The sequence below is a fragment of the Cohnella fermenti genome, from assembly GCF_004801405.1.
GTDB classification, from domain to species: domain Bacteria; phylum Bacillota; class Bacilli; order Paenibacillales; family Paenibacillaceae; genus Cohnella; species Cohnella fermenti.
Genome location: NZ_SSOB01000023.1, coordinates 1 through 57,671, shown reverse-complemented (window position 1 = coordinate 57,671; position 57,671 = coordinate 1). Strand labels below are relative to the sequence as shown.

The following is a 57,671-nucleotide window of genomic DNA, read 5'->3' as shown; positions in this document are numbered from 1 at the left end:
ATTAACGTGTGGAATGACTACATCTGGCCATTGGTGACGATCCAATCCTTCGACAAGCGGCCGATCACGACCGGTCTTGCGTATCTCGCCACCACGCATGTCGGGGAATACGGTCCGTTAATGGCCGGGTATGTGATTGCCAGCGTCCCGTTAGTCATTCTGTTCTCGCTCGGAATGAGGCAGTTCGTTCAGGGGCTCACCGGCGGGGCTGTAAAACTGTAGCCGACAGATTCGCGAAGGGAGCATGAGCATGCGCGGAGCGCCGCAGGAAGAACGTTTCTCCGATTATACCTTACGCAACGGGCTGAGATCTTGCTATGGCAAAATGAACCGAGGAGAGGCGACCACAGTCGCTTTCCTCGGCGGCTCGGTCACGGCCGGCGAGGGGGCTTCGGATGCGGAAGGAACAAGCTACAGGGCGCTGGTCTGCGCTTATTTGCGAGAGAGGTTTCCCGGAACTCCATTTACATTCGTCAATGCCGCCATCGGCGGGACGGATTCCGTATACGGCGCGTTTCGTCTGAATGCGCATGTATTCGGCGGCGGTGGGGCCGACCTGCTGGTCGTGGAATTCGCGGTAAACGATGACGGTAACCGAACGAAATCGGTCAGAGCGATGGAAGGCATCGTCAGGCAGGCTAAACGGATCAATCCGCTTGTCGACATTCTATTCGTTTATACGGCAAACAGAAAGGCTGCGGAATCGTTTGCCGAAACCGGAAAGCCGCAGATCAACATTGCCCATCATGAAGAAGCGGCGGTTCACTACGGGCTTCCATCCGTCGATATCGCCAGCCGGATTTACAGGATGATTGCGGCAGGGAACTTGCGTTGGGAAGAGATCAGCGGCGATTCCGTCCATCCCAACGATTATGGCTATTCGCTGTATGCGCAATATTTGAGGGAGGTGATGGACGATATGCTGCGGTCGGACGGGGGGGAAGGAACCGCCGTTCCGCTGCGGTCCGAACTCTTGGATCCGATGTGCTACGACCGCGCGCGTCTTAAAGAACCGCTCTTGGCTGAGCGCGTATCCGGCTGCCGCATGGTTTACGACTGGACGAATGAGCAAGCGTGCAACTGGACGCCTCCAGCGAATATCTTTCTCGCAGAACGGGCTGGTGCAAGCTTCCGTCTTCGCTTCGTCGGTACGGCGGCTGGCATCGTCATGCTGGCCGGCATGGAGACCGGCGATGTGGAGTATTCCATTGACGGCGGGCCTTACCTGTTGAGGAGAGTTTTCGATTCGCATTGCGAGAAATTTTACAGACCCAAAGCAGTGCTGCTGGCTGACGGATTGGCCGACGGACCGCATTGGCTGGACGTTCGCGCAGCTGAATCGAAGGATGCGCGCAGCAAAGGCAATCGGCTTCACCTCACGCACTTTCTTGTGAATGGAAACGAATGATCGAGCCATCAAACGATGAAAGGTTGTGAATCGTGTGCGCTTGAATAAAATCATAGGACTGATTCTCTGCATCTGCTTGGGGTTAGTGCCAGGCGTGTCATCTTATGCGGCGACCTATCAGACCCATTCCGGTTGGTTCGAAATGACCAAGCCAGTTCCGGCCGACTGGACGGGAAAACGAATTTATTTGAATTTTACCGGGCTTCAGGGAGACGCGATCGTATGGGTGAACGATAACGAGATAGGTGAGGTCAGCGGGCCGAATACCCGAATCGATATCACAAGCGCGGCTGTGCCCGGAACCGACGCCAAGATTCGGCTGTGGGTCACCAATTACTGGATCGGCACGGAAAGCAGTCGCCAAAGCGATCCTTTCCGCGACAATACGATCAAAGATGTCGCCAAAAGCCGTTATCAAAATGACGAGAGCGCCTACATGAAGACCGTTCCCGCTGGCGTGACGGGAAGCATCTCGCTGCAGGCCGTGCCTTATCCGGCGGAAATCAGCAATATTCTGGTGCAGCCAAGCTACAGGGAGAGCGCGCTGAAGCTGAATGTGGACTACATTCCGCATGAAGCCATTCCGGGCGCCAGGTTTAAGGTGAACGTGACGGAAACGGACGGCAGCTCGGAAGATTTGCCGGCCGTGGAAATTCCGGTTGCCGATACAGGGGCCGCGAGCGGCGAGATTCAGCAGCAGCTTGTGATTCCATGGTCCGATCCCCATCTGTGGGAAGTCGGAGCGGCTTATTTGTACAAGGTACAGGTGCAGCTCATCGATGCCGGAGGCCAAGCGATCGACATCGTCGACCCCGTTCGATTCGGATTCCGCGAGATCTGGACGGAGGGCAAGGAATTGATGCTGAACGGGCATCCGCTGAAGCTGCGGCCCGCTTATTTCACGCTGGGCGTATCGCAGATGAAGTTCTACGAGGGCATGGGCTTCAACGCGATCGTCATTCAGCCGAACGATACGTGGTGGTTTGGGGAGAAGGGGCTATTCCCCCAGGACATCATGCAGGCGGGAAGCAAGGAGCTGCTTGACGCGGCGGACGAGAACGGATGGGCCGTACTCAGTCCGGCGCCGAGCATCAACCATATTTATGACAAGGTGGATGTGGAAGACCCCGTCGCCCAGCAGAAATATCTCGATTATTTCAAGATGTGGTCGCGCGAGTTGGACCGGCAGAACCGTCCTTCCATTCTCATGTGGTCGCCTTCGATGAACAAGGATACCGGTCCGGTGCGCGGACCCGATGATTTGGGCCAGGAGCCGACGAAGTATACGCCGCCGCCATGGCTTAACAAGGTTGTGGATCTGATCAAGTCGGTCGATCCTACCCGGCTCGTCTACAATCACGACGGGGGCCAGACGGCGGATATGGGAGCGACCAATCTCTATCTGAATTTCATGCCGCTGCAGGAGCGGGAGAACTATTTGGCCGAATGGAGCGAGAACGGAACGAAGCCCTGGGGAGCCATCGAGATGGGCACGTTGTTTACCGCCAACTTCTTCAAGCCGGCCAACGTCCCGCTTTACACCGAGTATTCGGCCATCTACTTCGGCGATCAGGCTTATGAGGATGAGAAAGACTCCTATATCGACTATTCGCTGGATACGATTGAGCAGCCGATCGTCAACGCCTTCACCGGCAGTGACTACTTCGCGCAGAAGGGATATGCCGCCCGGGTTGGCAATTACACCTCCTACTATAAAATGATGGATTTATTCACCAGAAACACGAATGAATCCTGGCGGACTTGGGGGGTTAACGGAGGGCTGTTTCCATGGATCTTCGATGTGGGCTTCGGCATTCCGCCCGGACATGTGGATTCGCGAGGCATCAATTACACCTACAACGAGCTGGCGAATGCGGACCAGGCAACGCTCAAGAACAGGCCGGAATGGGCCAATCCGATCTATGACGCCTTCCGGGATACGATGCAGCCGCTTCTGGTGTACATCGGAGGGCCCGAGAACAACTTTACGGCCAAGGATCACAATTATACGGCGGGAGAAACCGTCCATAAGACGATCGACGTCGTTTGGGACGGCCCCGGATCGAAGCAACTGACCGTAGCTTGGCAGGCGAAATCGGGAGATCAGGTATTCGCTGACGGCGAGGAAACGTTCAATCTGTCGGCCGGTTCGGTCGAGAAAAGAGAAATCGCGTTCACGGTTCCGAGTGTCGGCGTCAAGACTTCCGGGGAAGTGAGCATTTCGGTTCACGACGACGATATGAATGCGGATACGACGACAGATAACTTTGCAATGACGTTGTTCCCGGTGCAAGGGAGCGCCGGTACGCTGCAATCCCGGTGGGGGATCTACGATCCGACAGGAATAACGACTGCCGAGCTGGCCAAAATCGGCGTGTCGGCAACGCCGGTTGCGCTCGGAGACGATCTTGCGAATATCGACGTGCTTGTGATCGGATACAAGGCGCTGAGCGCAAACAAGGAGCTGCCGTTTAAGCCCGAGGACATCAGCGCAGGGAAGAGAGTCCTCTTCTTCGAACAAGATCTGGACAGTTTGGAGAATATGGGATTTCGGGCTCAGGATGTCGTTTCGCGCTATGCGTTTGCACGGGTTAAGGATTCTCCTATTCTTGAAGGGATTGATGACGCCGATCTGACGAACTGGCGCGGCGCAGGGGAATTGCTGCCGACTACCTCCGAAGGGATGCGCGTGTGGCCTTGGAAGCACGCGGTGCATGTCGGCAATGATGGTTCCGTTGCTTCGGTCGTTATCGAAACGCCGCAGAAAGGCGCATTCACGCCTCTAATCGAAGCCGAATTCGATCTGGCGTACAGTCCGCTGCTGGAATGGAAGGACGGCGCGGGGAAGGTGCTTTACTCCCAATTGGATCTGTCCGGCAGAATCGGCGTGGAGCCGGTGGCCACGAAGCTTGCGGTTAATCTGATTCGCGATTTGGACCAGCCTGCTGCGCAGACGGAACAGACGAAACGGATCGTTTATTTGGGGGGGAATGCGCAAGATATTGCCTTGCTCTCGGATTCCGGCTTCCGTTACGCCGCCATTGCCGGCGATGAACTTGGCACGCTTGCCGGCGACGAGGATATTCTGGCGATCGGCAGCAACTCGATCGGCAGCCTGACCCCAAGCCAGATATCGGCTATTCGAGATTACGTTCAGGCCGGCGGCACGGCGTTTGTCCTCCCGCAAAGCCAGGCTGATCTGACAAATGCCGGCTTGGCGTGGGACATTACGTTGAAGACGGCGACGCTGACCAAAGTTGCTCCGTCCAGCATTCAAGCAACGCCGCTTCTTCAGGGAGTAGGCCCCCAATTGCTCCATTGGCGTTCCTTCTTGGACTTGAACCCGGTGGACGGTATTACCGGCCAGCCGTCCGCGCAGAAGTTGCTGGACGGATTGCTGCTTCAGGTTCCCGACGGCAACGGTTTATGGCTGTTCGATCAGTTGGACGCTTCCGCTCTAGATGACGGCAGCGCCAATCTGAAGCGGACTCGTTGGAATGCGAAGAGACTAATCGGACAACTGCTCACCAATCTAGGCGCACAGACCGGACCGGGTGTCGCGGAGCAGATGTACGCGGGAGAAGTTGCAGAACCGGTAAACATCTCCGATTGGATGGTGGCGTCGAAGGCTTACGATATATCCGCCTCGACAACGACTGTTAATGGCAAGACCGCGCTGCCTGCGCTTGGCGCCGAACTCGAGGCCGAAACCTGGCTGAACGATCCGCAGCAGCCGCTGCCCGACGGATTGGCCTGGGAGACCAAGACGATGGATGCCAACGGATTTCTGAGCTTCTCCTCCATCGCCGCTCCGCAGACCGGCAAAGCAGGGGTCGCGGTAGCCTATCTATATAGCAGCCGAGCAAGAGAGGCAACCTTCTCCTTGTCCAGCGACTGGTGGTTCGTCCTGAAGGTTAACGATACGGCATACGAGGATCAAAGCGTAACCGGCCGAACCCCCAACGCCGCCAATCCGGGGGAAGTGAATGTGAAGGTTCCGCTGCAGCAAGGGTGGAACAAGGTAGAGATGAAGGTCGGGTCAGGCAGCGGTGCCTTCGGCTTCTGGTTTACGGTGACCGATCCGGGAGACCTGAGGGTCTCGGCCTCGGTAACGGCTCCGACAACTGCGCCTGTCGACTTGCCGCCGGCCGAGTCGCTTCGGTCCGAGCCTGTCGACGCCACGCTGTTGTACGCCGATTCGTTGAAGAAAGAAGACGATGTGTACGGCTTTACGGCGTGGTAAATCCAAATGAAACGAGGAGATTGCCATGAGAAGTAGGATTATCTCATTAATATCCTTGCTGCTTGCCCTGACGGTTGGTCCGCTGTTCGCGGCGCCGACGTATGCGGATGCTGTCGTTCGCGAAGAAGTTCAACTTGATTCGTGGAATTTCCAATTCGGTCCGGATTCGGCGACGTCGCCGAATCCGGCCAACTGGATAAGCGTAAACACGCCGTATTCGTGGTATCCCCATCTGACCAGCGACGACCCTAATCTGGTGCTGAATCCGGGCTTCGAAGACGGTACAACCTCGTGGGCGCCGAATCCGACAACGGCGGTACTGACTGTTGATTCAACCGACAAGCATTCCGGAGAGGCTTCGGGCAGAATCACCGGCCGCACCGCTATCTGGAACGCTCCCCAGCAAGACGTTACGGGTCTGCTGAACGAGAGAGGACAGGGCACCTACAACGGTTCCTTCTGGATCAAGCTGGCATCGGGGGCGGATACAGCCACGCTCACTCTGGCCGTAACGGCAACGGGTCAAACAACGAAGTATATCAACCTGGCGGCAGGAGCCGCGGGCAGCGCTTCTTTCACTCAAATATCCGGAGGAAAGAATGTCACGTGGGAAGGAACCTTGACCAAGGCGCTGCTGTATGTCGACACCAAAGCGCTGCTTGTCGACTTCAACATTGACGATGTCAGCATGATCAAACAAGTGGAATCGATTCCGACTTCCATCTCGTTGGGCCAGGACACGGCAAATTTGTCGCTAGGGGAAACGAAGACGGTTACGGCAACTGTCTTGAACCAGAGCGGAGAGGCAATCGACGGGTTGGCGATCGCGTGGTCCAGCGCCGACCCGAGCGTTGCCGCCATTAGCAACACCGGCGTAATTACCGGAGTCCATGCGGGCGCCACGACGATTCAGGCAAGCTATGGCAATCTATCGGCAGCGGTATCCGTAACGGTCGATCCGAATTTGGCGCACAATCCGGGCTTTGAGAACGGAGTCGCCTCATGGCTGGCAAATCCGACGACGGCCGTGTTGATGCCGGATACCTCCGTCAAGCACTCCGGCGACGCTTCCGGCAGAATCAGCGGCCGAACCGCCATATGGAATGCTCCGCAGCAGGACATTACCCAAGCATTGAACGCAAGCGGGCAGGGCACCTACGACTCGTCCGCCTGGGTGCAACTGGCGTCGGGATCGGATACAGCCACGCTGACGTTGGCCATATACGCGACAGGCCAAAGTGTGAAATATATACCGCTGGCGAGCGGAACGGCGAATTCTGCGGCATTCACGCAACTATCCGGCTCGGCGAATGTGACGTGGACCGGCACCTTGACGAAGGCGCTGCTGTATGTGGATACCAAGAAGCTGCTCGTTGACTTTAACATCGACGATGTCAGCATGATCAGGCAGGAGCCTCCGCAGGCGACGATTCTGACCGTCAATCCGCCAAGCCTGTCTCTGCTTCCTGGAGAATCGCAGTCCGTCACGGCCACGGTGTATGACCAGAACAATCAGGTTATGAGCGATGCGCCTGTAACTTGGATCAGTGACGATCCGATCATCGCCGCCATAAATAACGGCGTGGTGACTGGCGGCAGCTATGGGACTTCGGTCGTGCAGGCGATATACGGCTCCTTGAGCGCGGTCGTGATGGTTACAGTTAAGGACATGATACCGCCGCTGACGTCAGATAACGCGCCATCCGGTTGGATGAACAATGACGTTCTCGTCACGCTCGCTGCGAGTGACACAGGTTCAGGCGTGGAAGACACGTACTACACGATCAACGGCGGGGCTTGGCATCAAGGAACATCCGTATTGATTGCGGCCGAGGGAGTGTATACACTGTCCTACTGGAGTATCGACAAGGCAGGAAACTCAGAAGCGCCGCATACGACCATAGTCAAGATTGACAAGACGGCTCCGCTGCTGAATGTTCAATTGGATCGAACGTCGCTTTGGCCGCCCAATCATAAAATGGTGACGATTCATGCCGTGCTGAATTCGAGCGATGCTGCATCCGGCGTTGCATCGGTGATTCTTACTTCTATAACAAGCAATGAACCGGGCGGCGGTCAAGGCGATATTGAGGCTGCCCTAGGCACAGGGGCGACTTCATTCGGATTGCGCGCCGCAAGATCGGGCTCCGGAACAGGACGTGTATATACGATCACGTATACGATAACCGACAATGCCGGCAATCAATCTACGGCAACCTGTATCGTTACCGTGCCGCATAACCAATAAGGGATTCGCAAGGGCCAGGAGGCTATACGATGACGACTTCTTCCGAGACCAGCAGGCTTGCCTTAATCGACAAAGTAATCGATCAGATGAAGGAATTGAAGAGCGACTCGATCCTCGAGGATTGTCCGATCGGAATCATCTCGATGGAGAACTGGGAATGGCCCCAGGGCGTGGGTTTGTTTTCTCTGTATCTGTACTATAAGGAAACGGGGCGCAGGGACATTCTGGATTACCTTCGGCAATGGTTTGACAATCAAATCGCGCAAGGACTGCCGGATAAGAACATCAATACCATGTGCCCGATGCTGACGCTGACTTATTTGTACGAAGAGCTGCAGGACGAACGATACCTGAAGCTGTGCCGGGAATGGGGCCATTATGCAATGAACGAGCAGCCGCGAACAAAGGAAGGAGGGTTCCAGCATACCGTTTCCGGCCATCTCAATGAAGGTCAGCTTTGGGACGATACCTTGTACATGACCGTGTTGTTCGTTGCGCGCATGGGCCGGCTGCTCCAGGACGACTCTTACGTTCAGGAAAGCGTGCGCCAGTTTCTCGTCCATCTGAAATATTTGACGGATCCGGCTACCGGTTTATTTTATCACGGGTGGACTTTCGTCGAGAAGCATCACTACGCGAAAGCGCTGTGGGGCAGAGGCAATGCCTGGTACACGGCTGGCCTGGTCGATTATTTGGACATGGCTGACATCCCGGAAGCGGTGCGCGTGTTTCTGCTGTCCTCGCTGGAGCGGCAGGCGCACAAGCTCGCCGAGCTTCAGGCGGAATCGGGCATGTGGCATACGCTCATCGACGATCCGTCTTCTTACGTCGAGACTTCGGCTACAGCTGGGTTCGCTTACGGCATCCTGAAGGCGGTGCGCAAAGGCTATCTCGATCCGGCCTTCAAACCGGTAGCGGTCAAGGCGCTGAATGCCGTACTCGCTCAGATTGACGAGAATGGCGTCGTAAACGGAGTTTCCTACGGAACGGCAGTGGGCAGCACGCTGCAAAGTTACAAGGACGTGCCGTTATGTCCCATGGCTTACGGTCAATCGATGGCGCTTCTTGCATTGGTGGAAAGTTTGAAGCATGAATTGGCCGAGTGATGGCGCTATATGCGGAGATATGATTCATCAAGTCGGAGTCGGAGATAGTGGATTATAGCTGAAGAAGGGGCTTGGAACGGAGTGATCCGTTCCAAGCCCCTTGAACGTTAATGGTCATGATGATGGTCGTGGTCATGGTCATGGTGCTCGTGATGCTCATGGTGCTCGTGGGGATGACGATGATGATCATGCCCCAGATTCCCGACGACGGCGCGCAGCACGTTCGGCCGTTCCTCCAGATCCCGCGTTCCGGCGCCGTAGCCGACGGATTGCACGATCAAGGGCGGCAGCGCCGCACTGAATTCGTCGGCGAGCGCACGGACGATGCCGGCTCCCGTCGGCGTTGTCAATTCCTTGGCGATCGGCAAGGATGCCAGCGGGATGCCCTTCATGAGCTCCAGCGTCGCGGGCGCCGGCACGGGATAGACGCCGTGGGCGCAGACGACGGTTCCGCAGCCGAGCGGAACGGGCGAGCAGACGATGGTGTCGATGCCCAGCGATTCGAGCGCGAGCGCGACGCCGACCGTATCGACGATGGAATCGACCGCGCCGACCTCATGGAAGTGAACCTTCTCGAGCGGAATGCCGTGAATCTTGCCTTCCGCCTTGCCGATCGCTTCGAAGACGGCCAGGCTTCTGGCCGTCGCGCGCTCGGGCAGGCCGGCCTCGCGAATCCGCTTAACGATGTCGCCGTAATGCGCATGAGCGGCAGGCCGAACGTCCGGGTCCGGCAAGACGTCCGCCTTCATGGCGGAGATGCCCCGTTTGTTCACGCGGCTCCACCGCAGGGAATAGGGGGGCAGAGCCAGCTTGGCCAGCTCGGTCTCGATGTAGCGGGGATCGGCGCCGGCGTCGACGAGCGCCCCGAGCGTCATATCTCCGCTGATTCCGGCAATGCAGTCCAGATAAAGAATACTCATGCGGTCAGGTCTCCCTTCGGGTTTGTTTGTGGATCGAGGCGGCGGCATAGGCGGCGCCGAAGCCGTTGTCGATATTCACGACGGTGACTCCGGGGGCGCAGCCGTTGAGCATCGCGCCCAATGCGATCAGGCCGTTCAGGCCGGTTCCATAGCCGATGCTCGTAGGCACGGCAATGAGCGGCTTCGCCACCAGCCCTCCGAGCACGCTCGGCAGAGCTCCTTCCATGCCGGCAATCGCAATGACGACGTCCGCTTCGCGGATCAGCTCCAGCCGGGCGAACAGGCGGTGAATGCCGGCCACGCCGACATCGGTGATGCGCTCTACCCGGCTGCCCATCATCTCCAGCGTAACCGCCGCCTCCTGGGCGACGCGCAGATCGGAGGTGCCGGCGCAGACGACGGCAATATAGCCGCCGCGTTCCGGCTTCGGAGCGGGGCCGAACCCGGTCAGCATGCAGGCTTCCGCATGATAGTGCAGCCCGGGAACGCAGGCGGTTATCTGCTCCGCCTTTGCGGCGTCCACGCGAGTCATAAGCAGTCTGGAGGTGTGCGCGCTCATGCGCTCGGCAATCCCGATCAACTGTGCGGAGGTTTTGTTCTCGCCGAAGACGACTTCCGGGAATCCTAGTCGCTTCTCTCGGTCAATGTCCAGAAGGGCATAATCGTTTACGGGTTCCACACCCAGTTGGTCGGCCATCACGCCCCTCCCTTCGGCAGCGACTCGTTCATGCTGCCGGTTCGATAGCCTTGCAGGTCAAGCGTAACGTACTTGAACCCGAAGCCTTGCAGCGCCGCGGAGATCGCACGCTGCTGCTCGATTGCTCTGGCCATGTCTTGGGGCATCAGCTCCAGACGGGCAATATCGCCGTGGTGGCGAACCCGCACCTGATAGAACCCGAGATCGAGCAAGTATTGCTCCGACTTGTCCAGCATCTCGATCTTCTCGCGGTCAATGGGCGTGCCGTACGGAATGCGGGAGGAGAGGCAGGCGAAGGAGGGCTTGTTCCAGGTCGGCAGCTTCCGCTCCTTGGACAAGGCGCGAATGTCGTCCTTCGTCATTCCCGCTTCCAGAAGCAAGCTGCGTACACCCGCTTCGCTCTTGGCCTTGAGGCCCGGACGGTAGTCGCCCAGGTCGTCAAGGTTGGTGCCGTCCAGAATATAAGGCAGGCCCTGCTCCGCTGCCAACCGTCTCAAGTGCGCATACAGGCCCTTCTTGCAGTGATAGCACCGGTCGGGCGCGTTGGCGACGAACTCGCGATTGTCCAGCTCGGAGATTTCCGTCAGCAGATGAGGGACGTTCATATCGGATGCCAGCTTCACCGCGGCTTCGAATTCCCGGCTCGGGAACGTCTCGGAGGCCGCGGTGACGGCTGTCACGCGCTCTCCCAGCTCCTCTTGCGCCCGCCTCAGCAGAAACGTGCTGTCCACTCCTCCCGAGAAGGCGACAAGCGCGCTTCCGAGCGAGCGGAGCAGCGATCCGAGCCGAGCGTCTTTTTCGCGTAAGATCGGGGCTGCGACATCTTCAATCATGGCGATCCTCCTGTTCATGAAGCGATAGATGATGGATCATAATCATTAAGAAAATACCCTGCGAGCTTGGCCGACAGGCTTCCGCGCTCGATATTGATTATAAGAGAGACGGGGGGCTAAGTAAATAATTTATTTAATAAGAAAATGCTTTTCATTTGCTCGCGGACTTGTTAAACTAGTTGTGTCAAGGTCTTGCTTTAACATAAAAACTTAATGATTAAGCTAAAGGTGGCGATCGCATGGCGTCCGTGAGAGCGGTATTGTTTGATTTCGACGGAACCGTCTCCACCCTCCGCGCGGGGTGGGAAGAAATCATGAGACCTTTTATGAAACAATCCATTGCAGGCGACAAACCGTTGACCGCAGCGCAGGAAGAGGAGCTGGAGCGCGAAATCGACGATTACATCGACCAGTCGACCGGCATTCAGACGATCTATCAGATGCAATGGCTGGCGGATAAGGCAAAGGAGAAGGGCTGGAACGAGTCCGTTCTGGACCCGTGGCAATACAAGGCGATCTACAACGAGAGGCTGCTGGCGCGAGTGAATGAGCGCGTCAAGCGGCTTGGCGAAGGCAAGCTGCAGGCGGAAGACTATCTGATCAAGGGAGCGGCCGCTTTGATACGGGAATTGCATGGCCGGGGCATCGAGATGTATGTGGCAAGCGGAACGGATCACCCCGATGTCGTGCGGGAAGCCGAGGTGCTGGGCATCGCTCCGTATATGACCGAGATTGCCGGAGCTCCGGTCGGCAAGGCGGAATGCTCCAAGGAGAAGGTGCTGCAGGACCTGATCCGGGACAAGGGGTTCAGCGGAGCGGAGCTGGCCGTGATCGGGGACGGCAAGGTCGAGATACGGCTCGGCAGAGAGGCGGGCGGCATTGCGCTCGGGCTGGCGAGCGACGAGGAACGAAGAGAAGGGCTGAATCCGGTGAAGCAGCGGCGGCTCGAGGCGGCCGGCGCGCAGTGGATCGCGGGAGACTTCAGCCGACCTGAAGACTGGCTGTCGCGATTGGGGCTATAACCGAATGTCATCCTACTACAAACCTTATCGCAATCATGGCTGTCGGCTTACGGAAGACCTGCAATACAAGGGATATCGCGCCCTGATGCTGGAGAACGACCTTCTGCAGGTGATGCTGCTCCTGGATCGGGGAGGGGAGCCGGTCCGCTGGCTGCACAAGCCGACGGATACCGACTTGATCTGGCATACGCGAACGGGGCTGCTTCCGGCGCACGGCCTGTATCCCGATTACCAGATGACTTATTTGGGCGGCTGGCAAGAGATGCTGCCTGAGGTGAGCCGGACCCATGAGTACCGGGGAACGACGGTGCACCGGGGGGAGACGTCGATCACGCCTTGGGATTACGCGCTGGTTCGCGAGGACGAGGATGAGCTTCGTGTCCGGTTGACCAACCGCCTTCGCTCGCTGCCGCTGAAGGTGGAGAAAACGTTCATTATGAGGCGTGGAGAAACGACGGTGCGCTTGGAGGAAACGGTGTACAACGAGTCGCAGGTGCCGATGGAATTCAATTGGGGGCATCACCTGGCTTACGGGGCGCCATTCCTGAGCGAACGATCGCGCATCGCATTCCGGCCCGGCCTGGCGGTGACGAATATGGAGAGCGGGGAGCGCAGCGCCTGGCCGGCGATGCCGGGGATGGCGGGGCCGATCGATCTCTCCGTCATGGCCGCGCCCGGCACGCCGCGACCGTTGCTGGCCGTGGAGTGTCCTGAGGGGGAATACCGCCTGACGGCCGGCAACGGCTCCGGCCTCTCGCTGGCGGTCCGTTGGGATGCGGCGGTATGGCCTTACGTGTGGTATTGGCAAAATTTCGCGGCCGATCCGGACGCTCCGTTCTTCGGCTGCGAGTACAACATCGGATTGGAGCCGTTTAACGTGCCGTCCAAGTGGACGCTGGCCGAAGCGGCGGAGCGGGGGGCTGCCCTGCAGCTCGGTCCAAGCGGCAGCTTGGCCGCGTGGCTGGAGTTCGAATTGAGCGAGGAGGGGAACGAGGATGAGGCATGAGCGGTTGCCGTTCGATGCGATCAAGACCAATTCCGTGTTTGCCCGGCGCAATCTCGTCACGATCCGCAATATGGCCCGGCCTTATTCGGATGCGCCCGAGGCGTGGCCGCAAGCGCGTCAAGAGCGGCAAGCTTTCGAGCAATTGATCGATGCCGTCGTCGCCGCCAGAGCGGCGGGCAAGCCGGTCATCTGGTCGATGGGCGCCCACGTCATCAAGAACGGCATGTCCCGCTACATCATCGAGATGGTGCGGCACGGCATCGTAACGCATGTATCGGGCAACGGGGCGACGAGCATTCACGACTTCGAGCTGGCCTTCCTCGGAGAGACGTCCGAGGACGTGGCCACTGCGATCGAGGACGGCTCCTTCGGGATGTGGGAGGAGACCGGCCGTTACATGAACGAAGCGATCCAGCTCGGCGCCGCGGACAACCTCGGCTACGGCGAGAGCCTGTATCGCTACTTGAACCGTTACCCCGAACGGTTCCCCCATTACGACGATTGCGTCTTCGTCCAATGCCAGCGTTCGGGCGTGCCTTATACGTGCCACATCTCGATCGGCACGGATATTATCCATCAGCATCCGATCGTCGACTTCGAGGCGCTGGGGCGAACGAGCGGCAACGACTTCGCGACGATGTGCCAATCCGTGGCGGAGATGGCGGACGGCGGCGTGTTCCTCAACTTCGGCTCCGCGATATCGGGGCCGGAGATCTTCCTGAAGGCGGTCAGTATTTGCCGGAATGAGCAGCTTCCGATGTCGCCAATCGTCGCGGCGAATTTCGATATCGTGCCCGTGTACGCGGAGGAGGTGCCGCCCCCAACCGCCTCCGAATTCTACTATCGCCCGCGCCGCAATTTTATCGATCGTCTCGGGCAGATCGGCGGGAAGGGATACTTGTTCCACGGCCTTCACCAAGCGACGATTCCGAATCTGTTCCACGGCGTGCTCCGGCGCCAGCGGGAGCTCGGCGCGGCGTTCCCGCGCTATGAGCGCGCGGAACGGCTGCCGCGCGAAGGCCGGAAGCTGTATCCGGTCGCGGAGCGGCCGGCAGCCCTTCGCGTCGGGATGCTGGAGAGGCCGCCGCAGCGCAAGGAATCCGGCTGGTCCGGCCAACAAGACGAGGCATTCCGCCTCTTCATTCAGCGCATCGAGGAAGCCCGCAAGCAAGGAGGCGAGGTGATCGTCTCGCTCGGCGGCAACGTGATCGGCAGCGGCGTATCGCCCGGGCTGATCGAGCTGATCGAGCGGGGAGTCGTTACCCATCTGGCGCTGAACGGCGCCGGAGCCTTCCAGGACGCCGAGCTCGCCGCCTTCGGCCAGACGGAGGAGCTGGATGCCGGGGCGCTGAGCGGCGGCAAGCTCGGCATGTGGGAAGAGCCGGGGGCGCTCGTTCATCGCGCGCTGCGGGAAGGGTACGGCAGAGGGCTCGGTTACGGAGAGAGCCTGATCGATCATATGAACCGGTTCCCCGAGCTGTATCCGCACGCCCGATTCAGCTTGCTGCATGCTTGCGGCCGTGCGGGCATCCCGTGCACCGTCCACGTCACGCTGGGGACGGACAGCATTCAGCAGCATCCGGACGTCGATTTCTCTGTGCAGGGAGGCGCGAGCGGCCGGGACTTCCGGATTTTCGCCGGCACGGTGACCCGTCTGGACGGGGGCGTCTACATGAATTTCGGTTCGACGGTTACGGGACCGGAGGTGCTGCTCAAGGCGCTGTCGATCGCGCGCAATCTGGGCCATGACGTCAGCCGGATCACGACGGCGAACTTCGATATCGTCAAGCTTGGGGATTATCGCCGCAAGGTCGGTTACGAGGATTGGGACTATTACTACCGTCCGCGCAAGAACATCATACATCGTCCGACAAGCCTGGGCGGGGACGGATTTCACTTCGAAGGCTTGCATCGGGAGACGATTCCGGCCCTGTGGCAAGCATTGACGAATCATAGAGACAGAGGGAGAGCAGAGTGATGGAACTCATGGAGCAAAACCGTGTGACGCAGCCGGCGGTTCGGCGGGCCGATGGCATCACCAAGGCGCGTATGGGCCAACTGCTGGACGGGTTCCGTTCGCTTCGCGCGGGGGTGATCGGAGATGTGTGCCTGGACGCCTATTGGGTGGCGGACCTGACGCGCAGCACGCTGTCGCGCGAGACGCCGCATTATACGCTGCCTATTGTAGACGAACGGTATTCGCCCGGCGCGGCCGGCAACGTTGCCGCCAATCTGGCGGCCTTGGGCTGCAGCGAAGTGACGATCTGCTCGGTTGTGGGCGACGATTGGCGGGGCGAGCTGTTAAAGGGTCTGCTGGCGGCTCGCGGCATCGGAACGTCTTATTTGATCACCGACCGCAATTGGACGACGCCCGCGTATTGCAAGCCGATCCGCACCGGCTTGCAGAACGTTCAGCAGGAGGATGCGAGGCTTGACTTCCAGAACTTCGGGCCGCTGCCCGCAGCGCTTGCCGAGAAGCTTGGCGAGATGCTCGATGCCATGGCCTCGCAGTGCGATATCATCGCCGTGACCGACCAGCTTCCGTTCGGCGTCATCGGCGACGGGATTCGCGGGAAGCTGAAGGAATGGGCGGCGAAGGGGAAGATCGTGGTGGTGGACAGCCGCGAGCGGATCGGGTTGTACCGTGGCATGATCGTGAAGCCGAACGAGGTGGAGGCCAGCGGCTGGTTCCGGGAAGAAGCGACGGCAAGATCGCCGGAGGAATGGGCGGAGCTGGCCCGCCGCTTGTCGGGAGAAGTGCAGGGCGTCTGCTGCATGACGCTGGGCTCCGAGGGCGCGATCTGGGTGGAAGGGGACAGTTGCGTGTTCGTGCCGACCCGGGCGGTGCCGCCTCCGATCGATATTGTCGGGGCCGGGGACGCCTTCGCCGCGGCTTCGTTATGCGCGCTCGGCGCCGGAGGGACGGGGCCGGAGGCGGCTGCGCTCGCTCATTGCGCTTCTTCGGTCGTCATCCGGAAGCTCGGCACGACCGGAACCGCTTCGCCGGATGAGATTCGTTCGGCGAATGCCGGATAACTCGTAAGGCAACGTCATTTTGAAGGGGGCACGAGAATGCTATCCAATCCGATCATTGATCGATGGCTGTCAAGCTTGACGGCCAAATACCCGGATTTATCGGCATGTCGGGAAGATATCGAGGCGGCTTACCGCTGCTTGTCGCGGGCGTACGAAGCGGGGGGCAAGCTGCTTGTGTGCGGCAACGGCGGAAGCGCCGCCGACAGCGAGCATATCGTCGGCGAACTGATGAAGGGGTTCATGTCCAAGCGGCCGCTGTCCGCGGGCCGGCGCGGCTTGCTGGAATCCCTGTTCCAGGAGGACGGCGCCTATCTTGCCGACCATCTGCAAGGGGCGCTGCCGGCGATCTCGCTGGTCAGCCATTCCGCCCTTATGACGGCGTATGCGAACGACGTTGCGGCGGACATGGTATTCGCCCAGCAGGTATACGCCCTTGCGAAGCCGGGGGACGTCTTGGTTGCGATCAGCACGTCCGGCAACTCCGGCAATGTCGTGCGGGCGGTTCAGGTGGCGCGCGCGCTCGGGGCGGCGACGATCGGACTGGCCGGAAGCGGGGGAGGGCGGCTTGCCGACCTGTGCGACAGGACGATCCGGGTGCCGTGGACGTCGACGCCCGACATCCAAGAACGCCATCTTCCGATCTACCACACCTTATGCATGATGGTCGAGCAGGACTTCTTCGGCGATCGGCACGGGATGGAAGCCGAGGGGGATGCCGATGTTCGAGGGGCATAAGCGGGAGCACCGGGAAGACGGGATGGTGATGCTGCAGACGAACATAGACGACATGAACCCGGAGTTCTGCCCGTACGTGAGCGAGCGGCTGCTGGCGGCGGGCGCCCACGACGTCTTCTGGATTCCGATCCTGATGAAGAAGGGGCGGCCGGGTTTATTGCTGAACGTCTTGACGAACGCCGACCGGCTTCCTGCGATGGAGTCCATCGTGTTCGAAGAGACGACGACGCTGGGCATGAGGTACATCTTGACGGAATGCAAACGGCTGGAGCGCCATATGGTCGATGTCGCCACCCCCTGGGGGGCGATCGGCGTCAAGGTGGGCGTCATGGGCGGGAGAACCGTGCAATTCGCCCCCGAATATGCGCATTGCGAAGCGGCTGCCAGAGCGCACGGCATTCCCTTGAAGACGGTATACGAGGCGGCAAGGCAGGCGTATTGGACCTGCGTTCAGAACAAGGAGAACAAGGAGGGCGAGTTGGAATGAGAAGCGATTATACTGCGGGGCTGCGGGATTTATGGAAATACATTATTCCCTTGCTGGTTCTTCATGGCGTCGGCGCCGTCATGCTCGGAGGGGCGGCCGGCCACTATCCCGCCTTGTGGGGGATGGGGGTAATTGCCTATACGCTCGGGCTTCGGCACGCCTTCGATGCGGATCATATCGCCGCGATCGACAATACGGTCCGCAAGCTGACGCAGCAGAACCGGAATCCGCTGGGCGTAGGCTTCTTCTTCGCCTGCGGACATTCTTCCGTTGTCCTGCTCATGGTAATCGCGACAACGATCTCCATGCGCTGGGCACAGCGGAAGCTGCCGCTGCTGCAGGATATCGGAGGCGTCGCGGGCGCGACGGTGTCCGGCGTGTTCCTTATCGTCGTAGGGATCGTCAATCTGTTCATTCTGATGAATCTGTTCGAGGTTCGCCGCAAATACCGGGCGGGAGAGCTTGCCGCCGCCGAGCTGGAGAAGTCGCTGCACGTCCGCGGGCTGCTCGCCTGGCTGACGAAGCCGCTGATCAAGCTGATCGGCCGAAGCTGGCACGTCTACCCGCTCGGCTTCCTGTTCGGCCTCGGCTTCGATACCGCCAGCGAGATCGCGCTGCTTGCGATGTCCGGCACGGCCGCGAACCAGGCGCTGCCGATCGCGGGCATTCTCGCGCTGCCGCTGCTGTTTGCCGCAGGCATGACCTTGATGGACACGGCCAACGGCGTCATGGCGGTCAAAGCCTACCGTTGGGCGCTCCGGGAGCCGCTGCGGAAGCTCCGTTACAATCTCGTCGTCACGTTTATCGCAATCGTCGCCGCGCTCTCGATCGGAGCGATCGAATTGTTGGAGACGTTCTTGCCCGGGCGAAGCGCGGGCGGAGCGATGGAGCGGTGGATCGGGAGGATCGATCTGAGCTGGTGGGGATACATCCTCGTCGGCCTCATCGCTGTCGCCTGGCTGGCGAGCTTCATGGGGCATAGGAGGCGAGAAGGTTTACTCCTGGGCCGGTTTTACCGCCGTTAAAATCTGCAGGGGAGCCATCAGCAGGTGCTCGAAGACCAATGCGACGGCGCCGATGGCGTTCTGGGAAGAGCCGAACGTTGCCGGCTCGATGGTCAAGCGATTGCGCACGAAGGAGTAGATTCGTTCTTTGACGCCGGCTCTTATCTCATTCATATACATGGCGAGATAAGGATAAAGCCGGCCTCCGATAACGATGATCTCGGGGTCGTACGTGTTGAACAGAGTCGTCAAGGCCGATTCCATATCGCGGAGCGTCTGGGTCAGGCATTGCTGCGCAGTCGGATCTCCTTGCCTGACGGCATGGAAAAATTCGTCGATCGAATGACCGGCGGACCAGCGGTTCAGAATGCCCGGGATCGAGCCTACCGTCTCCCAGCAGCCCCGGTTGCCGCAAGCGCACAGTTGTCCGTCAGGCACAAGCGTAATGTGCCCGACCTGGCCGTAGAGCCCGTTCGCTCCTTCCACCAATTCTCCTCTCGTGATCACGCCGCCGCCGATGCCCATCCCCATCGTAATAAACAGCAGGTCTTGCACGCTTCGGCCGAGGCCGTACCATCTCTCGGCCAGGGCGGATGCCCGCGCGTCATCCTCGACGAAGACATGCAGCCCGAATCGGCTCTCGAGCGTGGAGACGATCGGGAAGTTCTCCCAGCCGGGGAAGTTGACGGGGCTGAGCAATTGGCCGGCCTTGCGATCCATCGGTCCGGGGATGCTGACGCCAAGACCGATCACAGGCGTTCCTCGGGAAGCGGCGTAATGGTTCATGGAACGGATATGCGACTCGATCAGATCGAGAATTTGCTCGGGCTGGTGAATGCCCACGGTATTGCCTTCCGCGGATTTGACGATGCGTCCCGTCAGATCCGTCAAGATAACTTCGTAGGAAGTCCGGCTGATGTCGAGCCCGATGATCAGGAACCGCTCGAGGTTGTACTTCAGCATGACGCGTTTGCGACCGACGGAGCCGGAAGAGGTCTCGGATTCCTGAATCAAGCCAAGCTGAATCAAGTCCTGCGTCAGGTTGGTGACCGTTCCGGAAGTGAGCTTGGTCAGCTCGACCAGCTCCACCCGCGAGATCGCTTCATGCTTCCAAATTTGCTGCAGCAGCACGGACATGTTGTCCTGCTTTACTTTCTGAAGATAAACCGGCTTTTCGATCGGCATAGTCATATCCCTTTTTCTTTGTTATTAAGTTTATTATAGAGCAATGCACCCGGATGTGCAATTAATCCAGCTTTGGTTGGATGTGGCGTTCCGGCATTTCCGACTAACCAACTTTCCAGCTTCCGGCAACTCGCAGCGGATCGGGAATCAATAGCAGCTTGCCCCCGCTTCGGTTCAAACTGGAGCGGCCCGCTAGGAGGCGATTTGGACGATTCTATGTGAAAATCGCATTCGTGGAGGACATTTCGGCTCGAGGTGCCGCATATATGCGAAAAATCACATAAACCGCTGCTGTTCCCCTTTTTCCAGGCCAACGAATGTGAAAAATCGTATAAAATAGGAAAAAGTCCTCCGACCGGAGGGATCAAAAGAAATGGGGCTTGAACATGCGAGTCAAACGAATCGTCGCCAATATCCATACTCCGAATGTCGCGGCAGCCAAAAGCTTTTACCGGGATATGCTCGAGCTTGATTTGTTGATGGATCACGGTTGGATTGAAACCTACGGTGTGCCCGGAGAGGCGAACGCTCAAATCAGCTTTGCCTCACAGGGCGGCTCGAATACGCCTGTGCCCGATCTGTCTATCGAAGTCGACGATGTTGGCGCGGTGTTCGAGCGAATAAGAGATGCGGGGTATGCGATCGAGTATGGACCTGCAGATGAGCCATGGGGAGTTCGGCGCTTCTATGTCCGCGACCCGTTCGGCAAGCTGATCAACATCCTTGAGCATATTGGGCATAGGCCGTTGACCGGCGACCGGGAATAACGCGGCAACCCATTGTCCGCAGTGCGGACCTGGGCGCCTCTTCCGGTTGCTTCTTGCGATCGGGCGGGAGAACCTGTCCTGCACAGCGATGAGTCTGGCGTGCGGGTGGCCGGGAAACTCCTCTGGCTTCATACGGCCTGCTCGCCCTCCTTCACCTTGTATCCGCCGTCGTGGATCATGACAAGCAGCCGGGGGCGGAACAATTGATCGCGTTGCTGTAAACTCAAGAGAGGCCATGATCTCCTGTACGGTGAGATTGGGCATATTGATTAGAAGCATCAACAGATCAAGCCTTTTTTATAGGAAAAATTTATCATTCGCGTTAAAGCACATGCCAGTCTGGTGGAACTCGGGACTAATCCCCCATGCCGCTAACTGGCTATTTGAAGTCGATAGCAGAACCGCAAGCCCACGTTCCTATCGTTTTTCAAGCTTTTCGTTAAATTATTCAAGCCATGCGTCGCGGTCGGTAATATATGATATATCTTGGAGCAATGTATTCCATTATGATTGAGTCATGACACCGGCTTCCTGTCGGCCATGGAGGAGAACGGGACATGAAGCTTAAGGGCAAGTTACAAAGTTTGGGTACTCAGCTCGTCATCTCCTTTATGCTCATCTCGCTTATTGTATTCGCCGCATCTTCGTACGCGCTGTATTCGTTCGTATTGGGGCTGATTAAGGAACAGAACGAACGTACGCTCCACCAGCAGTTCCAGCAGCTCGACCATAACATTCAATCGCTCGTGAGCGACGTGGACAGGCTTTCTAATCTGCTTAAGATGGATGAGAGTCTCCAAGATCTGCTCACATCGCGCGCCGATCCGTCCGAATACGATTATTTGAAGGCCAAGAATGATTTTCACGCCGTCATCGAGACTTATTTGTTCAACTACACCTACTTGTCGTCGATCTATTTCTTCTCCGAGGAGACGGGGTTGATCGGAGGAAGCGCCGCTACGACGCTCGTCAACACGGCAGAGGATTGGAACGAATCCTTTCCCGTCTCCGATACCTACCGTGAGACACAGCGGGCGTTTCCTTATATGCGTGTATGGGGGCTATGGTCCAAGTCGGATTATAACCCGTACATGACCGGGGAACTTGACGGAGATCTGATCAGCCTGGCGAGGGGGGTCAATGCTGTATCCAATCCGCGGCTGAAAGGGCTTTTGATTTTTAATGTCGAAGAGCGCTATTTCTCTTCCATTTATGCTACCGATCCGTCCGAAGGCGGCGATACGTTCATCGTAGACGCGGAGGGGAGAATCGTATCCGCAGACCAGCCCGGACGCGTCGGTCTCTCAAGCCCTTATATGCCTTCTGAGGGCACGCTGTACGGCAGCCACGACGAGCGGCGAGGCGCAAGCCAGGTCCAATACGTCTATTACCGTCTGCAAAACAGCGGCTGGTATATTATGAAGGAAGTGCCGCTCAGCCAATATTCGGATCAGATCAACAGGGCGCAACGCCTGCTTTCTATTGTCTTTTTGCTCAGTATTCTTGTGATGTTTACCTTATCGTACTTCTGGCTCCGCAAAATGATGAAGCCACTGCATGTCCTGTCTCAAACGATGAAAAACATGAGCAACGGCGAATTCGGCGTCACGGTCACGGAGGTGCCGGACAATGAATTGGGCACGGTCATCCGTCGCTTCAACGAGATGTCTCTGGGGCTTGCCGCCCAGATCGAGCGCAACAACGAGATGCAGGAGCAGAAGCGGGTGCTGGAGATCGAGGCGCTGCAGTACCAGATCAATCCGCATTTTCTGTACAATACGCTGAACATGATTCGATGGATGGCCTCGATCATCAAGGCGGACAATATCGTCGGCAGCATCGTGGCGCTAGGTACGATATTGCGCGCGACCTTCGCGAGCCAGAGCAGGATGTGCGCGCTTCGGGACGAGATTCATTATCTGGAGAACTACGTGAAGATCATCAACTGGCGCTTCAACAATGGTGTGGCATTCGAGGTCAAGGCTGAGGAGGATCTGCTCGGTTGCCAGGTTCCGAGGTTTATTTTACAACCGCTTGTGGAAAATGCAATCGCGTCGGGGAGTGCGACCGAAGATCATATCGTCGTTATCACGATCGGCGTGACGCGAGAGGCGGGAGATCTCCTTATATCAGTGAACGATACCGGCGCCGGTCTTGATCCCGACAGGCTGGAGGAGCTGAACCGGCGCTTGGAGCGAGGCGAGGAGACGCCGTCAGGAGGAGCGGGCAGCGGAATCGGCCTGCACAATGTCAATAAACGAATCCGACTGTATTTCGGCGAGCGCTATGGGCTTCGGTTCGTCCGACGAGAGACTGGAGCAAGCGTTGTCGTTCGAATTCCGGAGATGTGAACGATTGTCGGGACGCCACCTTTGTATTGTTCAAGTTTTTTCGATAATTGTTCAGGCCGCGTCTTCTCTTATGAAGACGCGGTCTTTTATTTCGATAAATGTTCAAATCGAACCGTAATTTGTTCATTTGGAAACAAAATCATCGCCTTTATAATGAAAACATAACACAACATTAAATAAAGGAGCCAAGCTTATGGAAGCTGCTACAACCGCTGCGAAGGTTAATCCCGTCATTCCGAAGCGCAAGCTCCATCGAGACGGCATTAAGTTGCTTCTGATGGTACTGCCTTTCATCCTGATTGCCTTCGCTTTCAGCTATGTTCCGCTCTTCGGCTGGATATACGCATTTTACGATTACAAGCCCGGCATCCCGCTCAGCAAGACGGAATTCATCGGCTTCGAGAATTTCGTTGAGATGTTCAACGATCCGAGCATGGGGCGCGTATTGATCAATACGATCTCCCTGAGCGGACTGTCGATTCTCTGCTCGCCGATTCCGCTTGTACTGGCGATTATGGTATCCGAGGTCAAGAGCGGATGGTTCAAACGAATCGTGCAGACAACTTCGACGCTGCCGAACTATATCTCATGGATTATTGTGTATTCGCTCGCGTTCAGCATATTCAGCACCGATGGCGTCCTGAACCAGATCGTCATGAAGCTCGGTCTGTCCGATACACCGATCAACCTGCTCGGCAACGCGGACCGCGTCTGGAGCTTCCAGACGGGCTTGCTTATATGGAAGACGGTCGGCTGGAGCGCGATCATCTATCTGGCTGCGATCGTCAGCATTGACGGCGAGCAGTACGACGCTGCCAAAGTAGACGGCGCCGGCAGGTTCCGCAGCATCTGGCACATCACGATTCCGAGCATCATGCCTACGTTTCTCGTGCTGCTGTTGCTCTCGATCAGCAATCTGCTGTCGGCGGGCTTCGAGCAATACCTGGTGTTCAATAATATGCTTGTCGCGGACCGCATTGAGGTCATCGACCTTTATGTATACCGCCTCGGTCTCATCACGCAGGATTACTCGTACTCGACGGCCGTCGGCATCTTCAAGACCGTCATCAGCGTGGTGCTGTTGTTCACCGTCAACTTATTCTCCAGAAAGGTGCGCGGCGAGAGCATCGTATAGCCGCCGGGAGGACTGAAATATGACCAGAAAAACGATTCATTGGCCGGATGCGCTGTTTAACATCGTCAACTATTTCCTGCTGACCTTACTTGTCATTGCGACGATTTATCCGTTCTATTATATATTCATCTATTCAATCAGCGATTCGTTCAAGGCGCAGAGCGGGGTCTACTTATGGCCGGCAGGCTTCTCTCTGGAGAGCTACAAAGCGGCTGTCCATTTACGGGGCATCTCGCAGGCTGCGTTCATATCATTGCTGCGGACCATCTTCGGCACAGCGATCACGGTCGTCTGCTGTTCCTTCTTCGCCTATCTGATTACGAAGCAGGAGATGCCCTTCCGCAAAGTCATCTATCGGTTTGTGCTGATTACCATGTATTTTAACGCCGGTTTTATCCCGTGGTATCTCACGATGAAAGCATACGGCTTCCAGAATAATTTCCTGCTGTATATCATTCCAAGTGCTTTGATAGGCTTCTATGTAATTCTGATCAAAACGTTCATGGAACAACTGCCGGCATCGCTGGAAGAATCGGCAAAGATCGACGGGGCAGGCTATATGGTGATTTTCAGCAGAATCATCTTCCCCCTCTCGATGCCGATCATCGCCACGATCGCCGTATTTGCAGCCGTGGGGCAGTGGAACACATGGTTCGATAATTACTTTCTTGTGGAAAATCCGAAACTTCAAACGCTTCAACTTCTGCTGTACAATTTGCTCAATCAGTCGAACAATCTGTCAAGCATGACCTCCGAGCAGTTGACGAGAGCCGGCGCACAAAAAGTCATGACACCGCAATCCATCCAGATGACGATCACGATGCTCGTCACGCTGCCAATCGTGCTCGTATATCCGTTCCTGCAGCGCTTCTTCGTCAAGGGCATCATGCTCGGCGCAGTCAAGGGTTAGCCGCCCCGGAGCACCGGAATTATCCGGAGCGGGCCCATGGGCCCGCAGTGCGGGTTCGCTCCGATAATTATATAAATCAGTACGATTATATTAGGGAGGTTCGTTAAATGAGAAAGAAGAAACTGGCTCTATCGACAGGTGCGGCGCTGATGGCGCTGACCGCCGCGTTGACTGCATGCTCCGGCAATAACGGCAACAACGGCGCGTCTCCAAGCACTTCATCAGCATCTCCATCAGCAAGTTCTGGCTCTACGGCGAGTGCAAGCGCTTCCGCTACCGACGATGTCGATAAGTCCAAGGATGCGGTCACGCTGCGCTTGTTAATCAACGAGACCGGCTCCAAATGGAATAATTACCCTGACAGCGCCATCCAGCAGGAAATCGCCAAAAAAATTGGCGTCAAGATCGAGTACGTCGAAGCGGACGACAATAAGTTCGGCGTACTGCTGGCCGGCGGCGATCTGCCAGATATCGTGAGGGCCGATCCTACCAAGTACGGCAAGCAGCTCATCGAGGGCAATCTGATCATCCCGATGGACGATCTCGTTGCGCAATACGGCAAGGATATTACAGCCAACGTGCCTACCGTCCTCGACTTCAGCAAGCAAAACTGGAGCCAGGGGACCGGCAATCTGTACTTCCTGCCACCGCAAATTCAGCCGAAGCCGGCCGACAATGTCATCCCGCTGTCGATCGGCGCCACGATCCGTTGGGACTTTTACAAAGAAATTGGCGCACCGGCGATGAACAGCACGGACGATGTGCTGAATGTGCTCGAGCAGATTGTAGCGAAGCATCCAACAACTGAAGATGGCAAAAAAGTATACGGTGTCTCCATGTGGCAGGACTGGGACGTATGGCCTTACATTTATCCGTTCCAGTTCTTGACCGGCCAGACGGGAGCCAATACGAACACCATGGTCAAGGGTGCGATGGATACGCAATTCACGAATATGCTGACGGACGAGTCATCCGCTTACTGGACTGCAATGGAATTCTATAATAAGGCGAACCGCAAAGGATTGCTTGACCCGGATGCCCTTACGATGAAGAACAACGACTATATGGCCAAGGCGACGGCTGGCCAGATCATCATGGGTCCGGCAGACTGGGCGATGGGCGACTTCAACAAGCAAAACGCGAATGACGGCAAGGGCTTCATGGTCGTTCCAGTAGGGCAGTATGCCTGGTTCGGCGAGATTAAGCCGCTCGGTTGGAGCGACAAGAGCTACTCGATCTCCAAGAGCTCGAAGAACCCGGAGAAGGCGATGGAATTCCTCAACTACCTTTACTCCTACGAAGGCGCGAGAACGCTGTGGAGCGGCGTGAAGGGCGTACAATGGGATATGGTGGACGGCAAGCCGCAATTGAAGGAAGAGACATTTGCGCTTAAAAACGCAGGCGGCACAGACTGGGAAAAAACGGGCGTAGCGCTCGATATTAACCTGATCGGTCTGGGCGGTGCGAATGTCGATCCGACGGATGGCGAGCCGCTCGATCTGTTCACTTCGAAGGATGCGTTATCCAAAGGGCTCAATCAGCTACAGCAGGACTTCAGTTCGTTCTACGGTGTCACGTCGCCGGGCGAGGTCTTCGTCAAGCAGGTCGCGGAAGGCAAGCTCAAAAACTTCACTTCCCGGTTTGAGAGCATGCCGGAAGAGCAGGTCATCGCAGAGAACACCGTCGTCACTCCGGATCTGTCGGACGATCTGAAGAAGGTCGATGGCCAACTGAAGGAACTGGCCATGCGCTATGCGGGCAAGATCATTCTGGCCAAGGACGATGCCGCCTTCGCTAAGGCGAAGAGCGAAGCGCTCGAGGCATTCAAAAAGGCCGGCGCAGACGACGTTACGAAGTACTATACGGAGAAGTATGCGGAAAACCGCAAGGCGAACGGCCTGCAGTAATTAAATGGAGGTGTCGCAAGCAGAGCCACGGTCGAAGGCGGCCGAGGCTCTGCTTGTTCTTTTAGCAGAACTCTATCGATAAAGGAGAGAAGGCAGATGGCATATCGGATTCAAATCGGCCAAGCGATTCGCGATGAGGTTGCGGGCTGGGACTTCCGCAGGCTGCTCAGCCAGGTGATGTGCCCGAATATCGGCACGGCTGGCGGTCAGTCGCTACGGGAATACGGCGCGATGTTTTTCCACCCGGAGGAGCGGGAGAAGCTCGACGCAGACATCGCCGGATTCAAGGCGGCATGCAAGATACCGCCGCTCATCGTCAGCGATATGGAGAGCGGACCGGGAGACATGGTGAAGGGAGCGGCACGCTTCCCGACCTTCATGGGGCTAAGTCAGACGGGAGATTCCGAGCTTGCGTATGAAGTTGGGCGGATTGCCGCTACCGAGGCGGGAGAGATCGGTTATAACTGGACGTTCTCCCCGGTAGCGGATATGGCAATCGAGCAGGATTCGCCCGTCGTAGGGGCACGCAGCGCAGGCCATCTTCCGGAGCAGATCGTCGGAATGGCGGGCGCGTATATGCGCGGTTTGCAGGATAACGGCATGATGGCGACGATCAAGCACTTTCCCGGCGACGGGTTCACGACGTGGGATCAGCATCTGACGACGCCTGTCATCCCGCTCAGCCGCGAGGAGTGGCTCGCCGGTCCGGGCCGCGTATTCCGCGAGCTGATTGCAGAAGGCGTCATGGCAGTCATGCCGGGACATATCGCGTTGCCTGCGTTCGATGAGCCCGACGAACGCGGCCTGTATCCGCCGGCAACGGTGTCGAAGCGGCTGCTCGTCGATCTGCTGCGCGGCGAGCTCGGCTTCGAGGGCCTGATCGTCTCGGACGCGATCACAATGGGAGGCATCGTCGGATATATGAATTATTACGACGCCTGCGCGCTTACGATCGAGAACGGTTGCGATGTGCTGTTGTTTCCTCGAGTCGACGAGCGGTTCTATGCAGAGATGGAGTCGCGCCTTGACAATGGCATGCTGACGATGGCGGCGCTGCGCGACAGGGCGGCTCGCATCGTAGCGTTGAAAGCGCAGATGGGCCTGTTGGCGGGAGCAGCTTCGGATAAAGCGGGAGACGGAGGCAAGCAGGCGGTGGACCGACAGCACAATCTCGAGGTTGCCCGTCGGGCGTCCGACGCATGCATCACTGTCGTACGAGATCGCGAGGGAACGTTGCCGCTGTCGCTCGGGCATGGGACTCGCGTACTGCACGCAGTCGTCATGAATAACCCGGACCGATACTCGGCGCTGTATGCCCGACTCGCGGAAGCACTGCGGCAGCGCTGCGGCCATGTGGACCAATGGATCGATCCGGGGCCGGACAGGCTGTTCGACGCGGCGAACGATGGCGGCTACGATCTGATTCTCTGTTCTATCGGGAGTCAACTGAGCTACGGACTGAATGTCATCCGGCTGCATGACGAAGTTGCGCGCAATATGATGGGCGGGTGGATGAAGCTCGGCACACCGGTCGTCTTCGTCTCGCATTATCATCCATTCGTGCACAAGGAATATGAGGCTTCGATCGACACGATCGTTAATACGTACGGCGATATTGAATTCACGGCCGGCCTGCTCGTGGCCAAGCTGGCCGGCGAGCTGCCGATCGGACGCGTGCTGCGGGCGCATGACTGAAGCGCGGCTGAGGAGCGGCGAATAGACAAACAAATCAGGAGGATGGACAATGGCGGAGAAAACCGTATTGAATTGGCAGGTTGGCTGGAGCGATTCGGCGGACGAGGCGCCGGCGCGGATGGTTCCGGCGCAGGTGCCGGGAGCCGTGCAACTCGATTGGGCGCGCGCGGAGGGCTGGGGCGACCATACGTACGGAGAAAACTGGCGGCAGTATGGCTGGATGGAGGATAAATATTGGACGTACAGGGCGCGGATTGAGCCGACCCTGCTGTCTGCGGAAGAGCGGCTGATCTTTGTATCGTTAGGCATCGATTATAGCTTTCGCGTGCTGCTGAACGGCGAGGAACTGCTTCGCCAGGAAGGGATGTTCACACCGGTAGAGCTGGACGTCACGGATGCGGCGGGTGCAGGCGGCACACTGGAGATTATCGTCGATCCGGCGCCCAAACGGACAACTGCGCCTCACGACCGCTCGCAGGCGGCTCACTCCTGCAAGCCCGCCGTCAGCTACGGCTGGGACTGGCATCCGCGTCTCGTCACGCTCGGCATCTGGGACGAGACCTATCTGACATCAATTCCTTCCCACCGCCTCACCGAAGCTGAAGTTATCTATACACTGAGCGAGGACCTTACGACCGCTTCGCTTACGCTGACGGCGTGTCTCGGTGCGCCGGCGGACGGCGAACTGGCGTGGGTTGTGCGGGACCCGAACGGCGAGGAGGTGCTGCGGAGAACTGTGCCGATTAGCGCTGCAGACCGCGGGATTGCGACGGACCGGGCCGAGTTGGCCCGACTGATGCTATGGTGGCCGCATGATCAGGGGGAACAGCCGCTCTATACATCCGAGGTGATGTGGTTGCCGAGCGATCTTGCGCTCGCGACTGACATCCGCGTGCAGCGAATCGGCTTCAGGCGCGTGCGGCTTGTCATGCACGAAGGCGCGTGGCGGGAGCCATCGACCTTTCCGAAGAGCCGCAGCCATCCGCCGACGACGCTGGAGATTAACGGCCGCCGCGTATTCGGGAAGGGGACAAACTGGGTGCATCCGGATATTTTCCCCGGTCGCTTCGACAGGGAGATGTACAGCGCGCTGCTTCAACTGGCGAAGGATGCGCACATGAATCTGCTGCGCGTCTGGGGCGGAGGCGTTGTCAACAAAAAGTCCTTCTTCGAACTGTGTGACGAAATGGGGCTGATGGTGTGGCAGGAATTCCCGCTCGCCTGCAATCTGTACCCTGACGACCCCGCTTATCTGTCGGTGCTCGACCGGGAATCCCGTTCCATCGTCAGGCGGCTGCGCGGCCACGCCTCGCTCGTGCTCTGGTGCGGAGGCAACGAATTGTTCAACGCATGGTCGGGCATGACCGATCAGTCGCTGCCGCTGCGGTTGCTGAACGCCAACTGCCTTGAGCTGGATTCCGGTACGCCGTTCCTGATGACGTCGCCGCTGGACGGCATGGGGCACGGGCATTATATGTTCCGCTACAGCGAGACAAAGGACGTGCTGCAGGCGATGATCGAAGCGGACAACACTGCCTATACCGAGTTCGGCATGCCCGCCCCTGCTCCAGCTGAGCTGATCCGCCGCTTCATTCCGGAGGCGGAATGGTTCCCGCCGAGGCCGGGCACGTCCTGGGAGAGCCATCATGCCTTCAAGGCGCTATCGGACAACATGTGGCTGATGGAGGATCATCTCGAACACTACTTCGGCCCCTCCGACAGTCTGGAACAGCTCGTCGAGCGCGGTCAGCTCCTGCAGTCGGTCGGCTACACGGCGATCTACGAGGAAGCGCGGCGGCAGAAGCCGAAGTGTGCGATGGCGCTGAACTGGTGCTACAACGAGCCATGGCCCGCTGCGGCGAACAACAGCATCGTCTGCTGGCCGGCCGTGCCGAAGCCCGGCTACTATGCGGTGCAGGCAGCGTGCCGACCCGTGCTGGCAAGCGCCCGTATCCCTCGCTTCGACTGGAGAGAGGGAGAGTGGTTTGAGCCCGAGCTATGGCTGCTGAACGACAGTACGAATGCCTTGCCGCCGGGCTCGATCGAGGCTTGGCTGCGACTGCCGGACGGGACACGGCGGCTATTGATGCGCTGGGAGCACGAGGGAGCCGGGGCCGGGGAAAATAGCCGGGGACCGACGGCGCGCTTCAGAATGCCGGCCATAGGGTCTGGCAGGATGCAGTTGCAACTTGAAGCGACAGGCCATCCGGAATGGAATTCACTCTACACGCTCCTGCTCAAGGGCGCGGAGGATCGGGCTCCTGCGCGGCAATTGCTGAACCTGCAGGAGGAGGCGATGGAGTAGAGGAGTAAAACCGCCGTGTGAGCGACGCGTGAAGCATAGATGGGTGCGCATAAGCCATTGCGAACAATTTGTATCTTCATGAAGAAAATTCGGCAGGTCATTTCAACCAAATCTTCAAATCCTTCATTCCGACTGTTCGCTTTTTCGCTTAATCTGGGAACATCTTCGCGAAGGGAGGGGGGATGGCAGACATAAGCCGCGAACGCACGACCGGAATCGCCGATCGAGGATTTGCATTCTGGCATTTTTACGCTGCACATTTTCGACAAAAGGAGACGCATTAATGAAAAAAACGGGCAGTAGAAAATGGAGTCATGCGCTATGGGCACTGCTGATTGTCCTCTCGGTGTCCGTCCAGCCGTTTGGAGACATACCCAAGGCGAACGCTGCGACGAGTCACACGGTGACGATCAATCCGAATCAGACCGTGCAATCGGATTTTCTCGGCGTTGGGGTCAACTTGATACCGACGAGTCTGATGGAGAACAATCTGTCCAAAGGCTATGAAGAAGCATATTGGGACATGGATCGCAAGCGCATACAGACGATCAAGCCGAAGGTCGCTCGGGTCTGGTTCCAAGTCGACTGGATGGAGACGACTAAAGGCGTCTATACCTGGGATAGTCCGAAGATGCAGGCGTTCTACAAGTATCTGGACGCTTTGAAGGAAGCGGGAACGGAGATTGAGTTGAACTTCGGCTGGAAGGCTGGCCGGAGCATTCAGGAATGGTTCAGCATTCCCGGCGTCCCGGCGGATACGAGCGCGCCGGCCGATCTCGATGCCTTCGCCGCGTCGGCGTCTGCGGCACTGAACGAGCTGATCACGAACCGCAATTACTCGAATATCAAATACCTGACCTTTTACAACGAGCCGAACGGCTATTGGGACTTTGAAGCGCCCGGCGAGCAGCGCGCTTACTACGCCGACATGGTAAAGAAGGTTAACGACAAGCTGACGGCCGACGGCCGGCGCGGACTGGTGCAAATCTGGGGACCGGAGGAGTGGAACGACACGACTTGGACCCAGTACATGAAGGACAACGCGAACAGCGCCATCGATGCTTTTACCTTCCACGTATACGGCGGCGGCTACGACGAGCTAAGCGGCCAGATCTCCTCCCGCAAAAATATCGCAGGCACGAAGCCCGTCGTCCTGTCGGAGTTCGGCTTCCCCGGACGCTACGACAGCGGCTGGGACGCAGGCTATGCCAACTACGTCATCAAGATGGCGAACGAAGGGATCAAGGCTGGCCTCATCTGGCAACTCAACGGCGTCTGGGTAGAGGATCCGAACGAGACGACGGATACGAACGGCACCTATACGCTGTGGGACTCGTTGGTCATCTCCAAGACGCCCAACACGAGATACTACGAAGCGGGCCTCTTGACGAGATATATTCCGGCGCACAGCACGATCGTCGCGGTCAACACCGGCTCGTCGGACCTGCGCGCCGCCGCCTTCAAGACGACTGGCGGAGATTACACGATTGTGCTGGAGACCAACGAATCGTCTGAAGGCCGCAACGTCACGTTCGACTTCAGCGGCATCAATGTGGGGAAGACATTCCACAAATTCGTATACAATGACACGATCGTCCCCGAAGAGAACGGCATACTGCCGGCGCAGTCCGCCGCGATCTCCGCCGGCTCCTCCTTCAGCGACAACGCAATCGACGGCAACCGCAACGTCATCGTCTATACGACATTGCCGGCTGAGACGCAGGTACAGATGTCGCCGGCGAATACTTCCGCAGCGGCGGGAGCGTCTGTCCAGCTCGCTGCAAACGTGATCGACGGCTCCGGCGGCGTCACGTGGAGCGTGATCGGCAGCGGCAACGGCTCGATAACGAGCGGTGGTCTTTACACGGCGCCTTCGCTGACGGAGGAGAAGCTGATCGCCGTCAAGGCGACCAGCGCGGGCAATCCGTCGAGCTTCGGAATATCGCTCGTTCGCGTCGCTCCGGCATCGACGTCCGGGCGGGGCGATATCCCGAGCTTCTCGCTACCGGGCGGATCGTACAATGGTAGCCAGACAATCACGATGACGACCGCGACATCCGGCGCGACGATCCGATATACGACTGACGGCAGCACGCCGACGGCGAGCTCGACGGCGTATACGGGACCGATCACGCTGTCCGACTCGGCCTATCTGAAGGCCGTCGCGTTCAAGTCCGGCCTCGCGGCTTCGCCGCTTAAGGCCGTGTATTACCGGATCGTACCGCCGTCAAACGGTCCTGCCGGCTACGAATTCTGCTCGCAGGAGACGCAGACGTGCAACTTCCCGGGCACTGCCTCGGTCGCCTTCGGCGCGAATGGCAGTTACCTGTACGGCACCTTCGTCAAGAAAGTCGCCTGCAATTCGACCGCGTTCGGCGGGGATCCCGCATCCGGTACGTTCAAAGCTTGCTACTTCAAGCTGCAGACGGGCGAGACGGTTGCGGCACCCACCTTTAGTCCGGCTGGCGGCTCCTATAGCGGCGCACAGACGGTGATGATATCGACGTCGACTGCCGATGCGCAAATCCGCTATACGACGGACGGCAGCGCGCCGACAGCTTCTTCGACGCTGTACGCCTCGCCAATCGCCGTATCCGCCACGACGACGATCAAGGCGATCGCGATCAAGTCCGGGATGAACGACTCGGCGGTGTCTTCGGCGACGTTCACGATCTCGGGCGGAGGACCCGCCGGCTACACATACTGCGCCGACGAATTCGGCACCTGTACCTTCAGCGGAGCGGCAAGCGTCGCCTACGGCGCGAACGGTTCGTTCCTGTACGGCAACTACACGAACAGCGCAGTCTGCACGACGGGGACGTTCGGCAGCGATCCGGCCTATAACACGGCGAAGAAATGCTATTACAAGCTGAACAGCGGCGGCGGTTCAGCACTGACTCTGCTTAATGCCGGTTTTGAGGCGCCAGCTACGACGAACTATACGTATGGGCCGACGACGAGCGGCTGGACGTTCAACGATAAGGCCGGGGTGCAGAAGAACGGCGGTTCGTTCGGCGCAGCATCCGCGCCGGAGGGTACGCAGACGGCGTTCATTCAGAGCCAGAATGGCAGCCACGGCGAGATTAGCCAATCAGTGACGTTCGCCGAGGCGGGGAATTACAAGATTGCTCTCCAGGCCGCGAAGCGCACCAACTACGGCGGCAATCAGACGATTCAAGTATATCTCGACTCGACGCTCGTAGGCACAATCGTACCTTTATCCGGCAGCTTCGCGGCATACACGTCGGATATATTCGCGTCGACCGCCGGAGTGCATACGATCAAGTTCGCAGGTACGGCTCCGACGGGCGATCAGACGGCTTTTATCGATGCCGTCGAGATTTCCAAGCTGAGCTAGCGCCGATTCAGTCTCATAATTCGCTATGATTGCCGCCCAGACGACATTGCCGTCCGGGCGGTTTTTACAGCTTGGAGGCACTTGCGCATATCGCTGCTGCACTATGCTTGCACGTCTTAAGCTCGGCATTGCCTCTTTATTTTACTAACGGCTATACTGGAGATAGCCGAAGGGCAAGCGGGCAGCAGAGGGAGCGGGGCATGGTGTATAAAGTCATGATCGTCGAGGATGAGATGCTGGTGAGGATCGGGCTGAAAAGTTCCGTGGACTGGCAGAAATTCGACATGCAGGTAACTGCGGACTATGCGGACGGTCTGGCAGCGTGGGAATACTTCCAGCGCGAACGACCGGACCTCGTCATGACGGATATTCGAATGCCGAAGCTTGATGGAATGGGATTAATCGCCAAGATTCGCGAGATCGACAAGACGGTGCGTATTATCGTGCTGTCCTGTCTGGAGGAGTTCGAGCTGGTGCGCAAGGCGATGGCCCTAGACGTATCCAACTATATATTAAAGCTCACGATGACCGAAGAGGAGATCGAGAGCGTGCTGCACGGAGCGGCCGAGGAGTTGCGGATGCAGACACAGCAGGCTGAGAGGACGGATGCTCCGGCAGGAATCGAAAATCTGGAGCTCGTAAAGGAAAAGATGCTGAAGGACTTCATGTTCTACGGCATATACACGCCCGAAGAATTTGAACGATTCGCGGTATGCAAGAAACTGCGTTTATCGCCGGTCCGCATGGTCGTCGTCGTGATGGAGATCGACCGATACGTGCTATTGAAGGAGAAGCTTAAGGATGAGCATGGCCATCTCGCCAAGATGACGATCATGAATATACTGAACGAGATCATGACTTCGCGCAGGAGAGGAGAAGCGGTCGCGGTCGACGAGAAGAGATATTTGCTGATGATGCATCACGAGGATATGTTGTCCGAACGCGACATCCGGAGCATGGTGCTGGAGCTTCTGCACCAGATCCGCGAGATTGTGCGGACTTGCTTCAACGTGTCCGTCTCGTTCGGCATCAGCGAGATCAGAAGCGGTTACGCTTCGTTGGCGGGGATGTACGGCGAGGCGCTTAGGGCGCTGGATAAAAGATATCTCGCCGGCTCAGGCGCGATCATCAGCGCGGACACGGTCGTCGAAGAAGAAACGATTCGCCGCAAGCTGGCGATGATTCGGGTGTACGAGCCGTTTCGACAACTGCTTCCAGATTCGGGCCTTCGCGCGTTTGAGCACTATATCGATCTACTGGCTGATAGGCTTGGCGAGGATCGCAAAACAATCGAGACGACGCTGCATCAGTTCGTGCAGTGGATTCATGCGAGCATGTCCGACAGTGCGGAGGAACGGGCATCGCTAATGAACGTTGCCGGCCGGCTGGATCGTGCGGATACGCTTCCGGAAAAGCTGGATCTCCTGCTGCTTCATCTCGGGCAACTGGTGGAGGAGACGCACGACCGGCTGCAGATGAGCGGAGAGATCATGAAGGCGATCCAGTATATCAAGCTGCATTATGAAGAGAATATCAGCTTGCAGATCGTGGCCGATCATGTCAAGCTTAGCCCTGGCTACTTAAGCAGCTTATTCGGCAAAGAACTCCAAATCAACTTCGTCGAATATTTGAATCGTTATCGGATTGAGAGGGCCAAGGAGCTGCTGATCCGTACGCAGCTCAAGTCCGCGGATATCGCCGTCAAGGTCGGCTTCTCGCCTGAATATACGTACTTTAGCAAGGTATTCAAAAAGGTAACGGGGCTGAATCCCAACGATTTCCGCAAGAGGTCCTGGGGAGAAGGAGCAGATAGCTAATTCGAGCTGATAATACGGAGGCTGATCCGAATGGACAGTCTCTTTTTTTGATAGATATTCAAATTGTTCAAATTGATCTTTATTATGTTCATTTTGATAAATGCAGCTTCATAATAAAATGAGATGGCCTCCAAAATCGAGAGCGAGGGCCGATCCGAATGTTCAAAGTAATGCTTGTCGAGGACGAGATGCTGGTTCGCATAGGATTCAAAAACGCCGTCGACTGGAACCGATTCGGTATGGAGGTTGCCTGGGATGTGCCGGACGGATTGGCGGCATGGGAAGTTTACGGTCGGGAACGTCCGGACCTGATCATCACTGACATTAAAATGCCGCGAATGGATGGTATGGAGCTTATATCGAGAATACGCGAACAGGACAAATCGACTCGAATCGTCGTCCTGTCCTGTCTGGAGGAATTCGATCTAGTACGAAAGGCGATGGCCTTGGGTGTCTCCAACTACATTCTCAAGCTTACGATGACGGACGAAGAGATAGAGGCTGTGCTGAGCGGCGTCGAGGGAGAGTTGCTCGCGCGGGCGCAGCGTTCGGCCGAAAGCAAGGGCATCAGGACGCTCGCCGATACGGAGCTGCTCAAGGAAAAAATGCTGAAGGACTTCTTGTTCTACGGCATCCGCAAAGCGGAGGAGTTCGAGCGCTTCGTGCAGGTGCACAGGCTCGCTCTGTCTCCAGAACGGATGATCGTCGGCGTCATGGAGATCGACCGCTATGCGCAGTTACGGAGTAAATTCAAAGACGACCACGGTCATCTCGTAAAGATGACGATCCAAAATCTGCTCACCGAGATCGTCGGACAGTTCAATCGCGGCGAAGCGGCAGCTCTGGAGGATAAAAGCTACTTGCTTGTTCTTCATTATGGGGATGTCGTTTCGGAAATGTCGATCCGCCGAGAGCTTCACGGCCTGCTTCAACAGATCCGTCAGGTCATGAAGTCTTACTTTAACACTTCCGTCTCCTTCGGCGTCAGCAGTTTGAGCAACGGCTATGCTTCGCTGCCCCGGCTGTTGGAGGAAGCCAGACGCGTCGTTCAGAACCGGTTCCTGTCGGGTCCGGGACTGATTCATGTTAATTCGGAGCCGGTCGATACCTCCGAATTGCTGGAGCAACTGGCATGCCTGCGTCAGCTCGGGCCTCTGCGGGGGCTGCTGCCCGCATCGGGGATCGAGGCTTACGAAGGATTCGTGCAGACGCTGACTTCTTCGCTGCATGAGCAACCTGAAACGGTTCGGGTTCTGGTCTATCAACTGGTTCAGTGGATTCATACCAAGCTGTACGAATATAACCATAACGAAATTACATTGCTTCGGGGAATTCCGGAAGGTCTTGAACAGTGCGATACATTGCCCGAGATGCTGGATCTGATCGAACGGCATGTCCGCGAGCTGGCGGAAGAGGCGCGGTCCCGATTGCAGATGAGTCCCGAGATAATCAAGGCGGTGCAGTTCATCAAGCTGCACTATCAGGAGAACATCAGCTTGCTGCGGGTTGCGCGCAAAGTCGGACTAAGTTCCGGGTACTTGAGCAATTTGTTCAAGAAGGAGCTGGGCATGACCTTTATCGATTATTTGAACCGGTATCGGGTGGAACGCGCCAAGGAACTGTTAATTATGACTTCCAAGAAATCGTACGATATCGCAGTCGAAGTCGGATTTTCGCCGGAATATACGTATTTCAGCAAAGTGTTCAAACGGCTCACCGGACTGAATCCGAACGAATACCGCAGGCAAGCCCACGATGGCGATATCGGAATATGAGGGTATGCATTAGGGAATGTGCAAGCTAAACGTGCAAGCTGTGCTGAGGAGACGACAAAAATGAGAACTGCATCAACTGCACGATGGTTAAAGGTGAGCGAGAACCGACGATTCCTTGTCTATGAGGACGAATCGCCGTTTTTCTGGCTTGGAGATACTGCATGGGAATTGTTTCACCGATTGAGCCGTGAAGACGCCGAGTTGTATTTGACAACCCGTGCAGCGCAAGGCTTCACCGTCGTCCAGGCTGTCGCTCTTGCGGAGTTGGATGGGTTAACAAAGGGCAATGCATACGACAAGCTGCCATTGACGCAGAGCGCTGGACGGTATGATTGTACAAGACCGGATGTTCGTTCGGACTACAATTATTGGGACCATGTCGATTTCGTTGTAGACAGGGCCGAAGAGCTTGGGATATATATTGCATTTTTGCCGACTTGGGGCGACAAGTTCAATCGGGCTTGGGGCACGGGGCCGGAGATTTTCGATCCCGCAAACGCCGAACTTTACGGCCGTTGGCTCGGGGAACGCTACAAGGAGCGGGCCAATATCTTATGGGTGCTCGGGGGCGATCGTCCGTTGGTCAAGCAGAACCATTTTGAAGTCATCGCAGCAATGGCAGCCGGATTAAAAGAGGGAGACGGCGGAAGGCATCTCATAACCTTCCATCCAGATGGAGAACAGTCCTCCTCATTGCACGTACACGACCAGCCATGGCTTGACTTCAACATGATTCAGTCCAGCCACGGACTTGCAGACAGGGACAACTATAAGATGGTCGCCAAAGACTACGCGCTGGAGCCGGTCAAGCCGACACTGGATGCGGAGCCGTGTTATGAGGATCATCCTCGCGGTTTTAATGCCGTCAACGGTTACTTTGACGAGGCGGATGTTCGGCGAGTTGCGTACTATGCGGTTTTTGCAGGCGCTTTCGGTCACACATACGGCCATCACGCGGTCTGGTCGATGACAACGGAGCCGTCCAGTTACTTTATTAATGATTGGAAAAGCGCTCTTCAGAAACCAGGCGCTGCGCAAATGAAGCATCTTAGGGCCCTGATGGAATCCAGACCCTTTCTCGACCGCGTGCCTGATCAAACCTTGTTGAATGAAAACCACGAGGGCGCGAACTACGCGGTGGCCACGCGGGGGGAAAGTTACGCATACTGTTACTCTCCGAATGGGTTAACGCTTAAAGTCGCTTTAGAGAAAATTCAAGGGGAAGAGTTTGAAGCCTCCTGGTTCGATCCTCGGACAGGTGAATTCCATCCTGTCGGTACCTATCCGAACCGTGGCGAACAGGCATTTACCCCGCCGTCTTCAGGCAGGGGAAATGATTGGGTATTGGTGTTGGATTCCAAATAAGACAAACCCGAAGCAGATCGCCTTACGGGGGGCGACGGCGAGAACGAAGCTTCCGGATGTCTCGGCGTGCCGGATGAAAATCGAGATCGTCGGTGTCGTCGACAGCGGGGAGGCGGAACACGGTGGCTTACTACAGGGAGTTCGGGGCTGGAGCGTCGGCGCGGGAGGCCGCGTCGGCTCAAGCCGTGGTGAATTCGGATCGAATCGCGCGGCTGCTGGACGAGCATATTCCGTTTTTGCAGCAATCCGTGCTTCAAAGACTGATCTCCGGCACGGGATGGGACATTCGCGCGTTGGACGAGGCGCTGCAACTGTACGACATACCTCTCGAAGCGGGCGAACCTTGTTCGATCTTGCTCTTTCGGCTCGACGAAGGGTTTCCCGATTATGAGACATTCCAAGATGCGACGCTCGAGTTCGCGGTGGCCAATATCATCGAAGAAAACTTGCGGCCGGAGTTCGATTGGCTGCGGTGCAAAGACAATTACGGTCATTTCGTCTACTTGGTGAAGTCGCGCGGTCACCCTGCGCTACTCATGCACGAGCTTGGACCGAGGACGCTTCGATACGCGGCGGAACGGATTCTGGTGCGAGTCCGAACATTGCTTAAGGGCAAAATCTCGTTCGCGATCAGCCCTCAAACCCGTCTCTCCGCTCATCTGGTATACGTCTACCGCTCGGTGTTGCAGGATTTTCCAGCCATTCGGGACAAGAAGGCTTCGCGAAACACGGCCGACGGGCAATCCGGGCGAACACCGCCCGATATCGTCGGCGCCGTTCAGGCATACGTGCGCAATCACTTAGGGGAAGATGTCTCGCTGGCGAGCCTGTCGGAGCAAGTGTACCTTCACCCGGTTTATCTCTCGAAGTTCTACAAGGAGAAGACCGGGGAAGGGCTAAGCGATTATATTCTGCGGATCAAGATGGAATATGCTGCCAAGCTGCTGCTGTTTGAGAAAGACTGCAGAATCTATGAAATTGCTGGACGAATCGGCTTCAGGAATCAGTCATACTTCAGCTCCGTGTTCCGGAAATGGTTCGGTATGACGCCCCAGGACTATCGTCAAAGATAATTTCTCTCTTCCTTCGCGTGTACGATCCTGAGCAGTATCGTCACCGCTTCGGCGCGCGTTGCATCGACCTTCGGGTCGAAGCGGCTCGCGCCCTTGCCGATTAACAGCTTCTTTTGCACGAGGTAAGCGACGGCTGGTTTGGCCCACGGCGGGATCTGGTCTTCGTCTGCGAAGTCCGTCCCGGACAACTCGGGAACGGCAGGCGGAGAAAGTAACGATCGCCAACCCATAACGGCCAACTCCGAACGGTCGATTCGATTCGTTGGACGGAACGTGCCGTCTTCGTAACCGTAAACGATGCCGTTCATGGACGCCGTCGCGATATCCGTGCTCGCCCATTCTGGAATGCGGTCCGAGAACGGAAGCGAACCGTCTGCGTTCGAGGGCAAGTTCAGGGCGCGAACGAGCAACGAAGCGAATTCGGCACGTGTGATCGGCTGATCCGGCTTGAAGGTGCCATCCGGATAACCGTTGATCCATCCCATCGCCGCAGCCTCGGCTATCGCCGAGGCCGCCCAGTGCCCCTTCGTGTCGGACCAGACCAGCTTGCCGACGGCTGCGGGAACGGTCGTCGTTGCGTCGGTTCCCAAGTCTCGTCGCGCAAGCTTCGAATCGACCAGACTGGCATGGCTGACGGATATGGTCGCGGTTCCTCCTCGTTTCCTTTCGAATTGAAGATTCGCCAGTTTGACGGTGCCTTGATCACCCGCGACTGCCCCGACTTTCGTATGGACGAGCTTGAGAGAGCCGCCGTCGACGATAGGCGCTAAGTCAAATCCTTGGCCGGCCATGTCGGCTCCAACGAAGTGAAGCCGTTCCGAATCGAATAGCAATTCGATCTCGAAGGCGTAAAGGTCGTCCAATTGATCACCCCAGAGGGACAACTCGATGACGTCTTGCCTATTCTCAAGCTGTAACCGGAACGCAGCGTTCCAATTGACGGCTTCTTCGTCATCCGCGAAAGCGGCTGGGGCGAACACAAGTTGAATGCAGACGAGCAAGGTCAGGAACAATGGGACGACGCTTCTTCGGATCATGCTGGCAAGCTCCTCTCGATTATCTGCGATTGGAAGGAAAGCATCCCGCTGCGATTCGCCGGATGCTTTGTCTTCCTATACAAGTTGCTTCCGTTATTGTTCGAGCCATTGCGATACGATCATGCGCGCGACGGCAGCCAGTTCTACGATCGAGATGCTTCCGCTGCCGAATAAGTCCGCTTTATCTACGTAGGACCAGTGCTCGGTGTCGTCCGATGTGATGCCATAGTATTTGGCGAGGATCGACAAGTCTCGGATCGTAACGGCGCCTTGGCCCGGAATCAAGGAGACGATCTGCGCCGCGAAATCGTTCCATGCCCCGTTCAGGGCGGAGACGGCGTCGTCGGCCTGGGTTTGAGTCGTGCCAGATGCCTGAAGAACGGCTTGCGCGGCTTGCAAGGCTTGTTGCAACGTTTGAATGGCGCTTGCCGGATATTGGCCGATCTTCGTTCCGGTCGAGGCGGCGGCGAGCTTGGTTTGCACCCGCTGAGCCGTTTGCTGCAACGCTGTCTTGTCCGCGAGCGCCGGCGGAACGACGCTGCCGGAGAATGCCTGCATTGCGGCTTGCAGCGCCGCGGTTGCGGCGGATACGGCCGATTGCGAAGCGTTGGGATCGTTCTTCACAGCGATGGCGGCACTAATGGCAGCCTGGAACGTAACGATGGCATTGGCAGGGTATTGACCCGGAGCGGCACCCGGTACGGCCGCGGCGATCAATTGGTTCGCGCTCGCGATGACGGCTTCCAACGCGTTCTTGTCTGCGAGAGCGACATGTAGCTGGATGGAAGCCGAGCCGACGCCTAGCTCCGTCATGTCCCCGTCATTGGAGACGTCGGCTTTCGCCAAGGCGACGACGGTATTGCCCGAGGCGGAGAGATCGGGCCGGACGTTGCCGTGCAGCGCGAACATGGTGCCGTTCACCGGTTCTGTGGCTTCCGTGCGCGCGATGACGATATATAACTCGCCCTCTAGCGGTTTGACTCCCGTTGCGAGTACCTGGAAGCCCGGCTTCAGATTGCCGATTGCTTGATCGCTCAATACCAGATCCCCGTCCAGATTCGTCTCGGTTGCGAACTGAATATAGGCCGGGTCGTAATCTACGATCGCTTCCATTATGGAGAAGAGACCGCCTAACCCGTCGGAGGCGGAAGTCAACGCATCGTTCGGTTGCCCGTAGGAGAGAACGGCTACCTCCTGCGTCTCATCTTGCAGGTTGTAATAGCATTTTTTGGCTTTGTTATACGCCGGATCTCCGCCGAAGTTGCCGGTCGAGCAGACGACGCTATCGGTAAACGTGCCGTAATAATAGGAGCCGCTTGCGCCGAAGGCGACGCTGGCCGTACCGTCGAATGCGCACGTGCCGAACTCGCTCGCGCAGTAGGTATAGCCGACCGGCTCGCTTGGGGGCAGCGAGATCGTATACGTCGCGGCGGCCGCGGTCGAAGCGCTCATGCCGGATTTGAAGGCGATGGCTGTCAGCGTCTTCGTCTCCGACACTTGAATCGGGCCCGTATACAAGGCGGAAGTAGCGGTCGGCGTGCTTCCGTCCACCGTATAGCGAATTTCCGCGCCTGGCGTCGCCGACGCGATCGATACGGTTTGAGCCGCGGTATACGTACCGCCAGGCGGGCTGAAGTTCGGTTCCGCGGCGGTGCCGTCGGATTGCAGGCTGGCGATGGAGACGCCAATGTCGAAGTCCAGCGATTGACCGACGAGCGCCGAGGTCGGACCGGTCAGCGTGGCGAGCGACGGTTGCACGTAATCCCCCGTCGAGAACCGGAACGTCTGAGTTGACGCTAGGGAACCGTTGGCGTTGGTTGCCGTTACTTGCCAATAATAAGTCGTCAGACTCGGCAAGTGTTCGAAGGTGTGCGTTGTCGCGCTTGTCGTCGCCTGCGCAACGATATGTTCGAATTGCGCGTCGTCCGCAACGAAGACCGTATAATCGGCCGCACCCTGCGGCGAGTAAGTCAAGTCCCCCAAGTGTTGCGTCCAGTCGAGCGTAACCGACGGTACGTTGATCAATTCGTTGTCCGCAGGCGCCGTCAGAGAGAAGGGAGCGGGGGCGGCGCCCATGAAGTCGATGTACGCAACGTCGATGTTATGACCGGCCGTCGCGCTGTCGTTCAGCAAGCCGAACGTATGATTGCCGGCCTCGTCGACCGTGACGTTGCCCGAGTAGTCGGACCAGGCGGCGCCCGGTGCGAAATCCGTGTTAGGCAAGGTCTGTCCGTCGAGCTGCGCCTGGAAGTGCGCTGTCGATCCTTCGCCGTAAGCGCGGACGGTGAAGGCGTATGTTCCGGCGGCGGGGAAGTTCACGGTCCACGTGCCGGTCGCGGTTCGATAAATTTTGCCCCAGCCCTGCGGCGTCTCCGACGCGGTGCCCGGATAATTGGCAGACGTTCGGCGCTCATTGATCGCATCGGCGAATTGCGCGAAGTAGCGAGCAGGGCCGACAGGCACATAATGGGAGGGCGTCGTGAATTTGAACGGAGAGACGGCTCTCGTCGTCCCGTTCGCGTTCGCGGCGATTACGGTCCAATAGTAGTCGGTATCGGGCTGAAGATTGTCCGCCTGATAAGTCGTTCCCGTCACCGTGGCGTCGACGGTCGGATTGTTGAACGCCGCGTTGTCCGCCACGAGCACCTTGTAGCTCTCGGCTCCGAACGGTGCGTGCGGTCCGCCGTTGTCGTTCTGGGTCCAATCGAGCGTAACGGTTGTGGAATATGCGTTCGATTGGTTGACCGGCGAAGTCAGCCCGAACTTGCCGGGCGCTGCGCCGAGAATATCGATATGGGCAATACCGATATTCGTAACGCCGCTGGCGCTATTGTTCGTGATCTGCACGAAGTGCAAGCCCGCGGGAATCGTGCCGAAGCTTCCGCTATAGCTGCCCCAGCTCGTGCCGGGCGAGAAGGTTCCGTTGGTCACGTTCTGACCGTCGATCTTGACCTGGAAGGACGGGGATTCCCCTTCGCCGAAGGCACGGAGCACGAAGTCGTATTGTCCGGTTACCGGGATGTAGACCGGCCATTCCGCGGTCGCGGTCCGCCATAGCTTACCCCAGCCAAGCGGCGTTTGTTCGGCCGATCCCGGATAGTCGGTCGGCTGCTTCCGCTCGTTCATGCCGCTCGCGAACCGTCCGGGGTAACGAGCCGGGGAGTCGGGCACAACCAGTTCCGGCGTCGTGAAGCTATACAAGGAATCAGCTTGTGTTGCGCCGTTGGCGTTGGAGGCGATGACGGTCCAATAATAAGTCTTCTCTCCGTCCAGGGAGTTCAGTTCATAGGATGTCGATTGCACGGTCGTATGCAGGACCGGATTGGTCAATTGCGGGTTGTCGGCCACGATCAGCGTGTAGTTGTCCGCGCCTTGCGGGGCGTACGCCAGGCTGCCGACAGATTGCTTCCAATCCAGCGTGACGATCGTCGACGGTACGGTCGCTCCATCTGCAGGAGCAGTCAGTCCGAATGCTCCCGGGGCAGCGCCGGCGATATCCGCATATGCGATATCAATATTTGTTTGTCCTGCGGCGCTATTATTATAGACCTCGAACGTGTGCGGTCCGGCCGCAACCGTGCCCAAGCCGCCTTCATATGTCTGCCACCCGCTTCCGGCAGCGAATGTTGCGTCAGGCACGGGCTCTCCATCCAGCTTTACTTGGAAGGACGGCGCGTCTCCTTCGCCATAGGCACGGATTGAGAAGGTGTATTCGGCTTCGGCTGGGAGATTGACGTTCCAACTGGCGGTTGCAGTCCGGTAGATTTTGCCCCATCCTTGCGGTGTATCCCCGACCGTTCCGGGCCAATCGGTCGCCGTCTTTCGTTCGTTGACGCCCTCCGCATATTGGCCCAAGAAACGAGCCGGCTTCTGCTGTGCGGAGCCGGCTCTCGTCAGTTCGATCATCGTGACGGAATGTGCCGGATAGGCTTGGGTGAAGCTGTCGGATACGCCGGAGACGATATTGCCCGAGATGTCCGGCAAGGTACCGTCCGCTCCGATCTGCATGCCGTTGATGCTTGCTCCGGAGACGGAATTGATGCTCGGTGCGTTCAGCACCCAACTGGAGGCGGTAGCTTCGGGCGCAAAGCCGGATAAGTCGATCTCGGCGGGAAGGCTTTCGGTTTGATTTTTGTTAATAACCATGAGATACAGCTTGTCGTCCTCTCCCGTGCGCTTCGTCGCCCAGATCGTGAAGTTCTGATCGTCGCCGGAGGCCGACTGAACCATTTGATCTCCGAAATAGCGCTTCAGCATCGGGTAGAGATAATAAGCGGGCCTGACGTTCTTGTTGTCGTCCATGAGGGCGTAAGCCTGCCCGCCTTGCAGCAGGAACTGGGTGAGGAAGTCGACCTGATGATAGGCGAGCCGGCCAATAACGTCCCCAAGCCATAACGCTCCGGCCATCGTGTTGCCTATGCCGGCGCCTTCTTCGCCGCCGGTTACTTGGCCGAGCTCGGTTATTCCGATCAGCGCGTTGTCCGTATACGTATCGCGGTAGCTGACCAGATTGTCCGTCGGCGTCGTATCGGTGAACTTGTTCGCCCAACTGATATAGGAATTGGCGTAATCCGGCCCGTCGAATGCCAGCAAGTTGTCGATTGACGGGTAGGATGAGGAGGCGGTATTCGTCTGGCCGCCCCAGAGCGGGTACCAGTGCGTCGAGATTGCATTCACCGGGGAGCCGTTATCGTTCAAATAGGACAAGATCGGCTTCGTCCAGTCCTCGAATTGAGTAGGCTGCGCGTTGGCCGGACCGACGATGACGATGCTTGGATCGACCGCCTTCATTGCGTCGCTGTATTCCTTGATTCTTGCCGCATATTCGAGAGGGGTTACATTGTCCGGAGCAGCGAAAAATTCAGGTTCGTTGCCGATCTCCCAGTACTTGATGCCGTACCCCTTCTCGACGTTGGCGTAACGCACCATGTCCGCGGCCATTGCCTTGTCGTCGAATTTGGCGTTGACCGTGATGAACGGCTCAGCCCCCACTTCGCGAACGAGGCTCATGTAGCTGTCGAGCATGTCGGCGGTTATCGTGCGAGTATAGGGACTTGGGGCTTCGTACCAGGGGGAGGCATTGGTTCGGTCCCAATATGCGTAATCCGCTTCGGCTCCCGCAGGGAATCGGATTAACGAGATGCCGGCTTCCTTGATCATGTTGACGTACTGTTGCGAACGGCTGCTTACGGGGTAGAACGAACTGCTCGTCCATAAGCCGATGTTGGTGCCCCTCATTTCCTTCTTAAGCGGAGCGACGATCGTTGATGCATCCACCGTCAATACTGTCGCGGGGGTGTCGGGCGCCGCGTTGGCCGTCTGCATACGGCCGATGCTCGCTGCGGCAGAGCCGACGACCAACGAAACGGAGAACAGCCATAGTGCCGCGGGTTTCATAAGCTTGAGCACTTTCATTATCTTGCCTCCTAGGGATAGAATCGCGTTGCGAACGCTTCCCTTTAACCGTAAGTTCTCGGAATCGGCCCGTAAACGATAAAGCCTTAACATTTTGTTGATCTATTAGCTAGTCGAGCAATGCGCTTGGGCGTTGTGTAACAAAGAGTTAATATAGAGCAACGATCGCAAAAATGGAACATATCGGCCGCTCTTGACTGCTTTTATACTAAACTACGACATGCGCGCGACCCGGACTTCTGCCGAGGAAAGCCGCCGGAGCGTGTCCGAATTCGTTGAACAATGGGCAAGTCGTATGACCAGGAGGAGAGCGAAGATGCATGTAGAGAAGACACGGCGCTTGCTGCGGCGGATTACGTTGGAGATGAGCCTGAAGCCGTTCACAAGTCTGGAGCCGGAAGCGATCGAGCGGGTCTGCGGGGAAGCGATACGCCAATGGCTGCCCCTGATCGGGTTATCGGAGGCGGCGTCCGTGCTGCTGTGGACGGCCGACGGCAGCGAGATCCTGGAATGGGACGGCGATTCGGGCAGGGAACTCGAATGGGCGAAGTATATCGGCTTCGCCAACGAATGGACGTTCTCCCACATTACAAAAGGCAAAGACGATCCGAAGACCGCTATTGTCTACCGTGATGATCCGGTCGCGATGACCTACGCGGATCTTCGAACGATCGTCGGGACGCTCAAACGCGTCGCGACAGAGCGATACGGCCTGCGCCTGGAAGTCGGAGCGACGTTCGACGCGGGTCCCGAGTTCGCGTATTCCGACTTCAAGTACAAGCGTCATCCGGAGATTAATCGCGCCGAACTCGGCGGCTCGTTCGTTGCCTTGAAGGCCGACTATACCGTCGTCTGCCCATGGGCGAAGCTTAACGGCGATCAGACGCGTTACGCCGCGTATCCGGAAGGCATACCGGACGGCACGCCATTTGGCGAGTTTCTGGGCAAGCAATGTTCGAGCTTTTTGCCGGCAATGGGCTTCGATTACATCTGGTTTTCCAACGGTTTCGCCCTCTCGTATTTTCCTTGGACTTACTTGGGAGCCAATTATAACGGCAGCCGGCTCGGCATCGCGGATCAGAAGGAGCTGTCCGCCAAGGTGCTCTCGTTCTGGGATTGCTTTAAACGGGAATGTCCGGAGTATCGCACTGAGATCCGGGGCACGAACTTTGGGACGGGCATGGATCTGGCGAAGGACGGCATTCCGCTGAGGGAGCTTTATCGCAGAGGCTATCTCGAATACCCGCCTCCGAACTCGCCGTGGGGAGCGCTCAATTACGACTTCGGGCTGGAGATGGCCGGCTACCTGTCGAGAATTGCGGTGCTGCCCGGCGACATCTATCCTTACCGGTTCTATCCGAACGACCCGTGGTTCTGGCAAAATCCATGGACCGACCTGTACGACCGGGAACCACACGATATCTATTGCCCGCTTAGCGCCGCCCGGATCAACGAGCAGGGCGAGCTGGAGCCTCCGCGCATCATCGAACTGCTCACGATCGACACCGAACGCGGCGAGCTGCCCGAGGATACGGCGCTCGAGGTGTCGGCTCATATTCGCCGGGCGTTGAAGGATTTCCCGGACGCTCCCGGTTTGCTGACCTGGATCTATCCGTTCGACGAGCTTCACGAGGCCGCGGCGGCCGGTTCCGAGCGCGCCGGCGACGTATTCTTCCACGACTGGTTCGCGCGCGACGCCATTAACGAAGGTCTTCCGCTCAACACCGTCATCAGCTCGGAAGCGTTCCGCCGGCTGACGAGCGCGGACGAGGACGCCTTGCGGGGGACGATCGCGGTCTCGTCAACGGGGTGGCTAGAGGGCGACGAAGCTCGGCGAATCGCACGTTTCGTGCAAAGAGGCGGAAAAGCACTGCTGTACGGACCCGTTCGCGACGCAACGCTGCGAAAGCTGTTGAATCTCAATGCCGCGCCACCGTTATCGGGCGAATGCGAATTAGTCGTCGAGCTTCCGGGGGACAGGGTTAAGGGAGCTGCAAAGGAGTTCCCGACACTGCTGCATCGCGAGGACATCTCCTCCGGCGGCTTGGGGGAAACGTGCGCCGAGCCGCCGGACCCGTTCACGAACGTTCGGGCGATCGCTCGCCAAGGCGGCGAAAGTCGGGCGTTCGCCCTTAGCCGCGCGCGGCCGGAATGGAACGGCGGCATCGTCGCGTGGATTCGCGGTTCGCTGCCTTATCGCGACGCGGGAGTCACGCACCTTCCGGTTCGCCAGGAGGGCGGCTATGCCGACACTGCGGCGCTTGCCCGTTCTCTGCTTCGGGATTTCGGCTATGCGATCCGGCAAGAGAAGCGCGCGGCCGAATCGCCTTCCGCGCTGCTGTTCGTCTCGCGCAAGGATAACGGATTCGTCCTCGCCGGCTGCAAGCAGGATACGTCCGTGAAGCTGTCGCTGCGATTCCCCGACGGCGTCCCGGTTCCGATCGGCCAAACGACGGAAGCGGGTCCGGGGGAGGCCGAATACGCAGCGAACCGGACATTCCGGGACGAGTGCCGGGTATTCGTCGATCAGGCCGAGCCGTCGCTCGTCGGTTGCCGCGAGCTGTCGGCTGTGCCGACGGACATCAAGCGCTTCCTCCACAATCTTACGACGCGCAAGCTGACGGTTTCGAATCTGCGCAACGCGCGGATCGCGATCTATCCTCCGCTGCAAGCGCTCGCGGACGGGCGCGTCGAGGTGAAGCTGGGCGAGCGTTCGTTGGCTCTGGCCGGTGCGCGCCAAGGGGACAAGCTTGTGCTGGGCGGATTGACCGGTACGATCGAGATTACTTGGTAGACGTGATGTAAGGAGGAGCAAGGATGACGCTGGAGAAGGAGACGGTCGCCTTCGTCGGCGAGATGCCGCGGAAGCTGCGCTGCGCGCCGAGGACATCGGGCGGTATTACGGTGGCGGGATCGGATGGCGGCAATGCGACGCCTCTTCCCGAATTCGAGCGGTTGCTCATGGAGATGGCGCAGCGAGCGTTGCGGGAGGCGCTCGAGGCAGGCATGACGTACGAGTCGTTGCTGCTCAACAATCTTAACCATCCGAACGATTACGGACATGCGTTGTATGCCGGGGTCTTGTCGGAATTGCTTCCATGATCGCTCCGTCAACTTGGATCGCCTTGTCAGCTTGCGTTCGTCCATTGCGGGCCAGTGACGGCAAGGTTCGCAAGATTAGGCAAGAGTCGCAAGAATGTCTCGTATCGAAGACGATAAAGCGCTTTCTATAATGAAGAGGCATCAGAACAATAACGATAGAAAAGCGAGGGGAATGCATGAAATCGGGCAAATGCAACCTGTTGGCCGTCACAGCGGCCGCCGCTCTCGCGCTAAGCGCGTGCAGCAATGCCAACAACGAGGAGGCTTCGCCGTCCGTAGCTGCGTCGCAGCCACCGGCTTCGTCCGCACAAGCGCCGGGGGCCGGAGCGCCGCAGCCGGACGATCCGTTGGCCAAGTACGAGACGCCGATCGAAGTCACCACAGTACGCGCCGTCAACCAGTCGTTCAAGTACAAGGACGGGGATTCGATCGACAGCAACATCTGGACCCAAATCTTCGAAGAACAATACGGCATCAAAGTGAAAAACCTGTGGGTCGTCGACGAGTCGCAATACCGGCAGAAGTTGAACATCTCAATCGCATCGGGCGACATTCCGGACTTCATGCTCGTGAATAAGGAAGAGATGCTGCGCATGAACGAAGCGGGGCAGCTCGAAGACTTGACGGACCTGTTGAAGCAATACGCGACGCCTTATCTGAATGAGTTGCTGCAGCAGGATAACGGCGTGGCGCTTAGCGCGGCGACAATTGACGGCAAGCTGATCGGCGTGCCGCAGATGATGGTCAACGGCGGCGTCAGCACCAGTTCGATGCTGTACGTGCGCTCCGACTGGATGAAGAAGCTGAACCTGTCCGCGCCGAAGACGATTGACGATGTCATCAAGATAGCGGAAGCGTTCGCGAAGGACGATCCGGACGGCAATGGCAAACCGGACACGTATGGCCTCGGCGTCAACAAAGACCTGTACGTCGGCCACGGCAGCCTGACCGGCTTCTTCAACGGGTACCAGGCCTATCCTCGGACATGGATCGAGGGTGCGGACGGCGAACTGGCATACGGTTCCGTTCAACCGGAGATGAGAGCGGCGCTTGAGAAGCTGCGCGATCTGTACGCTTCCGGCGGTATCGATCAAGAGTTCGCAGTCAAGGATTGGTCCAAGCTGTCCGAGGAGGTGGCGGCGGGCAAGCTCGGTCTCGCATACGGCTATGTATCCGATGGAGGCTTCATTCAGAAGGCGAGTGTGGACAACAACCCGAACGCGGATTGGGCGATGTACCCGATTGTCTCGCTCACCGGACAGCCGGTATCGCCGCAGTTAAATGACACGGCTTCCAACTTCTATGTCGTCAAGAAAGGCTCGAAGCATCCGGAGGCGATGATCAAGTTAGCCGACATTTATTTGAAGCACTACTACGAAACGAACTACGCGCCGGACCCGAATCCATTCATCTCCGGAGCGGATGGCGTCTATCCGGGCAAGTATCAGCCGGTCACGATCGATCCGCTCAACGTCAACCTCGACGCATTCCGTCTTGTACAGGACGCGCTGGCGAAGGGCGACGGCAGCCAGCTTGGGTTCCCGGCCAGCGTTCATTATGATCGCTTGTCCAAATTCGCTGAGGGCGACAAGACGATGTGGTTCTCCAATGCTGTCTTCGGCGCCAAGGGCTCGTACAGTGTCATTGATTATTACGACAAGAACAAGCTTGGCGTCTACAGCAAATTCCAAGGTGCAGCGACGACGACGATGGCCGAGAAGGGCGCCTCCCTCGATAAGCTCGAGGCGGAGACGTTCACGAAGATCATTATGGGAGAGTCGCCCATCGGCGATTTCGACAAGTACGTGGAGGACTGGAAGAAGCTTGGCGGGGACGACATCACGAAGGAAGTTAACGCTTGGTACGCCAGCCGGAAATAATCGAATCGGGAAGGCGGGTTCGCCCGCCTTTCTTTCATTTCATGCAAGGAGGTGGCGACGTGTGGAGATTCATCAAGAGAAATGAATGGACGCTTCATCTTATGCTGGTGCCGGGTTTGCTCGCCTTGCTCGTCTTCCAATACGTGCCAATGGTCGGAGTCGTCATCGCGTTCCAGAAGTTCATCCCGGCCAAAGGCTTATTCGGTTCCAAGTGGGTCGGCTTGGACAACTTCCGCTATATGTTCGACCTGCCTGATTTCTGGAACATCATATGGAATACGTTCTATATTGCGATCATGAAAATCATCGTCGGATTGGTCGTTCCGGTTACGATCGCTGTCTTGCTCAACGAAGTCCGCAAAGAAGCGATCAAGAGGTCGATTCAGACGCTCATTTATTTGCCGCACTTTCTATCTTGGGTTATTCTCAGCGGCATATTGGTCGACATCCTGTCGCCGAACGAGGGCATCGTGAATGGGATGATCAAGGCTCTTGGCTTCGACCCGATCTTCTTCCTCGGGAGCAACGCTTGGTTCCCTTATACGCTCGTACTCTCGCATGAGTGGAAGGAATTCGGATTCAGCACGATCGTCTATCTGGCCGCTATCGCCGGCATTAATCCTTCGTTGTACGAAGCGTCGATCGTTGACGGCGCGAGCCGCTGGAGGCAGACCTGGCATGTTACGCTGCCGGGGATGGCTCCGCTCATCGTTCTGATGGCGACGCTCAGCATCGGGGGCATCTTGAACGCCGGCTTTGATCAAGTGTTCAACTTGTATAGTCCGGTCGTTTATCAAAGCGGCGATATCATCGATACGTTCGTCTATCGGACCGGCATGCTTGAAGCCCAATACGGGCTGGCCACGGCGGTAGGGCTATTAAAATCTGCCGTGTCGATGCTCCTGATCGCCGTTTCTTATTTCCTGGCCTATCGATTCGCGAACTATCGCATTTTCTAAAAGAAGGAAGGTGTCTCTCTTGAACGGCAAACCGCGCGGCGCCTACCGGGTATTCCTGACGGCGAATTTGATCTTCCTGGTTCTGCTTTCCTTACTCTGCGTCATGCCCGTGGTGCATCTATTCGCGATCTCGCTCAGCTCGAACGCCAGCGCCGCGGCCGGCAAGGTGTTCCTGTGGCCGGTCGACTCTACCTGGAAATCCTACGAATTCGTATTGGGGCAATCCGCATTCGTTAAGTCGATCGGCGTTACATTGGAGCGGGTACTGCTTGGCGTTCTGATCAATATGGCGATTACGATTCTCGTCGCCTATCCGCTGTCCAAGGATTCCAGTGTGTTAAAAGGCCGTACCGTATACATCTGGATATTCGTCTTCACGATGCTGTTCGGCGGCGGCATTATCCCGTTATACATGACGATGCGCATGCTGGGGCTGCTCGATTCGGTATGGGGGCTCGTTCTGCACGGTTCGGTGCCTGTATTCAATATCGTGATTCTGCTTAACTTTTTCCGCAACTTGCCCAAAGAACTCGAGGAAGCCGCGCTTATCGACGGCGCAGGCCATTGGAGGATCATGCGAAGTATATTCGTACCGTTGTCTGCGGCCTCGATCGCGACGGTTACGCTGTTCTCGATCGTCGGCCACTGGAACTCCTGGTTCGACGGCATTCTGTTCATGAATTCGCCCGACCATTATCCGCTTCAGAGCTATCTGTACACCGTCGTATCCGGCATGCAGGCGGCGATCAACAGCTCGACGGACCTTGAGCTGCTGCTGCTCGTGTCCGACCGGACGGCGAGGGCGGCTCAATTGTTTGTCGGCACGCTCCCGATCCTGTTGGTCTATCCGTTTCTGCAGCGTCATTTCACCAAAGGCATCGTGCTGGGGAGTGTTAAGGAATAGCCATGAATTGGAGGCCAATACGCTTCTCCATCTTCACGAAGCTCGTGCTTGCGTTCGTGATCGTGATTTCGCCTTTGTACCTGCTGGGAGCGATCATGAACCAGAAAGGCTCGGCGATCATTCACGAGGATATATCTAAATCCATGCAGCAGAAGGCGGATTTCTACCTGTTGTCCTTGGAGACTGAGATCGAGCGAATGACGGTATTGCAGCGGGAATTCATCAACGACGAGGATCTGATGTCGCTATCCATTATGTCGGACCGGCTGACCGTGTACGAGCGCCTGGCCGCTATGAATCGGTTGCAAACGAGGACGAGGTTTATTAAGGAGTCCAGCCCCTATATTGCGGAAGTCAAAGCCTACATTCCCGCCGTCGAGCGGACGATATCTTCCAATACCGCGGTATCCGTGCTGACGCGGGAAGAGCTCTCGCGATTGGGGCAAGACGCGGAAGGCTACATTCCTCCGTTGCTGCATAGCGGGGATCGGCTTTTCATACGGGAATATTATCCGAGTCCGTACAGTCTCGGCAGGCGTGAGCCGACGTTTATCCTCGAACTGGAAATATCCGTTCCGGCGGTTCGTCAATTCTTGAAACGCTTGCCGGGCTACGAAAGCGGCGGGGCCGCTCTTCTGACGGGGACAACGGCGATTGTGGGGGACTCGGATTCGCGCTCGGCGAGACAGATCGAAGAAGCCCTGCGAGGCAAATGGGTGGGGGACGTCGATCCTTCTTCCGAAGGGGGAGACGGGCAAGCGTCAAGCTTCTCTCTGTCCGACGGAACTTATCTGATGGAATACGCCTTTTCCGAACAATTGAATGTTGCTCTCGTCGTATACGTGCCAGAGAACGAAGTGATGGGGCCGATTCAGAAGTACAAGCTGTATTTGTGGCTCATCTCGTTATTCGCATTGGCCATCTTGGTTATCTTCGCCTACTGGATCTATCGGATCATCCATCAACCGCTTCGCAAGCTTGTCGGAGCGTTCCGGAAGATAGAGTCAGGCGTCATGCGGGTCAATATCCAGCATAGCAGCCGGGACGAGTTCCATTATTTGTACGGGCGCTTTAACGACATGGTCGCTCACCTGAATAAGCTCATCTTCGAAGTGTACGAACAGAAAATTCATCTTCAGCAGGCGGAATTGAAGCAGCTTCAGGCGCAAATCAATCCGCATTTCCTGTACAACAGCTTTTATTTGCTGTACCGAATGACGAAGGCGAAGGACTTCGAACATGCAACGATGTTCACGAAGTTCCTCGGCGATTACTTCCAATATATTACGAGAAACGGCGCCGACGAGGTGATGCTCGGGGACGAGATCCAGCACGTCAAGGCGTATACTGAAATCCAGTCGATACGATTCCGCGGCCGTATCTTCGCGGAGTTCGTGGACGTGCCCGAGCGGATTCGGAGCTTGACCGTGCCGCGGCTGATTTTGCAGCCGCTGATCGAGAACGCATACCAACACGGCTTCGATCTCGAGCAAGACTATTGTTTGTTGCGCATTCGCGTGTACGAAACGCAATCCGAGGCCGGTCGGTCGTTGCTGCGCATCGAAGCGGAGGACAACGGAAAAGGCATGTCGGATGCGGCGTTCCGGCAGTTGCAAGCTCGGCTTGAGCACGGGGACCGGGAAATGACGGGGTTAATGAACGTACATCGCCGCTTGCGTCTAAAGTTTGGCTCGCTTGCAGGACTTGCCATCCAAAGGGGAAGAGTATCCGGCCTGATTGCGACGGTGGTTATTCCGTTGAACGAAGGACCGGAGGCAGGCGGAGAAGCAGGGGTTCCGGAGGAGAGGAGGATCTAAATGCTGCGATTGCTGATCGTGGACGACGAGCCGTTCGCCGTCGATTACTTAGCCGATGCGCTGCGAGGCTTGTCCGACCTTGATTTGGATATCGTACTGGCCTATTCCGGCAAGGAAGCGATCTCGGCGATGGATGAGGGCAAGGTCGATCTTCTGCTCTCGGATATTCGGATGCCCGGTATGGGGGGGATCGAGCTCGCAGAACATGCGCTCATGCGCTGGCCGCGATGCAAAGTCATTTTCCTCACAGGATACAGCGACTTCGAAGCCATTCAGTCGGCTTTGCGCAAAGGCGGTGTCGATTACGTTCTCAAAACCGAAGGGGACGAAGCGATTGTGCGGGCCATTCGTCAGGCGATCGTCGCCATAGAGACACAGGAGCGGGAAGAGCAAATTTTACAGCGCGCGAGGCAGCAGTATAAGCTGGCGCTTCCGTCGCTGCGCCGGAACTATCTGATGGACGTTCTGCTCGGGGAATCGAACAATCCGGAGACTCGCGAGCAAGCGTTCCGCAAGCTCGCAATCGGATTGGACCCGGATCGCCCCGTGTTCGCCGCCCTCGTCCGGATCGACGAATGGGGGACATTCTCCGCTCCCGCGGACAGGGCCTTGCTGTTGTACTCGATTCAGAACGTCGCCGAAGAGACGATAGGGGAACGCTTGAGCTTCCTCTCGTTCCAGTACGACCGAGCCAGAATCGTCTGGTTGGTGCAGGAAGAGCTCGGGCAATCCGGCGAGGAGGCGTTCCGGTCGTTCTCCGATTGTGCGCAGCATGTGCAATTGTCCTGCAAGACATTGCTGAAAGCGCCGATCTCGATCGTGATTTCGGCAAGACGCACCGATTGGGAGAGGTTGGGAGGGAGGATTGAGGCGGTCAAGCTGTTGCTTGCATTCCAGATGGGACCGGGCAACGGCATGATGATCTTCGACCCTGACAGCGAAGGGACGGAGAGCCGCCGATCGAGCCGGAGTCTGCTGGAGACGGAACGGCTGAGACGAATGACGCACAAGCTTGATTTGCTGGAGTCGTATTTGGACGACGGCAAGACGGCAGAGTTCGCGTCGCTGTTTGACGAACTGTTCGCAATGGAACGCCCGCTTGCGCTGGTTGGCGAAGAGAAGTGGTTCGGTCTCGAATTGTTCTCACGGTTATCGGCATTCTTCCTATCTTATTTAAACACGAGGGAGATGTTCGAGGAGGTCGGGGAGCGAATCCGGACGGAGAAGATGACGAGCCCCGACGAGCATTCCGGCATGCTTGAGATGCTTGCCTACTTTCGCGATCTGGGCATTACCATCGCAGCGTACAACGAACGCAACCATATCGAGCGTTCCCATGAAATGATCCGCAAGGTGCAGAACTATATTCGCCAGTTCCTTCATGAAGAGCTTTCGCTGACGAGGCTGTCGGGGCTAGTCTTCTTAAGTCCCCCTTATTTCTCCCGTATGTATAAGCAGATGACCGGGCAAGGGCTGCTCGAGTACATTAACGAGACGCGGATTCAGAAGGCGAAAGTTCTGCTGAAGACGACGAATCGGAAAGTCCACGAGATCGCGGTGGATGTCGGCCTCGAGTCCGCGCCGTACTTCACAAGACTGTTCCGCAAGAAAGCGGGATGCACGCCGCAGGAATACCGGGATTCCGGCAGGGGCTCCGATTAGCCGGCGACGACTTTGCCTCGGCAGAGGGGCTCTTTAAACGCCCCTAATCCAACAATGGATTAGGGGGATTGTGGTTGGCGAGGGGGCCGTCAACGTGCCGCGGAATACCGGGATTTTATATGAAATTTCACATTGGCGAACCCCGATAGCGGGCGGTTTGGACGATTATATGTGAAAAATAGCATAAATGGAGGGAATTCCGATCCTGTTTTCTGTATATATGCTAAAAATCACTTAAAACGCCGCGGTTCCCCTCCCACCCAAGCCAATGAATGTGAAAAATCAGGCTGTTGAATAACCCCTTATGAAACAGGTTGCAGGTACGAAAATGAGCCGAACAGCAAAGAAGTGGCCCCCACCCAACTCTCGTCTTGCCTGGTTGGCAAGGTATCGAGCTATCTTTTTCAGATTTTGGGCAAACGCCGTCAGGAGAGCCTGCTCTTGCATCTTGGCTCTCCCTCTGAATTTACTCCTGCGGTATTGATGCAACTCTTTGGCTTCTCCGAA

At 57.5% G+C, this 57,671-nt stretch carries 37 protein-coding genes and 1 pseudogene (1 of these 38 running past the window's edge); 31 read left to right on the top strand and 7 right to left on the bottom strand.

Going from position 1 to position 57,671, the window contains the following annotated elements:
• From E6C55_RS18190 to bglB, 5 genes are all read left to right on the top strand, one after another.
• A protein-coding gene (locus E6C55_RS18190) for a carbohydrate ABC transporter permease (protein WP_136371238.1) crosses the window boundary here: on the top strand, nucleotides 1-222 show its 3' portion. It extends 597 nt beyond the left edge of the window; only the last 222 of its 819 coding nucleotides appear in the window; its start codon lies off the left edge, out of view; the stop codon is at nucleotides 220-222.
• A gap of 28 nt (nucleotides 223-250) precedes the next feature.
• Nucleotides 251-1,408 carry an SGNH/GDSL hydrolase family protein gene (locus E6C55_RS18185; protein ID WP_168735718.1) on the top strand — a complete coding sequence of 386 codons (1,158 nt, stop codon included), beginning with the start codon at nucleotides 251-253 and terminating at the stop codon, nucleotides 1,406-1,408.
• A 142-nt stretch (nucleotides 1,409-1,550) separates the two neighbouring features.
• A complete protein-coding gene (locus E6C55_RS18180; RefSeq protein WP_136371236.1) occupies nucleotides 1,551-5,651 on the top strand; it encodes a hypothetical protein in 4,101 nt (1,366 codons plus the stop codon).
• Nucleotides 5,652-5,676: 25 nt separating this feature from the next.
• Nucleotides 5,677-7,899, top strand: a complete 2,223-nt coding sequence (locus E6C55_RS18175; RefSeq protein ID WP_136371235.1) for a carbohydrate binding domain-containing protein — start codon at nucleotides 5,677-5,679, stop codon at nucleotides 7,897-7,899.
• A gap of 29 nt (nucleotides 7,900-7,928) precedes the next feature.
• Complete coding sequence (gene bglB / locus E6C55_RS18170; RefSeq protein ID WP_136371234.1) at nucleotides 7,929-9,005, top strand: beta-galactosidase BglB; 1,077 nt, start codon at nucleotides 7,929-7,931, stop codon at nucleotides 9,003-9,005.
• 107 nt (nucleotides 9,006-9,112) lie between these two features.
• Here bglB and larC read toward each other — a convergent pair whose 3' ends face one another.
• The 3 genes from larC to larE are packed head-to-tail and all read right to left on the bottom strand — an operon-like array spanning nucleotide 9,113 to nucleotide 11,455.
• The gene (gene larC / locus E6C55_RS18165) at nucleotides 9,113-9,925 is read right to left on the bottom strand and encodes a nickel pincer cofactor biosynthesis protein LarC (protein ID WP_136371233.1); all 813 of its coding nucleotides are present in this window, start codon (nucleotides 9,923-9,925) and stop codon (nucleotides 9,113-9,115) included.
• Between the two features lie 4 nt (nucleotides 9,926-9,929).
• Complete coding sequence (larB, locus tag E6C55_RS18160; protein ID WP_136371232.1) at nucleotides 9,930-10,622, bottom strand: nickel pincer cofactor biosynthesis protein LarB; 693 nt, start codon at nucleotides 10,620-10,622, stop codon at nucleotides 9,930-9,932.
• On the bottom strand, nucleotides 10,622-11,455 hold the full coding sequence (gene larE, locus E6C55_RS18155; RefSeq protein ID WP_230986738.1) for an ATP-dependent sacrificial sulfur transferase LarE: 834 nt from the start codon (nucleotides 11,453-11,455) through the stop codon (nucleotides 10,622-10,624). Before larE ends, larB begins: the two co-directional genes overlap by 1 nt.
• Nucleotides 11,456-11,694: 239 nt before the next feature.
• Here larE and E6C55_RS18150 point away from each other — a divergent pair, with 239 nt between their 5' ends.
• Genes E6C55_RS18150 through E6C55_RS18120 form a run of 7 tightly spaced genes read left to right on the top strand, consistent with a single transcriptional unit; the run spans nucleotide 11,695 to nucleotide 18,766 of the window.
• Entirely contained in the window at nucleotides 11,695-12,477 is a 783-nt protein-coding gene (locus tag E6C55_RS18150) for an HAD family hydrolase (RefSeq protein WP_136371230.1), read from the top strand.
• A 4-nt stretch (nucleotides 12,478-12,481) separates the two neighbouring features.
• A complete protein-coding gene (locus E6C55_RS18145) occupies nucleotides 12,482-13,483 on the top strand; it encodes a DUF4432 family protein (RefSeq protein WP_136371229.1) in 1,002 nt (333 codons plus the stop codon).
• The gene (locus tag E6C55_RS34225; protein WP_211093608.1) at nucleotides 13,473-15,461 is read left to right on the top strand and encodes a hypothetical protein; all 1,989 of its coding nucleotides are present in this window, start codon (nucleotides 13,473-13,475) and stop codon (nucleotides 15,459-15,461) included. Before E6C55_RS18145 ends, E6C55_RS34225 begins: the two co-directional genes overlap by 11 nt.
• A complete protein-coding gene (locus tag E6C55_RS18135; RefSeq protein WP_136371228.1) occupies nucleotides 15,461-16,519 on the top strand; it encodes a bifunctional heptose 7-phosphate kinase/heptose 1-phosphate adenyltransferase in 1,059 nt (352 codons plus the stop codon). Before E6C55_RS34225 ends, E6C55_RS18135 begins: the two co-directional genes overlap by 1 nt.
• Before the next feature lie 36 nt (nucleotides 16,520-16,555).
• Nucleotides 16,556-17,254, top strand: a complete 699-nt coding sequence (locus tag E6C55_RS18130; RefSeq protein ID WP_136371227.1) for a D-sedoheptulose-7-phosphate isomerase — start codon at nucleotides 16,556-16,558, stop codon at nucleotides 17,252-17,254.
• Nucleotides 17,238-17,741, top strand: coding sequence for a nickel pincer cofactor biosynthesis protein LarC2 (gene larC2, locus E6C55_RS18125; protein ID WP_136371226.1), 504 nt, complete (start codon nucleotides 17,238-17,240; stop codon nucleotides 17,739-17,741). The genes E6C55_RS18130 and larC2 overlap by 17 nt, the downstream gene beginning before the upstream one ends.
• Nucleotides 17,738-18,766, top strand: a complete 1,029-nt coding sequence (locus E6C55_RS18120) for a HoxN/HupN/NixA family nickel/cobalt transporter (RefSeq protein WP_136371225.1) — start codon at nucleotides 17,738-17,740, stop codon at nucleotides 18,764-18,766. Before larC2 ends, E6C55_RS18120 begins: the two co-directional genes overlap by 4 nt.
• Here E6C55_RS18120 and E6C55_RS18115 read toward each other — a convergent pair.
• The gene (locus tag E6C55_RS18115) at nucleotides 18,737-19,930 is read right to left on the bottom strand and encodes an ROK family protein (RefSeq protein ID WP_168735717.1); all 1,194 of its coding nucleotides are present in this window, start codon (nucleotides 19,928-19,930) and stop codon (nucleotides 18,737-18,739) included. The two genes, E6C55_RS18120 and E6C55_RS18115, sit on opposite strands and share 30 nt — an antisense overlap.
• A 386-nt stretch (nucleotides 19,931-20,316) precedes the next feature.
• Between E6C55_RS18115 and E6C55_RS18110 the strand changes: the two genes are divergently transcribed.
• The 12 genes from E6C55_RS18110 to E6C55_RS18050 all read left to right on the top strand — a co-directional run bounded on the left by E6C55_RS18110 (nucleotide 20,317) and on the right by E6C55_RS18050 (nucleotide 40,388).
• Nucleotides 20,317-20,697 carry a VOC family protein gene (locus E6C55_RS18110; RefSeq protein WP_136371223.1) on the top strand — a complete coding sequence of 127 codons (381 nt, stop codon included), beginning with the start codon at nucleotides 20,317-20,319 and terminating at the stop codon, nucleotides 20,695-20,697.
• Nucleotides 20,698-21,254: 557 nt separating this feature from the next.
• A complete protein-coding gene (locus tag E6C55_RS18105) occupies nucleotides 21,255-23,048 on the top strand; it encodes a sensor histidine kinase (protein WP_136371222.1) in 1,794 nt (597 codons plus the stop codon).
• Nucleotides 23,049-23,241: 193 nt separating this feature from the next.
• Nucleotides 23,242-24,183: an ABC transporter permease gene (locus E6C55_RS18100; protein WP_136371221.1), complete on the top strand. Its 942-nt coding sequence runs from the start codon at nucleotides 23,242-23,244 to the stop codon at nucleotides 24,181-24,183.
• Between the two features lie 19 nt (nucleotides 24,184-24,202).
• Nucleotides 24,203-25,093 carry a carbohydrate ABC transporter permease gene (locus tag E6C55_RS18095; protein ID WP_136371220.1) on the top strand — a complete coding sequence of 297 codons (891 nt, stop codon included), beginning with the start codon at nucleotides 24,203-24,205 and terminating at the stop codon, nucleotides 25,091-25,093.
• Nucleotides 25,094-25,200: 107 nt separating this feature from the next.
• Entirely contained in the window at nucleotides 25,201-27,000 is a 1,800-nt protein-coding gene (locus E6C55_RS18090) for an extracellular solute-binding protein (protein WP_136371219.1), read from the top strand.
• A 96-nt stretch (nucleotides 27,001-27,096) separates the two neighbouring features.
• On the top strand, nucleotides 27,097-28,695 hold the full coding sequence (locus E6C55_RS18085; protein ID WP_136371218.1) for a glycoside hydrolase family 3 protein: 1,599 nt from the start codon (nucleotides 27,097-27,099) through the stop codon (nucleotides 28,693-28,695).
• 49 nt (nucleotides 28,696-28,744) lie between these two features.
• Nucleotides 28,745-31,000, top strand: coding sequence for a glycoside hydrolase family 2 protein (locus E6C55_RS18080; RefSeq protein WP_136371217.1), 2,256 nt, complete (start codon nucleotides 28,745-28,747; stop codon nucleotides 30,998-31,000).
• 283 nt (nucleotides 31,001-31,283) lie between these two features.
• Complete coding sequence (locus E6C55_RS34220; RefSeq protein ID WP_211093607.1) at nucleotides 31,284-34,358, top strand: chitobiase/beta-hexosaminidase C-terminal domain-containing protein; 3,075 nt, start codon at nucleotides 31,284-31,286, stop codon at nucleotides 34,356-34,358.
• Between the two features lie 200 nt (nucleotides 34,359-34,558).
• A complete protein-coding gene (locus E6C55_RS18065) occupies nucleotides 34,559-36,175 on the top strand; it encodes a response regulator (RefSeq protein WP_230986737.1) in 1,617 nt (538 codons plus the stop codon).
• A gap of 158 nt (nucleotides 36,176-36,333) precedes the next feature.
• Nucleotides 36,334-37,950: a response regulator gene (locus tag E6C55_RS18060; RefSeq protein ID WP_136371216.1), complete on the top strand. Its 1,617-nt coding sequence runs from the start codon at nucleotides 36,334-36,336 to the stop codon at nucleotides 37,948-37,950.
• Between the two features lie 60 nt (nucleotides 37,951-38,010).
• On the top strand, nucleotides 38,011-39,315 hold the full coding sequence (locus E6C55_RS18055; RefSeq protein ID WP_211093606.1) for a glycoside hydrolase family 140 protein: 1,305 nt from the start codon (nucleotides 38,011-38,013) through the stop codon (nucleotides 39,313-39,315).
• A gap of 122 nt (nucleotides 39,316-39,437) precedes the next feature.
• Nucleotides 39,438-40,388, top strand: a complete 951-nt coding sequence (locus tag E6C55_RS18050; protein WP_136371215.1) for a helix-turn-helix transcriptional regulator — start codon at nucleotides 39,438-39,440, stop codon at nucleotides 40,386-40,388.
• Here the strand turns inward: E6C55_RS18050 and E6C55_RS18045 are convergent.
• Both E6C55_RS18045 and E6C55_RS18040 read right to left on the bottom strand, forming a co-directional pair.
• Complete coding sequence (locus E6C55_RS18045) at nucleotides 40,379-41,425, bottom strand: S-layer homology domain-containing protein (protein WP_136371214.1); 1,047 nt, start codon at nucleotides 41,423-41,425, stop codon at nucleotides 40,379-40,381. The genes E6C55_RS18050 and E6C55_RS18045 overlap by 10 nt on opposite strands.
• Nucleotides 41,426-41,518: 93 nt before the next feature.
• Entirely contained in the window at nucleotides 41,519-46,840 is a 5,322-nt protein-coding gene (locus E6C55_RS18040; RefSeq protein ID WP_168735716.1) for a chitobiase/beta-hexosaminidase C-terminal domain-containing protein, read from the bottom strand.
• A gap of 316 nt (nucleotides 46,841-47,156) precedes the next feature.
• Here E6C55_RS18040 and E6C55_RS18035 point away from each other — a divergent pair, with 316 nt between their 5' ends.
• The 7 genes from E6C55_RS18035 (at nucleotide 47,157) to E6C55_RS18005 (ending at nucleotide 57,164) form a co-directional block, all read left to right on the top strand.
• Complete coding sequence (locus tag E6C55_RS18035) at nucleotides 47,157-49,634, top strand: C45 family peptidase (RefSeq protein WP_136371212.1); 2,478 nt, start codon at nucleotides 47,157-47,159, stop codon at nucleotides 49,632-49,634.
• Between the two features lie 23 nt (nucleotides 49,635-49,657).
• Nucleotides 49,658-49,942 (top strand): hypothetical protein, encoded by a 285-nt coding sequence (locus tag E6C55_RS18030; protein ID WP_136371211.1) that lies wholly within the window; start codon nucleotides 49,658-49,660, stop codon nucleotides 49,940-49,942.
• Between the two features lie 176 nt (nucleotides 49,943-50,118).
• Entirely contained in the window at nucleotides 50,119-51,822 is a 1,704-nt protein-coding gene (locus tag E6C55_RS18025; RefSeq protein WP_136371210.1) for an extracellular solute-binding protein, read from the top strand.
• A 41-nt stretch (nucleotides 51,823-51,863) separates the two neighbouring features.
• On the top strand, nucleotides 51,864-52,781 hold the full coding sequence (locus tag E6C55_RS18020; RefSeq protein WP_136371209.1) for an ABC transporter permease: 918 nt from the start codon (nucleotides 51,864-51,866) through the stop codon (nucleotides 52,779-52,781).
• A gap of 19 nt (nucleotides 52,782-52,800) precedes the next feature.
• The gene (locus tag E6C55_RS18015; protein ID WP_230986736.1) at nucleotides 52,801-53,685 is read left to right on the top strand and encodes a carbohydrate ABC transporter permease; all 885 of its coding nucleotides are present in this window, start codon (nucleotides 52,801-52,803) and stop codon (nucleotides 53,683-53,685) included.
• A gap of 2 nt (nucleotides 53,686-53,687) precedes the next feature.
• Nucleotides 53,688-55,502, top strand: a complete 1,815-nt coding sequence (locus tag E6C55_RS18010; RefSeq protein WP_136371208.1) for a sensor histidine kinase — start codon at nucleotides 53,688-53,690, stop codon at nucleotides 55,500-55,502.
• Nucleotides 55,503-57,164: a response regulator transcription factor gene (locus E6C55_RS18005; protein ID WP_136371207.1), complete on the top strand. Its 1,662-nt coding sequence runs from the start codon at nucleotides 55,503-55,505 to the stop codon at nucleotides 57,162-57,164.
• Between the two features lie 372 nt (nucleotides 57,165-57,536).
• On the opposite strand, the pseudogene E6C55_RS34735 reads toward E6C55_RS18005, so the two are convergent.
• Nucleotides 57,537-57,671: pseudogene (locus E6C55_RS34735) on the bottom strand (transposase); the annotation flags it as partial.

Excerpts from the sequence above, each read along its gene's own strand:
- E6C55_RS18095 (WP_136371220.1), top strand. The coding sequence starts at position 24,203 with ATGACCAGAAAAACGATTCATTGGCCGGATGCGCTGTTTAACATCGTC.
- E6C55_RS18185 (WP_168735718.1), top strand. The coding sequence starts at position 251 with ATGCGCGGAGCGCCGCAGGAAGAACGTTTCTCCGATTATACCTTACGC.
- E6C55_RS34220 (WP_211093607.1), top strand. The coding sequence starts at position 31,284 with ATGAAAAAAACGGGCAGTAGAAAATGGAGTCATGCGCTATGGGCACTG.
- bglB (WP_136371234.1), top strand. The coding sequence starts at position 7,929 with ATGACGACTTCTTCCGAGACCAGCAGGCTTGCCTTAATCGACAAAGTA.
- E6C55_RS18040 (WP_168735716.1), bottom strand. The coding sequence starts at position 46,840 with ATGAAAGTGCTCAAGCTTATGAAACCCGCGGCACTATGGCTGTTCTCC.
- E6C55_RS18085 (WP_136371218.1), top strand. The coding sequence starts at position 27,097 with ATGGCATATCGGATTCAAATCGGCCAAGCGATTCGCGATGAGGTTGCG.
- E6C55_RS18080 (WP_136371217.1), top strand. The coding sequence starts at position 28,745 with ATGGCGGAGAAAACCGTATTGAATTGGCAGGTTGGCTGGAGCGATTCG.
- larC2 (WP_136371226.1), top strand. The coding sequence starts at position 17,238 with ATGTTCGAGGGGCATAAGCGGGAGCACCGGGAAGACGGGATGGTGATG.
- E6C55_RS18110 (WP_136371223.1), top strand. The coding sequence starts at position 20,317 with ATGCGAGTCAAACGAATCGTCGCCAATATCCATACTCCGAATGTCGCG.
- E6C55_RS18035 (WP_136371212.1), top strand. The coding sequence starts at position 47,157 with ATGCATGTAGAGAAGACACGGCGCTTGCTGCGGCGGATTACGTTGGAG.
- E6C55_RS18055 (WP_211093606.1), top strand. The coding sequence starts at position 38,011 with ATGAGAACTGCATCAACTGCACGATGGTTAAAGGTGAGCGAGAACCGA.
- E6C55_RS18115 (WP_168735717.1), bottom strand. The coding sequence starts at position 19,930 with ATGCCGATCGAAAAGCCGGTTTATCTTCAGAAAGTAAAGCAGGACAAC.
- E6C55_RS18045 (WP_136371214.1), bottom strand. The coding sequence starts at position 41,425 with ATGATCCGAAGAAGCGTCGTCCCATTGTTCCTGACCTTGCTCGTCTGC.
- E6C55_RS34225 (WP_211093608.1), top strand. The coding sequence starts at position 13,473 with ATGAGGCATGAGCGGTTGCCGTTCGATGCGATCAAGACCAATTCCGTG.
- E6C55_RS18030 (WP_136371211.1), top strand. The coding sequence starts at position 49,658 with ATGACGCTGGAGAAGGAGACGGTCGCCTTCGTCGGCGAGATGCCGCGG.
- larB (WP_136371232.1), bottom strand. The coding sequence starts at position 10,622 with ATGGCCGACCAACTGGGTGTGGAACCCGTAAACGATTATGCCCTTCTG.
- E6C55_RS18130 (WP_136371227.1), top strand. The coding sequence starts at position 16,556 with ATGCTATCCAATCCGATCATTGATCGATGGCTGTCAAGCTTGACGGCC.
- E6C55_RS18090 (WP_136371219.1), top strand. The coding sequence starts at position 25,201 with ATGAGAAAGAAGAAACTGGCTCTATCGACAGGTGCGGCGCTGATGGCG.
- E6C55_RS18065 (WP_230986737.1), top strand. The coding sequence starts at position 34,559 with ATGGTGTATAAAGTCATGATCGTCGAGGATGAGATGCTGGTGAGGATC.
- E6C55_RS18060 (WP_136371216.1), top strand. The coding sequence starts at position 36,334 with ATGTTCAAAGTAATGCTTGTCGAGGACGAGATGCTGGTTCGCATAGGA.
- E6C55_RS18135 (WP_136371228.1), top strand. The coding sequence starts at position 15,461 with ATGGAACTCATGGAGCAAAACCGTGTGACGCAGCCGGCGGTTCGGCGG.
- larE (WP_230986738.1), bottom strand. The coding sequence starts at position 11,455 with ATGATTGAAGATGTCGCAGCCCCGATCTTACGCGAAAAAGACGCTCGG.
- E6C55_RS18100 (WP_136371221.1), top strand. The coding sequence starts at position 23,242 with ATGGAAGCTGCTACAACCGCTGCGAAGGTTAATCCCGTCATTCCGAAG.
- larC (WP_136371233.1), bottom strand. The coding sequence starts at position 9,925 with ATGAGTATTCTTTATCTGGACTGCATTGCCGGAATCAGCGGAGATATG.
- E6C55_RS18175 (WP_136371235.1), top strand. The coding sequence starts at position 5,677 with ATGAGAAGTAGGATTATCTCATTAATATCCTTGCTGCTTGCCCTGACG.
- E6C55_RS18180 (WP_136371236.1), top strand. The coding sequence starts at position 1,551 with ATGACCAAGCCAGTTCCGGCCGACTGGACGGGAAAACGAATTTATTTG.
- E6C55_RS18145 (WP_136371229.1), top strand. The coding sequence starts at position 12,482 with ATGTCATCCTACTACAAACCTTATCGCAATCATGGCTGTCGGCTTACG.
- E6C55_RS18150 (WP_136371230.1), top strand. The coding sequence starts at position 11,695 with ATGGCGTCCGTGAGAGCGGTATTGTTTGATTTCGACGGAACCGTCTCC.
- E6C55_RS18025 (WP_136371210.1), top strand. The coding sequence starts at position 50,119 with ATGAAATCGGGCAAATGCAACCTGTTGGCCGTCACAGCGGCCGCCGCT.
- E6C55_RS18120 (WP_136371225.1), top strand. The coding sequence starts at position 17,738 with ATGAGAAGCGATTATACTGCGGGGCTGCGGGATTTATGGAAATACATT.
- E6C55_RS18010 (WP_136371208.1), top strand. The coding sequence starts at position 53,688 with ATGAATTGGAGGCCAATACGCTTCTCCATCTTCACGAAGCTCGTGCTT.
- E6C55_RS18020 (WP_136371209.1), top strand. The coding sequence starts at position 51,864 with ATGCAAGGAGGTGGCGACGTGTGGAGATTCATCAAGAGAAATGAATGG.
- E6C55_RS18105 (WP_136371222.1), top strand. The coding sequence starts at position 21,255 with ATGAAGCTTAAGGGCAAGTTACAAAGTTTGGGTACTCAGCTCGTCATC.
- E6C55_RS18005 (WP_136371207.1), top strand. The coding sequence starts at position 55,503 with ATGCTGCGATTGCTGATCGTGGACGACGAGCCGTTCGCCGTCGATTAC.